Here is a 54,488-nt window from a genome sequence, read left to right as displayed (position 1 = left end):
AGCGAGATCGGTACCCCCGCCGGCACCGATGTGCCTGCCTCGTATGTGCCGAGCTGGGACAGCGCGCACAAGATGCACAACGGCCGCAAGAGCTGGCGCGTCAAGCAGGCCGCCGTGCCGAAGTGGTACAAGCGCCAGAACAACGTCCGCGGCTGGGCGCAATCCGGCGCTGCCCGCGTCAAGCGGCACCGTCCGGCGACGCGTCCCGCCCGTTCTTTCTTCGAGTGACCATGCGGCAGTCCGCCCCGATGCCGGCGGCCGACCGGTCCGCACGTTCGTCGCGCGCCTTGCCGCGCGCGATGTCGCTTTTCTCTTCCCTGTTGTCCGCCCACCGCTGCTGAGCGGCTGCCGCCATGAGCGAATCGCGTTCTCCCGATCCCCAAGACGAATCCCCGCAGGAAACCTTTATCTCCCACCTGGTGGAGCTGCGCGAGCGCATCGTCAAGGCCGTCGCCGGCGTGCTGGTGGTATTCGTCAGCCTGGTGTACTGGGCGCCGGATATCTTCAACCTGTTTGCGCGGCCGCTGATGGAGTCGTTGCCCAAGGGCGGCAAGATGATCGTGACCGACGTGACCGGCTCGTTCTTCGTGCCGATGAAGGTCACGTTGCTGGTCGCTTTCCTGATCGCGTTGCCATGGGTGCTGTACCAGGTCTGGCAATTCGTCGCGCCCGGGCTCTATCAGCACGAGAAGCGGCTGATCATGCCGCTGGTCACGAGCAGCTATCTGCTGTTCCTGTTCGGCGTCGCCTTTGCCTACTTCCTGGTGTTTCCGACGGTGTTCCACTTCATGGCGCACTACAACGCGCCGCTCGGTGCCGAAATGTCGACCGACATCGACAAGTATCTCGGCTTCGCCATGACGACGTTCCTGGCGTTCGGCATCACCTTCGAGGTGCCGGTGGTCGTCATCGTGCTGGTGCGCTTCGGCGTGGTGGAGCTGGAGAAGCTCAAGCAGATCCGCCCGTATGTGATCGTTGGCGCCTTCATCATCGCCGCCATCGTCACGCCGCCCGATGTGCTGTCGCAGCTGTTGCTGGCGATCCCGCTGATCCTGCTCTACGAGCTTGGCCTGCTGATGGCCAAGGTCATCGGCCGTCCGCTGCCCAATGACGGCGCCGCAAAAGAGTCGCAAGCCGACTGATGAGGGCAAGAGGGCGCAAACCTTGCGTCCTTTTTGCACCAAAATGGGGAAAATCACCGTTTCTCCTGTTGCTGTTCAGCAACAAAAGCCGCCCTCAGGAACGGTTTACGACGAAAAAGCCTTCTGAGCGCGCGGGAGCCTGACACATAATACGCAGCAGACGTGATGGTGAATGCGTCGCCCATGCACTTGGGCAACCCAAGATTTCCCAATCAGTTGACAAGGAAAGTGTCGATATGAAGATGAAACTGTTTGCAGCTGCAGTCGCCACCCTGGCCGCTGGTGGTGCCTACGCCCAGTCGAGCGTGACCCTGTACGGCGTGGTCGACGCTGGTATCGAGTACAACAACAACTCCGGCGCAACGGGCGAAAACCTGTTCCGCATGCAGTCGGGCGGCCAGTCGGGCTCGCGTTGGGGCCTGCGTGGCGTGGAAGACCTGGGCGGTGGCCTGAAGGGTCTGTTCGTGCTGGAAAGCGGTTTCGATCTCGACACCGGCCGTTCGGGCCAAGGTGGCCGTCTGTTCGGTCGTGCCGCCTACGTCGGTCTGCAGAACCAGTTCGGCACCCTGACCCTGGGTCGTCAACAGACCCCGTTCTACGACTTCGGTCTGCAGTTCGACCCGATGGCGATCGCTCCGCGTTACTCGATCACCTCGCAAGCTGTCGAGTTCCAATCGCGTGCTGACAACGCCGTCAAGTACGTCGGCAAGTTCGGCGGCCTGACCGCGTCGGCCATGTACTCGTTCCGCGCTGACGGCCAAGAAGTTGCTGGCCGCAACGTGTTCGGCCGCGAAATGGGCGCCATGCTGTCGTACGCAGCTGGCCCGTTCGCGATCGGTGCTGCTTACGACGACCTGCACGTCGGTACCGAAGCTAACCAGGCTCCGGTGATCCGCCGCGCTACCGTTGCCGGTACCTACGCTTTCGGTCCGGCCAAGGCCTTCGTGGGCTACCGTTGGGCGAAGGCTTCGGACGGCGCTGTTCTGCCGGGCGCTGTTGGTGCTGACACCACGACGTCGAACCTGTACTGGGCTGGCCTGGCGTACCAAATGACCCCGGCCTTCTCGGTCACGGGTGCTGCGTACTACCAGGACTTCCGCCGCAGCGGTGCTGATCCGTGGCAATTCGTCCTGACCGGCGACTACGCGCTGTCGAAGCGTACCGACATCTACACGTCGCTGTCGTACACCCTGAACAAGGATGGTTCGGGTCTGGGCGTGTCGGGCTTCAACACCATCGGTGCTACCGCCGCTGCCAGCACGTTCAACGTGGAGCCGGGCAAGGACCAGTTCGGCGCCATCATCGGCGTGCGTCACAAGTTCTAATTTGACGCGGGCAACCGCATCAAGTTAGCTTGATCGAAACGCCGGCATCCTTCGGGATGCCGGCGTTTTGTTTTGTGGTGTCTTAGTCCTTATCGTTGCGCCCGTCGCGATCGCCTCTGCAGAAGTAGTCTGTCAGGCCCCAGCCCGGCGACCTGGCGCGGCACGGGGAAGCAATGGGCAGCTGCGGAATGTCACGCTGAGGCAGCATCACGGAAAGCCCCATTGCCGATGGCTTTGCCCGTGCCGGTCCGGCATATCGGATAAGGCAGGCACCGCGTGAGGCTCGCGTCATCGCGTCGTCGCGCGTCGCGGTTGGAAACGCAAAGCGGCTCTCTGGCAGGACGGGGCGGCGGGATCCTTCACGAGCTCGGCCCGCTGTCGTGCTCTGGTGCAACATGGCCAATTCGCACGCGCCAACGGTACTTGGCTCGTCCTGGTTTACGACGGGTCACCGCCAATAAAAAAGCCCCTTGGCATCACCAAGGGGCTTTTCAGTTCACCGCACGTTCAGAACGTCTTCAATCTTCCTCGTCGTAAGGCAACACGCGCCGTGGTGGAGGAGGGCGCTTGCCGATCGTCACCGTCACCTCGGTCGGCTTGCCACGGCGTACCACCTTCATCTTCACTTCCGTACCCGGCTTGAGTTGCGCGATCGCATTGAGCAGTGCCGTGGTATCCGTGATCGGTTGATCCTGCACGGCAACCAGCACATCGCCCGGCCGCACGCCGGCCTTGTCTGCGGGGCCGCCTTGCACGATCGCGGCAATCAGCGCGCCTTCCTTGGCCTCGAGCCCGAACGATTCGGCGATCTCCGGCGTCATGTCCTGCGGCTCGACGCCGATCCAGCCGCGCGTCACCGAGCCGGTCGAGATGATCGACTCCATCACCTGCTTGGCGGTGGACACCGGAATCGCGAAACCGATGCCCAGCGAGCCGCCCGAACGCGAGTAGATCGCCGTATTGATACCCAGCAGATTGCCCTGCGCGTCGACGAGCGCGCCGCCCGAATTGCCCGGGTTGATTGCCGCGTCGGTCTGGATGAAGTTCTCGAAGGTATTGATACCGAGATGGCTGCGGCCCAGCGCGGACACGATACCCATCGTCACGGTCTGGCCGACGCCGAACGGGTTGCCGATCGCCAGCACCACATCGCCGACCTTGACGTTCTCGAGGCGTCCCAGCGTGATGGCCGGCAGATCCTTCAGCGTGATCTTGAGCACTGCGAGATCCGTTTCCGGGTCCGAGCCCACCACCTTGGCGTTGGCCTTGCGGCCGTCGGTCAGCGCGACCTCGATCTCGTCGGCGCCGTCTACCACATGATGGTTGGTTAGAATGTAGCCCTCGGCGCTGACGATCACGCCCGAGCCCAGGCTCGACACCGGCTCCTGCCGCTCGGGCAGCCGGTCACCGAAGAAGAAGCGGAACCACGGATCGTCGGCCTGCGGGTTGCCGCGGCGCGCGCCGTTCTTGCTGGTGAAGATATTGACCACCGCCGGCATCGCCAGCTGCGCCGCCTCGCTATAAGAACGTTCCGCGGATGGGCCTGTGACGTTCGGCACCACTTCCTTGAGCGCGACGATTGGCGAACCGGATTGGACCGCGACGCGCCCGCGTTGCAACCATTCCGGTTTCAATGTCGCCACGACAAACCAGATGGCCAGCACAACCGTGACGGCCTGGGCAAAGAACAGCCAGAAGCGGCGCAACATATTGGAGTTTGGGCTGAAAATGAAAACAAAAGAGCTTGAATTGTACTTGAACGACCTGTTGGAAGTCCCCCGCTACAAGGACTATTGCCCGAACGGTCTGCAAGTACAAGGTCGGCCGGAAGTCACCCACATCGTGACGGGAGTGACGGCCAGTGCCGCGCTGCTCGATGCCGCCATCGAAGCCGGTGCCGACGCGATCCTGGTCCATCACGGCTATTTCTGGCGCGGCGAAGATGCTCGCGTCATCGGCCAGAAGCATGGCAGGCTGCGCCGCCTGCTGGTGTCCGATACCAATCTGCTGGCCTATCACCTGCCGCTGGACGGCCATCCCGAACTAGGCAACAACGCGCAGCTGGGGCACGAACTCGGGCTGAATCCGACCGGCCGCTTCGGGGACGACCAGCTCGGCTGGACCGGCACGTTGCCGCAATCGATGACGCTGCGCATGCTGGCCGACCACATCGCGGGCGTGCTCGGGCGTGAGCCCCTGGCGATCGGCGATCCGGACCAGCCCGTTCGGACAGTGGGCTGGTGCACCGGCGGCGCGCAGGGCTATTTCGGCGCGGCGATCGCCGCCGGAGTCGATGTCTATCTGAGCGGGGAGGTCTCCGAGCAGACCACGCACCTGGCGCGCGAGAGCGGCGTCGGCTATATCGCCGCCGGCCATCACGCCACCGAGCGCTATGGCATTCAGGCGCTCGGCACCCATCTGGCGCAGCAGTTCGGCCTGCGCCATACCTTCATCGACATCCCGAATCCGGTCTGAGCGAGGTGCGAACGCGGTCTGACCGAATGGTCCGCCCGCGACGCCGCAACGCCGGGGCGCCGCGGCCCCCGGACCTCAGGCCCGCGTCGTCTTCAGGCTGTCGCGGATCTCGCGCAGCAGCTTGATGTCTTCCGGATCTTCGGGCGCCGGTGCCGGCGGCTCGGCGGCGCGCAGGCGATTGATTGCGCGCACCATCATGAAAATGATGAAGGCCAGGATCAGGAAGTTGACCAGGATGGTCAGGAAATTGCCGTAGGCAAATACCGGTACGCCGGCCTTTTTCAAGGCATCGAGCGTCATTGGCGTTCCGGCCGGCGGGTCGGACAACACCAGAAACAGATTCGAAAAGTCGAGTTTGCCGATGATGCGGCCGACCAACGGCATGATCAGGTCATTGACCACGGAATCCACGATTTTTCCGAAAGCTGCGCCGATAATCACGCCGACCGCGAGGTCGACCACGTTCCCGCGCATCGCGAAGGTCTTGAATTCCGACATCATGCTCATGGCTTAACTCCTTGCTGTTGTTCATTTTTCACCACGGACCGCAGCGCAAGACTGCCGCAAGGATGCCGCAAACGCAAGCCTGTCGCGGCATTCGGGCCGATCGGCGGGGCTGCCTTGCACGCTCGCGCGATGACCGAACACCCCCGGGTTACCGCGCTTTCACTGCCCAATGTGCCTAAGGTACAATTTACGGTTGACGCAAAATCTAAATTGACTTCCCCTGGGGTTTGGAATGAATGACCAGCAAAGCGTGAAGAGCGTGGATAAGGGGCGTCGCAACTGGTTGATCGCGACGTCTGTGGCTGGCGGCATCGGAGGAGTGGCGGTTGCGGTGCCGTTTGTCAGTACCTTTGCACCGTCGGAAAAGGCCAAGGCGGCAGGTGCGCCGGTCGAGGCCGACATCAGCGGGCTCAAGCCCGGCGAAATGATGACGGTCGAATGGCGCGGCAAGCCCGTCTGGATTCTGCGTCGCACGGAGGAGATGCTGGCGTCGCTGAAAAAGACCGACGCCGAAGTGGCCGACCCGAACTCGGAAATTCCGTTCACGATGGAAACCCCCGAGTATTGCAAGAACGAAACCCGTTCCCGGCCCGAGCACAAGGACATCCTCGTCGTCGTCGGTATCTGTTCCCATCTCGGTTGCTCCCCGTCCGGCCCGTTCGCGGCCGGCGCCAATCCCACCCTCGGTTCCGACCCCGGTTTCCTTTGTCCGTGCCACGGCTCGACCTTCGACCTGGCAGGCCGCGTCTTCAAGAACAAGCCGGCACCGCAGAACCTTGACGTTCCCCCATACCAGTTCCTCACCGACACCACGATCGTGATCGGCAAAGACGAAAAAGGAGAGGCTTGATCATGGCGGCGGAAAAGCAAGTCAAGACGACCGGCCTGCTGGGCTGGATCGACGCGCGCTTCCCGGCGACGCAGCTGTGGGAAGACCATCTGTCCAAGTACTACGCGCCGAAGAACTTCAACTTCTGGTACTTCTTCGGCTCGCTGGCGCTGCTGGTGCTGGTGATCCAGATCGTCACCGGCATCTTCCTGGTGATGAACTACAAGCCGGACGGCACGCTGAACGCCGCCGGCATCCCGGTGGCCTACGCCAGCGTCGAATTCATCATGCGCGAGGTGCCCTGGGGCTGGTTGATCCGCTACATGCACTCGACCGGCGCCTCGGCGTTCTTCGTGGTCGTCTACCTGCATATGTTCCGCGGGCTGCTGTACGGTTCGTACCGCAAGCCCCGCGAGCTGGTCTGGATCTTCGGCTGCCTGATCTTCCTGACGTTGATGGCCGAGGCCTTCATGGGCTATCTGCTGCCGTGGGGCCAGATGTCGTACTGGGGCGCCCAGGTGATCGTTAACCTGTTCTCGGCGATCCCGGTGATCGGCCAGGACCTGTCGCTGTTCATCCGCGGTGACTACGTGGTCAGCGACGCGACGCTGAACCGCTTCTTCTCGTTCCACGTGATCGCGGTGCCGCTGGTGCTGCTGGGCCTGGTCGTCGCCCACATCATCGCGCTGCACGAGGTGGGCTCGAACAACCCGGATGGCGTCGAGATCAAGGCCAACAAGGACGAAAACGGCGTGCCGCTCGACGGCATCCCGTTCCACCCGTACTACTCGGTGCACGACCTGATGGGCGTGGGCGTGTTCCTGATCATCTTCTCGGCCGTGATCTTCTTCTTCCCGGAGATGGGCGGCTACTTCCTGGAACACAACAACTTCTTCCCGGCTGATCCGCTGAAGACGCCGCCGCACATCGCCCCGGTCTGGTACTTCACGCCGTTCTATTCGATGCTGCGTGCCACCACGGCCAACTTCCTGCCGATCCTGTGGATCTTCTTCGCCGTGCTGCTGGGCATCTTGTTCCTGCGCAGCAAGAGCCTGAAGGTCAAGGGCATCGCGGTCGCGATAGCGGTGCTGCTGGCGCTGGGTTTCTACTTCATCGACGCCAAGTTCTGGGGCGTGGTGATCATGGGCGGTTCGGTGATCATCCTGTTCTTCCTGCCCTGGCTCGACCATTCGCCGGTCAAGTCGATCCGCTACCGTCCGGCTTTCCACAAGACGATCCTGATGGTTTTCGTCGCGTTCTTCCTGATCCTGGGCTACCTCGGCGTGCAGCCGCCGTCGCCGGTCGGCGAAAAGGTGTCGCAGCTCGGTACGCTGCTGTACTTCGCCTTCTTCCTCGCCATGCCGCTGTGGAGCCGCGTCGGCACCTTCCAGCCGGTGCCCGACCGCGTGACGTTCAAGCACCACTAAGCCAGGCCCAAGGACAAGGAACAACGATGAAAAAGCTGCTTTCCATTCTCGCGCTGGCCGGCGCGTGCTTCGCCGGTGCGCCCGCCATCGCTGCCGAAGGGGGCTATCCGCTCGAGCCGGCGCCGGTCAACACCAGCGACCTGTTCTCGTTGCAGCGTGGCGCCAAGCTGTTTGTCAACTACTGCCTGAACTGCCACGGCGCGTCGATGATGCGCTACAACCGCCTGCGCGATATCGGCCTGACCGAAGATCAGATCCGCGAAAACCTGATGTTCACCGCGGACAAGGTCGGCGAAACGATGACCATCGCGATGCAGCCGAAGGACGCCAAGGCGTGGTTCGGCGCGGCGCCGCCGGATCTGTCGGTGATCGCCCGCGCCCGCGGCGATGCCTGGCTGTATACGTATCTGCGTACCTTCTACCGCGACGACACTCGCGCGACCGGCTGGAACAACCTGGTCTTCCCGAGCGTCGGCATGCCGCACGTGCTGTGGGAGCTGCAAGGCCAGCGCGCCGCCAAGTTCGCCGACGTGGAAGAGCATGGCGAGAAAGTGCACAAGTTCGTCGGTTTCGAACAGCTGACGCCCGGCAGCATGACGCCGCTGCAGTACGATACCGCCGTCGCCGACCTGGTCGCCTATCTCGACTGGATGGCCGAGCCGGCGCAGAACCATCGCCGCCGTCTGGGCGTGTGGGTGCTGCTGTTCCTGGGCATCTTCACCGTGTTCGCCTGGCGCCTGAACGCCGCCTACTGGAAAGACATCAAGTAATCCCGGTAGACCGCCCGAGGGCTAGCGCGGAGTTGCGTATGCGACACCGCCTGGCCCTTTTTCCTTTGTGACGGAATGAAAAGAGACAGGGCATGGACGGGCCGCATGCGCCGCCCGCCAAGCCACCGATCCGGCATTCCGTTACGCTATTTGTAACGAATTTGCTTTCCGATGGTGGGTTCTGACAGAATGTTTGACCCAACTTCGGCCTAGCGCCGCCTCCAAGGAATCCCAACCATGATGGTGTTGTATTCGGGCACCACCTGCCCGTTCTCTCAGCGTTGCCGCTTGGTCCTGTTCGAAAAGGGCATGGACTTCGAAATCCGCGACGTCGACCTGTTCAACAAGCCGGAAGACATCTCGGTGATGAATCCCTACGGCCAGGTGCCCATCCTGGTCGAGCGCGACCTGATCCTGTACGAATCCAACATCATTAACGAGTACATCGACGAGCGCTTCCCGCACCCCCAGCTGATGCCGGCCGACCCGGTCCAGCGCGCCCGCGCCCGCCTGTTCCTGTTCAACTTCGAGAAGGAACTGTTCACCCACGTCTACGTGCTGGAGAACGAAAAGGGCAAGACCGCGGAAAAGAGCCACGAGCGTGCCCGTGGCGCGATCCGCGATCGCCTGACGCAACTGGCGCCGATCTTCGTCAAGAACAAGTACATGCTCGGCGAAGAGTTCTCGATGCTGGACGTCGCCATCGCGCCGCTGCTGTGGCGCCTGGACCACTACGGCATCGAGCTGTCGAAGAATGCCGCCCCGCTGCTGAAGTACGCGGAACGGATCTTCAGCCGCCCCGCCTATATCGAAGCGCTGACCCCGTCGGAAAAGGTGATGCGCCGCTAAGCCGGCCCTGGCCCGAGTTCGCTCGGGCCACCGGCGCGACGCCACTGGAAGTCTTATGCCTGAAACCTCGACCAAGCCCTACCTGATCCGCGCCATTTACGAATGGTGCACGGACAACGGCTTCACTCCGTATATCGCCGTGTTCGTCGACGCGAACACCAACGTGCCGCGCGAGTTCGTCAAGAACAACGAGATCGTGCTGAACGTCAGCTTCGACGCGACCAGCGGTCTGGAAATGGGCAACGAGTGGATCAGCTTCAGCGCCCGCTTCGGCGGCGTCTCACGCAAGCTGGACGTGCCGGTCGATAACGTGCTGGCGATCTACGCGCGGGAAAATGGCCAGGGCATGGCCTTCCCGGTCGAGCGCAGCGTGCCGGAAACCCAGGCCGCAACCGAACGCGAACTGAATCCGCCGCCGAAACTGGCCCCGGTCGAAAGCGACGGCGCCGCGCAAGCCGACAGCGCCGATGCTTCGGACGACGACGATCCGAATCCGCCGCCGGTACCGCGGATCGGTACGCGCAAGCCTTCGCTGAAGGTCGTCAAGTAAGCCCCTTCGACCGGTCAGTTCTGACTGGTCAACCATCGCCAAGGCAGGCCGCATGCAGTAGAATCGCGGTCTGCATTCATGCCGGCTTAGCTCATCAGGTAGAGCAGTTGATTTGTAATCATCAGGTGGCGGGTTCGAGTCCTGCAGCCGGCACCAGATATTAAAAGGGTCACGCGAATATTCACGTGACCCTTTTTCATTTACCGGCCCTCATAACCACACGCCCGATTCCGCCGTCACGATCACCTAACATCCAAACTCGTCGGAAAATGCACCCCCGCCCGCTGCGCCGCCTGCACGATATGGTTCGCCATCGCCCGCTGCGCCAGTGAAGGATCCCCGGCCGCCAGCGCATCGATGATCGCCGTGTGCTCGTTAAACGTCGCCCGCCGCGCGCCGCGCTTGTAGAAGGGCAGGCGCTGGCTCTCCTGAATGATTTCCGCACTGTTGCGCAGAATCTCCGCAATCGCGCGATTGCCGGAGATCGCGATGATCTGCATGTGGAAATCGAAATCGAGCTGCGCCGCCTGGGTGAAGTCCGACGCTTGGATGCAGGTCTGCATCGCTTCTGCGTTGGCACGCAGCGCGTCGATGTCGGCCGGCTCCGCCACCAGCGCAGCGAGCCGCGCGGTGAAATTCTCCAGCGCGAAGCGCAGTTGGTAGATGTCGGTCAGCGAATGCGAGTCGGCGAAGCGCCAGGGATGGGCAGAGGGCGCAGGGCCTTCCGCGACGTACACGCCCTTGCCCGGGCGCGCCACGATCAGACCCAGTCCCTGCAAGGTGGAGAACGCCTCCCGCAGCGAAGTCCGGCTGATGCCGAGGCGCTCGGAGAGCTCGCGCTGGGAGGGCAGCAGCGAGCCTGCGGGGTAGGTGCCGTCGTTGATCCATTGCTGGATCAGCCGGGCGGCATTGGCGGCGACTGCGGTCGAGTTGAACATGCCTGATGTCTGAACGAGGAAGAGCGCCGAGGCAGCAGCAAGCGAACTGCCGCGCATCGCAGCGGAGGGGCGCCGCTCAGGCAGACGATTGTACCCGAGCGTCGGCGCGGCCCCGCGCGGCGGCGCCTACTTGTTGACCAGCCTGGCGGGCACCGTGTAGGTCAGCAGGGCGCCCATCAGCAGCACGCCGGCCAGCACGAACATCGCCAGGTTGGTGCTTTGCGTCGCATCCTTGATGAGCCCGATCATGTAGGGGCTCAGGAAGCCGGCGAGGTTGGCGAAGGAGTTGATCATGGCGATGCCCGCGGCCGCGCCGGCGCCGGACAGGATCGCGGTCGGCAGGCTCCAGAACAGCGGCGAAGTCGCGAGGCTGCCGCCGGCCGCGAGCGCCAGGGCGGCGAGAGACCACGCCACGTTGTCGCTGAACACGGCGCTCAGCACCAGGCCGGTGGCGCCGCAGCAGAACGGCACGATCAAGTGCCAGCGGCGTTCGCGCATGCGGTCGGAGCTGCGGCTGACGAGAATCATCGAGCAGACCGCGACCGAGAACGGCACGGCGGTCAGCAGGCCGATATGCAGCGCGCTCGATACGCCGGACTGCTTGACCAGCGTCGGCAACCAGAACGTCAGCCCGTACTGGCCCATCACCGTGCAGAAGCAGATGAAGGCCATCTTGACGATGCGCGTATCGGCGAACAGTGCGCGCAGCGTCGGGTGCGCGTCCTTGGCCTGGCGTTCGTTGGCGATGTTGCGCTCGAGCAGGGCCTTCTCCGATTCGGTCAGCCACTTGGCGGCACGGATATTGTTGTCGAGGTAGAACATCACCGCCACGCCGACCAGCAGCGAGGGGATGGCCTCGAGCAGGAACATCCATTGCCAGCCGCGCAGCCCCGATACGCCCTGCATCGATTCCATGATCCAGCCCGACAGCGGTCCGCCGAAGATGCCCGACACCGGGATCGCGCACATGAACAGCGCCACCATCTTCGCGCGGCGGTGCGAGGGAAACCAGTAGGTCAGGTACAGGATCATGCCGGGATAGAAGCCGGCCTCCGCGGCGCCGAGCAGCAGGCGCAGCACGTAGAACTGCTTCGGCGTGGTGACGAACATCATCGCCGCCGAGATCAGCGCCCAGGTGATCATGATGCGGGAGATGGTCGCCTTGGCGCCGATCCTGTGCATCAGCATGTTGCTGGGCACCTCGAAGAAGAAGTAGCCGATGAAGAAGAGACCCGCGCCGAGGCCGTACATCGCTTCGCTGAACTGCAGGTCGGCGAGCATGTGCAACTTGGCGAAGCCGACGTTCACGCGATCGAGGTAGGCGACGACGTAGCACAGCATCAGGAAGGGGAGCAGTCGCCAGGCCACCTTGCGGTAGAGCGCGTTCTCTTGCGCGACGGCCGGGATGTCGGCCGCGGACGCCGGCGTAATTGCCGGGCCGGCTTGGTAGGGTGTCATGGCGGTCTCCTCGTGTTTGTTGTGTCGCCGGGGGGATTATCACTGGTATGACCAGTATGATTGATACGGGTAGGGCGCAACAATAACGCCCCGCGCGAACCCAACAAATCGGCGTTTACCCGCCGAGTTCCCGCATTGACACCGACATGCCATATCGTAATACTGGTAAGACCAGTATGCGAACCCGATTCCGTCCAGCCATGCCCATTCAGACCGCCCCGCTGCCCCTGATCGCACAACCGCTGACCGCAGACGCCTTCGCCCCGTTCGGCGACGTCATCGAGAGCGATGGCCGCGCGCCCATCGCCATCAATCGCGGCATGTGTCATCGCTTTCACGACCTTGCCGAGGTCGACGTGTCCTCGAACGACGGACGCCCGCTGATCAATCTGTTCGAATCGCAACCCTATGCGCTGCCGCTGGTACTGACCTCGTTCGAGCGGCACCCGCTCGGCAGCCAGGCGTTCATTCCGCTGGGGGATGCGCGGTTCCTCGTCGTGGTGGCGCCGCCTGGCGACACGGTCGAGCCGCATGCGGTGCGGGCCTTCGTCACCAACGGCCGGCAAGGCGTCAACTATCGCAAGGGCGTGTGGCACCACTCGCTGATCGTCACGGAAGGCGTGGCGCGGTTCATCGTCGTGGACCGCGGCGGGCCCGGGAACAACTGCGACGAACTCGAACTACCCGGCGGCGCCACGCTGCGGCTGGACTTGCCGCGGACCGAGCGGGAAGGGGCGTCGGGAATGGAAGCCACGTTGTTTTGAATGGCTGGCCGCCGTAAGCGATGTCCGTCGGTGGCAATCGCCGCGGAAGCATCAGAGGCGGCCAGCGTCCGCCCTCGCGTTAGCGCCAGCGCCTCGCCGTCATGCCGGCCGGCAGTCAAGGTCATGCCGCCCCTGCATGCTCGATATCCTCGATACAGAGGGACACAATCTGCCATCGGCCGCCCACGATCAGCCATAACTCGAGAAATTCGAACTGGTGGACGATCTTCCCATCCCTCTTCAGGCATGCCGATCCCGTTACCGTGGCCCAACACTTGTGCTGCTGGATCCCGATGCCGGTTTCCTTGAACTCTGCCTCGCCGGCCCGCTTGTTCGGAAACTTCTTCCGGCTGCGTTCGATGTAGGCAATCTGATTGGCTTTGGAAACCAGTTCGCCATTCGCCTTCAAGAAGAACGTCGGCGCCTCCAGATAGTCGAGCCAGTCCACCTCGCCGTTCAGGCGGGCGTTGACCCAGACCTCCCTGACCTGCGTCAGCGAATACTTGCTACTCATACTGCAGCAAGATATCCAGCTGCTCCGAAACATCCGCCAGCTTGCGTTCCATTACGCGCTTCGCGTCGAGCACGCCCTCGTTGTAGGCATGCGACCGCACCAGCTTGTACAGCTTTTCGGCAAAGGGCACCACTTCCATATTGCCGACCGATACCTGGAGCTCGCTGTCCAATAGATCGCGGACCGCGGAGGAAAATTGGATCAGGTCGAATTTGTCGTTGTGCATGAGATTCCCGGATCGTTGAAATTGGAGTGGTCCCATCCTCAGTCTTGCTCCCGGAAATGTAATCCATCTGGCAGCGCCGAAGGCATTGACGAGCCAGGCGGGTCGCCGCCGCTTGACCGCCAGCTCGCTGGTCGGCATCGTCGGCCCGAGCGGCATGGACCGAATATCGTCAAGACCCTGCACGACGCCTTCAGAAACGCGACGCAGGATCCGACATACCTGAGGTCGCTGGAGGCCAGCGACCTCCAACCGTCTACCTGAGCAGCGAATATGCGAAGTCCGCCGCCGAGCAGTTCGAGGTCGAAAGTCGGACCGTGCAGCAGCTCGATATCAAGCTGAACTGACGGGGCAGGGCGGAACCCAGCGGCACGACCGAAACCGGGCGCGCCGAGCGGCGATGGCCAGGTTTTCCAGGGCCGTCATGGTCGGTATGCGATCATTGGCCGCAACCGCAGACCCGCTTTCCCCATTAATGCTGTTGAAGTCTCTTTCCAGATTCCGCCGTCCGCAAACCGATCCAGCGCCAGAAGTCGCCATCATCGTCCCCTGCTACAACCAGGCGGGCGTGATCGCGGACACGCTCAAATCGGTGCGGCGCCAGACCTACCGGCACTGGCGCTGCATCGTGGTCGACGACGGCTCCACCGACGATACCGCGCAGCGCGTGCAGTCCTTCGTGCAGAAGGACCGCCGCTTCACCTATATCCGCAAGCAGAACGGCGGCGTGGCGTCGGCGCGCAATCTCGGTATCCGGCTTACCGGCGGCGAATACATCGTGCCGCTGGACGGAGACGACAAGATCCATCCCGACTACCTGCGCCGCGCGCTAGCGCATTTCCGCAGGCATCCGGACACCGCGCTGGTCTACTGCCAGGTCAAACGATTCGGCGCGAAGAAGGGGAAATGGCGGCTGCCCGAATACAGCTATCAGCGGCTGCTGTTCGAGAACATGATTCACAACTGCGCGGTGTATCCGCGCGCGTTGTACGACCGGACCTCCGGCTATTCCGAAGCGATGAAGCACGGCTTCGAGGACTGGGAGTTCTATATCCGTCTGCTGGAGCCCGATGCCAAGGTGCATCGGATCGATGCGCCGCTGTTCTACTACCGCATCAGCAAGCGTTCACGCACGACGCAGCAGCTGACGGGCGGACATGAGCGCGAGTCGTTGGCGACGATCTATCGCAACAACACCGACGCGTATTCCGACGTCGTGGCCGATCCGATTTCAAGCTTCAAGACGGCACGCCAACTGTTCCTGCCGGACGTGGTGCGGCGCTACAAGCGGCAGCGCACGCGGATGCATCTGGGCTATCTGGCGGTGATTTTGCTGCTGGCGGTGCAGGCGTTCGATTGAACGGCGGGGCTGATGCCCTCCCACGCCGTCGACCCATTCGTTCCCGGGAAGTACAGCACCGCACCAACCCTGCGACCAGTCGTATTACCGAGCGGTAATTTTTTTCCTTGACGATGCGTGGTTCCAATATAAAATTACCGAGCGGTAATATCAGGGGCGCAAGATGGCAGCGGAGAAACAAAACTTCCCTAGCGGTAACTCAGCCGCCAGCGGCATCGTGGTTCACAGTTCGGCCGAACTCGGCGCCGCCATCCGCCGGCGGCGCGAGCAACTCGAACTGAAGCAAACCGATCTCGCCGGTCTCGGCGGTACCGGCAACCGCTTCGTCGTCGAACTCGAGCGGGGCAAGCCGACGGTCCAGCTGCAGAAGGTTCTCGACATCATGGACTTGCTCGGGCTGGAAATGGTCGTGAAGCCCAAGACCAGCGGAGGCTTGTGATGGCCCGGCCCGAACGGCTCAGCGTCCTGTGGGGCGATGAAGTGGTCGGCACCATCCACGATACCGCGCCATTGGCCTTCGCCTATTCGCCCGCATGGCTCGCCGGGGAGGACCGCTTCCCGGTCGCCGCCATTCCGCTGATGCCGGGATTGCAGGACGCCGAGGTCGTGCAGGCCTTCTTCGAGAACCTGCTGCCCGAGGGGGAATTGCGCGACTATCTCGCGCAGCAGAAGAAGGCGTCCACCTTGTTTTCGATGCTCCTGGAGGTGGCGGGGGACACGGCTGGGGCCTTCGTCATCGTACCGGAAGGCGAAACGCCGAAGCCTCCCACGTACCAGGCGACCTCATGGCAGGCGCTGGGCGCGGCGCTGAGCAAGCCGTCTGCGGCCGCCGTCGACCTGAAGGGTGCCCGCGCGCGGATCTCGCTCGCGGGCGCACAGGACAAGACCAGCCTGGCGATCTTCGACGATGGCGTCCCGCGTCTTCCTCGCGGCGTCGCGCCGTCCACGCATATCCTGAAGCCGGACATCAAGCGCCTCGCCAAGGTATGGCAGTCGGCCGCGAACGAAACCATCGTGATGCGCGTTGCCGCGGAGTGTGGTTTGCCTGCCGCCGAGGTTTTCTATGAACCGATGACGCGAGCATGCGTCGTGCGGCGCTTCGACAGGTACCAGCGGCCGGATGGAACGTTGGGACGGCTCGTCCAGTACGACCTGTGCCAGTTGGCCGGCACCGTGTCCGACCGCAAGTACGAAAAGGAGGGCGGTCCCGGCATCGCGGCCTGCGCCGCTCTGATCCGGCAATGCAGCGTCCAGCCCGCGGTAGACCTGCGCCACTTCCTGAACTGGATCTTCTTCAACCTCTACGTCGGCAACAACGACAGCCACGCGAAGAACCTGTCGTTGTACGTGCTGCCTGGGCAAGGCGTGAGGCTGACCCCCTTCTACGATCTGATGTGCACCCGCTTGTATGCCGGGCTGTCAGGGGAGTTCGCGTTTTCGATCGGTGGAGAAAACCGGCCGGGCGAGATTGCGCGCCGGCACGTGGTGGCGATGGCCGAAACCCTTGGCATGCAGCCGCGCTTCGTATTGGGCCAGGCGGCGGAACTGGCGCAACGGATCCCGGGCGCAGTGGCGCGCGCGGTGGAGCACACCTTGCCGTCGTTGCCGCATGGCGCGCGAGATCTCGCGGACCGCCTCGGCCGGTTCATTCAGTCCACGACGCGCAAGGTCTCCGCCCGCATCGTGGCCTGAACACGCCATCGCTCAATGATGGTGATGATGGTGATGCGCCCAATGGATATCGTTCGACTCCACGAACGACGCCACCGCGTCCTTGTCCCCGGTGGCGTGGCGCATCATCTCGCCGCACTTGCAGAAGCCCTGGTATGGCGTGATATGCGAGCAGGCCGATACCTTCTGCAGGTACAGGGTCACGGGCTTGTTGCACTTCTTGCACTTGAAGGTCAGCGTGCGGGCGGGTTTGGGGCTCATGGTGGTACTCGGTCAGCAGGAAATTGCCCGAAGGCGAAGGGCCCGATGATACCGCGCCCGCGGGCGGCGCCTTGGCCAGCGCTTCGGTCGGTACATCGGCCGGTACGCCGGCCGGTACGCCGGCCGGCGCGTGGGCCCGTGCAGCGGTCGCCGTGTCGGCCAGCGGGCAGTGCATGAGCCAGCGCAACGGCCACCCCATCCGCCCGCCGCCCCCGGTTTGCTACACTGCGCCATCCCCCTCCAACACAGTCATTTCACTGGGTAAGCCGCATGGCACAGTACGTCTATACGATGAATCGCGTGGGCAAGATCGTTCCGCCCAAGCGTCAGATCCTGAAGGATATTTCGCTGTCCTTTTTCCCCGGCGCCAAGATCGGCGTGCTCGGCCTGAACGGTTCGGGCAAATCGACGCTGCTCAGGATCATGGCCGGCGTCGACAAGGACATCGAGGGCGAAGCGATCCCGATGCCGAATCTGAACATCGGCTATCTGCCGCAGGAGCCGCAGCTCGATCCCGAGCAAACCGTGCGTGAAGCAGTCGAGGGCGGTCTGGGCGAGGTGTTCGAGGCGCGCAAGAAGCTCGAGGAAATCTACGCGGCCTACGCCGAGCCGGATGCCGACTTCGACCAGCTGGCCGCCGATCAGGCCAAGTACGAGGCGATCCTGGCCGCCAGCGACGGCAACAATGCCGAGCAGCAGCTGGAAGTTGCGGCCGACGCGCTGCGGCTGCCGCCGTGGGACGCCAAGGTCGGCCATCTGTCCGGCGGCGAGAAGCGCCGCGTCGCGCTGTGCCGGCTTCTGCTGTCGCGTCCCGACATGCTGCTGCTGGACGAGCCGACCAACCACCTGGACGCCGAATCGGTCGAATGGCTGGAGCAGTTCCTGACCCGCTTCCCGGGCACGGTGGTCGCGGTGACCCACGATCGCTACTTCCTCGACAACGCCGCCGAGTGGATCCTGGAACTGGACCGCGGCCACGGCATTCCCTGGAAGGGCAACTACAGCTCGTGGCTGGACCAGAAGGAAAACCGGCTGAAGCAGGAAGAGTCCAGCGAGTCGGCGCGGCAGAAGGCGCTGAAGAAGGAGCTGGAATGGGTCCGCCAGAATCCGAAGGGCCGGCAGGCCAAGTCGAAGGCGCGTCTGGCGCGTTTCGACGAGCTGAATAGCCAGGAATACCAGAAGCGCAACGAAACCCAGGAGATCTTCATTCCGGTCGGCGAGCGGCTCGGCAATGAGGTGATCGAGTTCGAGAACGTATCGAAGGCCTACGGCGATCGGCTGCTGATCGACAACCTGAGCTTCAAGGTGCCGCCGGGCGCAATCGTCGGCGTGATCGGTCCGAATGGCGCCGGTAAATCGACGCTGTTCCGCATGCTGACCGGCAAGGAGCAGCCGGACAGCGGTACGATCAAGATCGGGCCGACCGTCAAGCTCGCCTATGTCGACCAGAGCCGCGACGCGCTCGACGGCAGCAAGACGGTGTTCGAGGAAATCTCCGGCGGCGCGGATGTGCTGACCGTGGGCCGCTACGAGACGCCCTCGCGCGCCTATATCGGCCGCTTCAACTTCAAGGGCTCGGACCAGCAGAAGCATGTCGGCACGCTGTCGGGCGGCGAACGCGGGCGCCTGCATCTGGCCAAGACGCTGATCGCCGGCGGCAATGTGCTGCTGCTCGACGAACCGTCGAACGACCTCGACGTCGAAACGCTGCGCGCGCTGGAAGACGCGCTGCTGGAGTTCGCCGGCTGCGTGATGGTGATCTCGCACGATCGCTGGTTCCTGGACCGGATCGCGACGCATATCCTGGCCTTCGAAGGCGACTCGCACGTCGAGTTCTTCGCCGGCAACTATCAGGAGTACGAGGCCGACAAGAAGCGCCGCCTGGGCGAGGAAGCGGCCAAGCCCAAGCGCATCCGCTACAAGCCGATCGCGCGCTGAAGGCGAAGCGCTTTCCCTGTCCCCCGGCCCCTCTCCCGCCGGGCGGGAGAGGGGAGAAAAACAGTCAGAGCGCCGTTCGTTGTCACGGCCCTCTCCCCCTCCCCTCTCCCACTCGTGGGAGAGGGGAGGGGGAGAGGGCAGAGCCCCGATGGGGCCCCTTCGTCAGCCCGGCCACCGAAACGGAGCCGGCCGCTTCTCCAGAAACGCCTCGACCGCCTCGCGATGGTGCGCCGTGCCCATCGCCAGCGCCTGCGCATTGGCTTCCAGCTCGAGCGCGGTCGCAAGATCCCCGTCCGCGGCCACCGCACGCTTGATCAGGCTGACCGCCATTGGCGAGGCCCCGACAAAGCTGCGCGCGATCGCATGGGCGCGCTGCGCCAGCGCTTCCGGCGCATGAATCTCCATCGCGATTCCCAGCCGCAGCGCTTCCTCCGCGCCGACCTCACGCGCCGACAGCATCAGCTCCTTGGCCCGCTGCACGCCGACCACGCGCGGCAGCGTGTGGAAGATCCCGCAATCGGGCACCAGGCCGACCTTCAGGAAGGACACGCAGAAGCGCGCCCGCGGCGTGGCGATCAAAAAGTCCGCCGTCAGCGCCAGGCCGAAGCCCGCGCCGAAGGCCGCGCCATCGACCGCCGCAATGACGGGCTTGTCGAGGCCGATCAGGTCGCGCAGCCATCGATGCAGGTCGCCGAGCCGCTCGCGCCAGCCCTGGTTGTCCAGACCGGCGCTCGCGATATTGCGCAGGTCGCCGCCCGAGCAGAAGTGTCCGTCGGCGCCGGTCAGCACCAGCGCGCGAATGCCGCGGTCGGTCGCGACCACGTGCACGGCCTCGGCGATTTCCTCGCGCATCGCGGGCCCGAGCGCATTGCGCGTCTTCGGATCCTTCAGCGTCAGCGTGGCGACGCCGTCCCGCATCTCGAAGTCGATTCGTTCCATCGGAATTCCTCTCGCTGATGAGTTCGCGGCGCCGACGATCAGCGCCCGCCAACCGCCACCGCGCCGCGGTATCGCTGCCGCAATTCGTTCTTCAGCACCTTGCCGGCCGCCGACAGCGGCAGCCCATCGACATAGGTGAAACTGCGCGGACACTTGTAGCCCGCCAGCCGTTCGCGGCACCACTGCGTCAGCTCGGCCGACAGCGCGGCGTCGTCCTGTGGCTCGCCTCCCTCCACGACCACCACCGCATGCACGCGCTCGCCCCAGCGCGCGTCCGGCACGCCGATCACCGCGGCCTGCGCCACGCGCGGATGGCTGCGCAGCGCGGTCTCGACTTCGCCCGAGTACACGTTCTCGCCGCCGGAAATGATCATGTCCTTGAGCCGGTCGGCGATGAACAGATAGCCATCCTCGTCCATCCAGCCGCCGTCGCCGGTAAGCCAGCCATCGCGCAGCGCCTGCGCGGTGGCGTCCGGCTGGTTCCAGTAGCCGCGCATCACCATCGGCCCGCGCACGACGATCTCGCCGACGGTGCCGCGCGGCATTTCTTCGCCTTGCGGATCGACCACGCGGATCTCGGTGCCCAGCCCGGCGCGTCCCACTGAATGCCGGTGGCGTTCGGCACCCGGGCCCGGACGATGATTGGCCGGCGGATTGATGCAGACCGCGGCGGCGGTCTCCGTCATGCCATAGGCCTGGAAGAACTCCGCGTTGGGCCACGCGTCGAGCGCGCGCGCCAGCAGGTCCGGCGGCATCGGTGCGGCGCCGAAGGCGATGCGGTTCAGGCTCTGCAGCCGCGCCGCGTCGAAGCCGGGATGATCGAGCAGCGACTGCAGCATGGTCGGCACCACGATGATGTCGGAGATCCGATGTGTCTCGATGGCGGACAGCACGATGTCGGCGCGAAACTGCGGCAGCGTCACGCAGCTGCCCCCGGCGATCAGCTGCCCGATCAGCCGGCCCAAGCCGGCGACATGGAACAGCGGGGCAACCAGCAGCGATACGCTGTCCGGCGCATTGTTCAGTTCCGCGGCGCGCGAGATCGACGCGGCCCAGAAGTTGGCGTGCGACAGCATCACCCCCTTGGCGCGACCGGTGGTGCCGCCGGTGTAGAGGATCGCGGCCAGCGCATCGCCGCCGGTGCGCGTATCGTCGAGCGATTCCGCGCCGGCCGCCGCCGCGGCGTCGGCATCGGCCAGGAAGGTGTCGATCGGCACCACCGTGGCGACGTCGTCGAGTTCCTCCGCCATCGCGGTCAGCTGGCGATCGGGCAGCAGCAGCCGCGCGCCGCAGTCGCCGATCGCATGGCGCAGCTCGGGCACGCTCCAGCGCGTATTGAGCGGACACGCCACCGCGCCGCGCCACCAGCAGGCCAGCAGCATCGCGATCAGGCCGTCGCCGTTCTGCGCGAGCAGCGCGACGCGGTCGCCGGGTCCCACGCCGTGACGCTTCAGCGCCGCGGCGGCACGCGCCACCCGCGCACCCAGTTCAGCGAAATCGGTGGTACGCGTGTGGCCGTCGGCCACGTGGCAAAGCGCGATCTTGGCGGGATGGCGCTGTATCGCGCGGTGCAGTCCCTGGGTCAGGTACATCGCGGGGGTCTCCGAAGCGGAAAACGGATCAGGCTTGCTGAAGCGGCTTGTCGAGGCGGCCGGCGTTGGCTTCGCCCAGAGCCGGCGCATCCACGGCCTCGGCTCCTGTCTCCACCGCACGGCACTGCTCCGCCTGAATCTCCCGCCAGAGCACCTTGCCCGTACCGGACTTCGGCAGCGCACTGCGGAACTCCACGGCCCGCGGCGCCTTGTACGCCGCCATCCGCTCCCGGCACCACGCGATCAGGTCGGCCGGCTCCAGCGTCGTGCCGGGCTTGAGGACGACGACCGCCTTCACCGATTCGCCCTGCCGCCTGTCAGGCACCGCGACGATGCAGGCTTCGTGGATCGCGGGATGCTGGTACAGCATGGTCTCGACCTCGGCGGGCCAGACCTTGTAGCCGCTGACGTTGATCATCCGTTTGAGCCGGTCGCGCATGAAGAAATAGCCTTCCTCGTCGACGCTGGCCAGGTCGCCGGTGCGGAAGAAGCGCTTGCCGTCGCGCTCGAAGAACGACTCGCGGTTCGCTGCCTCGTCGTTCCAGTAGCCGAGCATCAGCTGGTCGCCGCTGGTCACCAGTTCGCCGACCTCGCCGGGCGGCAGCGGCGCCAGCGTGGCCGGGTCGACGATGCGCGAGTCGACGCCGAAGGCCGGAATGCCGAGGCACTGGCGCTTGGGCCGGTGCAGCGGATTGCAATGCAGGAACGAGGCAGTTTCCGTCATGCCATAACCCTCGATATAGCCGAGGTCGAAGCGCGACTTCAGCATCGCGGCCACCGCCTCCGGCATCGCGGCGCCGCCGCCGTTCAGCAGCGTCAGGCTGGACAGGTCGCGCGCGCTCGCTTCCGGGTGCGCGAAGAAGTCGATCAGCATCGCCGGCGGCGCGCCCCACGTCGTCACGCGATGGCGTTCGATCAGGCGGGCCGCGGTGGCGGCGTCCCAGCGCGGCAGCATCACCACGGTCGCGCCGATCGCGATCGGCATCAGCATCGCGTTCTGCATGCCGAGCAGATGGAACAGCGGCGCCACGCCCATCACCACCGCCTCGGCATGCAGGCCGCGCCAGAGCACCGCGGAGAAGGTCGACGCCAGCAGCGTGCGGTGCGTATGCATGCAGCCCTTTGGTTGGCCGGTGGTGCCGGAGGTGTAGGGCAGCACGCAGAGGTCGTCCGGGCTGGCCTGTATGTCGGGCGCGGGCAGGGCGGCGGCAAGCGCATCGCCCCAATATGTCAGGCGCGCATCGTCCAGCGCCGCGCGCGGGGCGCGCACCCAGTCGGGCACGTCGAGATCGGTATCGGCGTCGATCGCGTCGGCATAGTTGTGCACCACCATATGCCGCAATCGATCGCCCGCCAGCGCGGGCCGCAGCGCCGGCAGCAGTTCCTGCGCGACCAGCGCGACCTGCGCGCCGCTGTCGCGCAGATAGTGATCCAGCTCGTTGGCGGTGCACATCGCATTGACCGGCACCACCACCGCGCCGCAGCGGACGATCGCGTGGAAGGCGACGACGAACTGCGGGCAGTTCTGGCTCATCAGCAGCACGCGCTCGCCCGGCCGCACACCGGCGTGGCGATGCAGATGGCCGGCCAGCGCCTCGGTCTGGCGGCGCAGTTCGGCATAGCTCAGGTCACGGCCGTAGAAGACGATCGCGGGCTTGTCAGGATAGCGGTCGGCCTGCACCGACAGGTTGTGGCACAGCGTGACGTGCGGCACGCGGATGCGATGCGGCAGCCCGCGCGGCCAGCTGCCGAACCACGCGGCCTGCTCCGATGGGCTGGATGGCACTGCTTCGGATGTCATTGCCTGCTGGTCTCCTGTGGTTGGTCAGGCGGCCGCTCCGCGGCGACGCGCGCCATTCGCCCCGATACCCCGATACCCCGATACGCAGATGCACCGATGCACCGATGCACGATGCACGATGCACCGCCGCCTCAGTCGTCCATCGCCCGCGCCACGATTTCCTTCATCACCTCGTTGGCGCCGCCATAGATGCGGCCCACGCGCGCATCGGTGTACATCCGCGCGATCGGGTATTCGTTCATATAGCCGTAGCCGCCATGCAGCTGCAGGCATTCGTCGATGACCTGGCACAGCGTCTGCGTGCTCCACCACTTGGCCATCGCGGCGGTCGGCACGTCGAGCTCGCCGCGCTGCAGCCGGCCGATGCAGTCGTCGACGAAGCTGCGCGCGATGGTGGCATGGGTCTGGCACTCGGCGAGCTTGAAGCGCGTGTTCTGCATCGCCATCAGCGGCTCGCCGAACACGTGGCGCTGCGTCACATAGGCGAGGGTGTCGTCGACGGCCCGCTGCATCGTGGCCGCGGCGCCGATCGCGATCAGCAGCCGCTCGCGCGGCAACTGCTGCATCAGCTGCCGGAAGCCGCGGCCTTCCTCGTTGCCGAGCAGGTTCTCGGCCGGCACCATCACGCCGTCGAAGAACAGCTCGACGGTGTCCTGCCCGCGCTGCCCGATCTTGTCGAGCAGGCGCCCGCGCTGGAAGCCCGGCAGGTCGCGCGTTTCGATCATCAGCAGCGACACGCCGCTGGCGCGCGCCTCGGGATCGGTCTTGACCGCCAGGCAGATCAGGTCGGCGTGCCAGCCGTTGGTGATGAAGGTCTTGGCGCCGTTGACCAGATAGTGCCGGCCATCGCTGCCGAGGATCGCGGTGGTCTTGATCCGCTGCAGGTCGGTGCCCGCACCCGGCTCGGTCATGCCGATTGCCGCCACCATCTCGCCGCGCGCCATTGCCGGCAGCCAGCGCTGCTTCTGCGCCTCGCTGCCGTAGGCGAGCAGATAGTGCGCGACGATGCCGCTGTGCACGTTGATGCTGAAGCTGGTGACCAGCGCGCGCTGCTGCTCCTCGCAGATCACCGCTTCGTGCAGGAAGCTGCCGCCGCCTCCGCCGTAGGCCTCGGGAATGCCCGAACACAGCAGGCCGAGCTCGCCCGCGCGGCGCCATATCTCGCGGTCGCAATGCTTCTGCTCGACCCACGCGGGCTGGCGCGGCACGCATTCGCTCTCGAAGAAGCGCCGCGCGGTATCGCGCAGCAGCTCCAGTTCGCTGTTCATCCACGGACGGGACGCATGCTGGATCGTCATGGCGCGGTTCCGGTGCGAATTACGGGCGCCCGCCGCCGCAGACCAGCACCTGGCCGCTGACGTAGTTGGACTCGGGGATGCAGAACAGGTAGACCGCGCCGGCCGCTTCCTCGGGCGTGCCGCCGCGTCCCAGCGGAATCAGCGCCTCGGCGTTCTTCAGGATCTGCGGATTGACGCCGACCTTGATCTTGCGCCCCGCGATGTCGATGCTGGCGTCGGCCTGCGCATCGGCCTCGGTCAGCCGCGTCTTGATCAGGCCGAACGCGATGCTGTTGACATTGACCTTGTAGCGGCCCCATTCCTTGGCCATCGCGCGCGTCAGGCCGTTGATGCCGGCCTTGGCGGCGGCGTAGTTGGCCTGCCCCGCGTTGCCGTAGACACCGGACGTCGACGAGATATTGACGACCTTGCGGAACACCGGCGTGCCGCGCTCGGCCTCCTGCCTGGCGGCCTCGCGAATGAAGCCCGACGCGGCGCGCAGGATGCGGAAGGGCGCGGTCAGGTGCACCGCCAGGATGTCCTCCCACTGCTCGTCGCTCATCTTCTGGATCACGTTGTCCCAGGTATAGCCGGCGTTGTTGACGATGATGTCGAGGCCGCCGAACTGCTCGAGCGCGGTATTGACGAAGCGGTCCGCAAAGCCCGCCTCGGTCACGCTGCCGACGCAGGCCGCCGCCTTGCCGCCGCTCGCGCGGATCGTCTCCACCACGTCCAGCGCGGGCGCCTCGTCAAGGTCGTTGACCACCACGCGGGCGCCTTCCGACGCGAGCTTCAGCGCGATCTCGCGGCCGATGCCCCGTCCCGAGCCCGATACCAGTGCCACCTTGTCCTGCAGCTTGTTCATGCGTCTGCTCCTCGCTGTATCTGTGTTATCCGTGCTATCCCGCCCCGGCTGCCTGTCGTCACGGCAGCGCCACTACCGCGTCGCCGGCCACCTTGACCTCGCCGTGTTGATCCACGGTACTCAGTTCGATCCGCACGCGCTTCTCGCCGCGCGCCTCCATCTTCTCGACCACGGTGCCGCGGCAGGTCAGCCGGTCGCCCACGTGCGTGATGGCGACGAAGCGCACGCCGAAGTCGCGCAGCGCCTGCTGTGGAACCCCGTTGGTCAGCAGCCTGCCGAGATAGGCCATCGCCAGCATGCCGTGCGCGAACACGTCGGGCTGGCCCGCGGCGTGCGCAAAATCGGTGTCGACGTGGATCGGGTTGTGGTCCCCCGAGGCGCCGCAATAGAGCGCCAGCGTCAGCCGCGACACCGGTTCGGTCTCGAAGGCGGGCAGGGCATCGCCCACCTGCAGGGCGTCGTAGCGCAGCGTCGGCATCGGTCGGGCTCCCTTATCCATGGCGCATCACCGTGACCGTGCGCAGGTCGGCGACATGCGTCCCGTGCTGGTTGCTGACGCGGGTGCGGCGGACGACGAGTTCGAGCGCGCCGCCCTTCTTGTCGTAGATGTCCTCGATGCATTGCTCGAAGGTCAGCCGGTCGCCCGCATAGGTCATCGCGTGATAGGTAAAGCGCTGTTCGCCGTGCAGCAGCCGGCGGTAGTCCAGGCCCAGCAGTTCGCGGATCGCGGCCGGGTTGGGCGCGTCCATCTCCAGGCAGAACAGGAAGGTGGGCGGCACCGGCAGCCCCGGGTGGCCGGCATCGTGGGCGGCGGCCTCGTCGGTGTAGACGGGATCGTGCTGGCCGGTGGCCTTGGCGAACAGGCGCAGCCGGCCCGCCTCCACCGGCACGGTGAAGGGCGCCATCCGGTGCCCGATGTATTGGCGATCGATCATGGTTCAGGCCGCCTGATAGAGCGTCACCACGCAGGCGCCGCCGAGTCCGAGGTTGTGCTGCAGCGCGAGCCGCGCGCCGTCGACCTGGCGCTGGTCGGCCTGGCCGCGCAGCTGCCAGGTCAGCTCCGCGCACTGCGCGAGGCCGGTGGCGCCGAGCGGATGGCCCTTCGACAGCAGGCCGCCGGACGGGTTGGTCACCACGCGGCCGCCGTAGGTGTTGTTGCCCTCGAGAATGAATTTCTCCGCGGTGCCCTCGGGGGTCAGGCCGAGCGCCTCGTAGGTGATCAGCTCGTTCGCGGTGAAGCAGTCATGCAGTTCGACCACGTCGATGTCTTCAGGGCCGATGCCGGCCATCTCGTAGACCTGCGCGGCGGCGGCACGGCTCATGTCGTAGCCGACCAGCTGGCGCATGTCGCGCTGGGCGAAGGTGCTCGGCGTATCGGTGGTCATGGCCTGCGCGGCGATGGTGACGCGCATGTCCAGGCCATGGCGACGGGCGAAGTCTTCGGAACACAGGATCGCCGCCGCGGCGCCGCACGTTGGCGGGCAGCATTGCAGCCGCGTCAGCGGCTCGAACACCATCGGCGCGGCCATCACCTCGTCGAGCGTCACGGTGTCGCGGAAGACCGCCAGCGGATTGCGCGCGGCGTGCTGGCGCGCCTTGACCGAGATGCGGGCGAAGGTGTCGGGGCGGATGCCGTGCTGCCTGATGTAGTCGCGTCCCGCGCCGCCGAAGAACTGCGCGGCGCGCGGGGCGTTCGCATCAATGCCCTGCAGCTCGCCCATGGTCTCGGCGAAGCGCGCCATCGGCGAGGGGCGGTCGTCATAGGCGCCCTTGAGCGCGCCGGGCACCATCTGCTCGAAGCCGAGCGCAATCGCACATTCGACCGCGCCGCTCTGCACCGCCTGGCGCGCCAGGAACAGCGCGCTCGATCCGCTCGAGCAGTTGTTGTTCAGGTTGAAGACCGGGATGCCGGTCAGGCCGACGCGGTAGATCGCCGCCTGGCCCGCGGTCGAATCGCCGTAGACGTAGCTGACGTAGGCCTGCTGCACCGCGTCGTACGGCACGCCGGCATCGTCGAGCGCCAGGCGCGCGGCCTGCTCGCCCATCACCATATAGGGCTCGCTCTTGCCCGGCTTGCTGAAGGGAATCATGCCGACACCGGCGACATGGACTTTGCGTGTCATGGTCTGGTCCTCGTTGTTTGCCTGCTGCGTGGTCCCACTGTGCCCCTCGCGCCGCGATGCGCCAATGGCCCGCGCAACCAAAGTGCCTGGCCGAAACGATCAGCGCCGCCTGCGTTTGCCGCGTGCCTGGCTGCAGCGCATTGCCTGTTATTGCAGCTTGACGCCGATCTGGCTCAGGAACACCTTCTCGCGCGCGAACTGGTCGATCGCGTACTGCCGATACTCGGCGCTGCTCATGTACATGTCGACCTGGTCGTAGTCCGCCAGCATGCGCTGGTAGTCGGGGTCGCGCATCGCCTTGCGCAGCGCGTCGTGCAGGGTCTTCAGCACGGCCGGTTCCATGCCCTTGGGCGCGACGATGCCCACCGGCGAATTGACCGTGATGTCGTAGCCCAGCTCCTTCAGCGTCGGTACATTGGGGCGGCGCGGCAGCCGCGTGTTGCCCAGCGTCGCGAGCAGCCGGGCCTTGCCGCCATCGACCAGCGCGCCCCAACCGGGGTCCGAGATCACGTCGAGATGGCCGCCGAGCAGCGCGGTGGTTTCCTCGGCCATGCCCTTGAAGGGAATGAAGTTGAACTTGACCCCGGCCGCAAGCGCGAGCCGTTCCATCGCCACGTGGCCGCCGCTGCCGATGCCGGTGGAGCCGTAGCTGATCTGGCCGGGCCGCGCCTTGGCGTCGGCGAACAGGTCCTGCAGCGTCTTCCACGGCGCGTCCGCGCGTACCACCAGGCCGTTGGTGTAGCCGGTCAGGCAGATCACATAGGTGAAGTCGCTGAGTGGATCGAAATTGACCTTCTGCAGATGCGGCAGGCGGAACAGCGTGGCCGGGGCCACCGAGAACGTATAGCCGTCGGGCGCCGCACTGCGCGCCATCGCGGCCGGGCCCATGGTGCCGGCGACGCCGGGCTGGTTGACCACCACCACCTGCTGCCCCATTTCCCTGGACAGCGCGTGCGCCAGCGCACGCATCTGCACGTCGGTGGCGCCGCCCGGCGGGAACGGCATGATCATCGTCAGCGTGCGGGAGGGATAGCTGTCGGACTTGGCCAGCGCCACGGCCGGCCACGGTGACCAGGCGCCCAGCGCGCCGCCGGCCAGGGCCCACAGTGCGCGCCGGCGCGACTTCGATGTGTCTGCCATGTCTGTCTCCTGTTCTGTGTCCGCTGGTCGACGGTCCTGCCGCCACGGTGACCACAGTCTAGGAAGGCAGCGCGCACCGATACATGGCCGAAGCGCTGAATCGCATTGGCATGAACGATCAAGCCGGAGCGCGTGCGAACGCAGCGCGGCGCGCAGGTCCTTGCGGCTACGGGGAAACCCGCAGAGCAAGCGCCGATGCGCGAAGGCGGCTCAGTGCTCGCGCAGATGCGCCTGGCGATATTGGCCGGGCGCGACCCCGGTCCAGTGCTTGAAGGCGCGGTGGAAGGTGCTGGCCTCGGAGAAGCCCAGCAGGCTGGCGATCTCGGGCAGCGTCAGCTCGGGGCGCGCCAGGTATTCGATCGCGGCGTCGCGGCGCAGGTCGTCCTTGATGCCGCGAAAGCCCTGGCCTTCCTCGCGCAGCCGGCGGCGCAACGTCTGCGGCGTCATCGCCAGCTGCTCGCCGACGTCCTCGAGCGTGGGCAGCTCGCCGGTCAGGTTGCGGCGCAGGATGCGGCGGATGCGTTCGGTGATGCTGGTCTGGTCGCGGTACTTGATCAGCAGGCTGGCCGGCGCGTGCCGCAGGAATTCGCGCAGGCTGGCCTCGTTCTGCACCACCGGCAGATCGAGCCAGCGCGACTCGAAGCGCCAGCCGGTGTAGTCGTGGCCGTAGGACGCCGGCGCCTGGAACAGCAGCGCGGCGTCGGGGCTGGGGCCCAGCTCCGAATCGGGGTAGTCGACGCCGATCAGCGGCACGCGGCGCGCCGCCAGCCAGCAGGCCAGGCCGTAGCCGAGAAACGCGAAGGCACGGGCCGCGTAGGCCAGGCGCGCATCGTAGGGGACGCGCGGCGACAGCGACAGCATCGCGATCTCGCCATGGCGGCGCAGCCGCGGCACGAAGTCGTCGATCAGCAGCCGGTAGTAGCGCAGCCCCGCCTGCATCCCCTCGCCCAGCGTGCGCGTGCGGACCAGCATCTGGCAGCACTGCGCAAAGCTGCCCAGCGGCAGCGGCCGGCTGCACAGGCCCCACATCTCGTCGCGCATCGCGCGCCGCATCGCGAACGCCAGCGCCGCGTACTGGCCCTGCGTGACGCGCGCCACCGGCGAATCGAGCAGCGCCGGCGCGATGCCGGCCCGGCGCAGCAGCGCGGCGATGTCGGCGCCGCGATGGCGCGCGCCCAGCAGCGTCTGCTGGACCTGCTGGATGGCGATCGTGTGGTGGGTGAAACTGGCAGTGTTCATGGGGCCGGACCGGAGACCATGGATGCTGCTGGCTCGCACGGGGACTGCGTTCGAAGGAGGGCCGCGGCGGCCGCATGCCGCGGCAAGGCTCTGCCGCCGCGCGGCACGCAGGACCGCAGGCGCGGCGGGGTGCGGCGATTATAGACCGGCGTCGGATGGGGTCGGCCGGCGCTCGGGGCTTGCTCTGGCCATGCTCAGGCCATGCTCTGGCCGCGCTGCGACCGCGAGCTCAGCGCTCGCCCTGGCCTTGCCCAGACATTGGTCATGCCGCTTCACGCGGTGCTCAAGCCGTGCCTAGGCCGCGCTCGTTTCCCCGCTACGCCGTTGGCCGCCGCAGCCGTATCCGCGTGATCTCCGACGGCGCGCCGAAGCGCTTGGGCGGTCCCCAGTAGCCGGTGCCGCGGCTGACATAGACCCACATGTTCCGGTGGCGGTGCAGCCCGGCGACATAGGGCTGCTGCATCGGCACGAACAGGTTCCACGGCAGGAACTGCCCGCCGTGCGTATGCCCCGACAACTGCAGGTCGAAGCCGGCCTCGGCCGCCGCGATCGCGCTGCGCGGCTGATGGGCCAGCAGCACGCGCACCGCCGCATCGGCCGGCGCGCCCGCCAGCGCCGCCTTGGGATCGCTGCGATGCGCGGGATCGAAATGCCCGGCGCTGAAGTCGGTGACGCCGGCCAGCACCAGCCTGGCGCCGTCGCGTTCGATCGCCACGTGTTCGTTCAGCAGGACGCGCAGCCCCAGCCGCCGCAGCTCGTCGATCCACGCGTGCGCGCCGGCGTAGTACTCGTGGTTGCCGGTGACGACGTAGACCCCATGTGGGGCGCGCAGCGAGCCGAGCGGCGCCGTGTGTTCCCTCAACTCCGGCACCTTGCCGTCGACCAGGTCGCCGGTGATCGCGATCGCATCGGCGCCGAGCGTATTGACGCGTTCGACGATGCGCTGCAGGTACGGTCGCTTGATGGTCGGACCGACGTGGATGTCGCTGAGCTGCGCGATGGTGAAGCCGTCGAGCGCGGCGGGCAGTCCGGCGATCGGCACCTCGACGTCGACCACGCGCGCCACCCGCCGCGCGTTCCAGTAGCCGAGCAGCGAGACCAGCAGCGCCAGCGCGACGGTGCCGACGGCGCTCCAGACCGCCAGCGCGGGCGGATACCAGCCGGCCAGCGCGCAGGCCAGCAGCACCAGTTCGCGCAGCACCGTCAGGATCAGCAGCGTCGAGAACAGCCCCATCGCCAGCATGCCGAGCCAGGAAAGGCGATCGCCCCACGGCGGCTCGAAGCGGCGCGCCAGCAGCGCGGTCGGCATCGACACGGCGGAGATGGCGAGCCACAGCGCGGCCAGCGCTTTTGCCGCCAGCGGCCACGGCAGCGCGGGCAGCAGGCGCACGCCGATATAGCAATGCAGCAGGGCGACGATCAGCGCGGCCGTCAGGATCGATCGGCGAGGGGTCATGGTGCTCCGGACAGGCGTGCCGCGTCGGCACGATAAGCCGCACGATACCGGGGATACGGCGTGCGCGCATGCGCGGGGCGCCGAGCCGCGATGGCGGCCGCGTTCCAGCCTCGCCGCATTGGCGGTGCCAAGCGCCGCCTTGCCCCCGCATTAGCGCCGCCTCACCGCCGCCGCACTACCGCCCTGGCTCTACCTCAGCGCCGCCTCGTCTCAACCCCATCCCGGCCCATCGCCTCGCTACCTTCCCGACCACACCTCGCGCCGCACGCCCATCGCCGTCACCGCGCCGTAGGCCGTGATGCCGAGCGCCACGCCGAGGAAATGGCCGTCCAGCCCCATGCCGCCGACATGCGCCAGCAGCCAGCCGCCGCCGGCGGCGAGGCCAATCCGGGCGATGCCGGCGGCAATGGGCCAGCGCATCCGGCCCGCGCCCATCGACGCGAAATACAGCGCCATGCCGAGGCCGAAGCCGCCGAAGGCCGGCGCGATCCACGACAGCGCGCGCGCGGCGATCGCCGCCACTTCCGCGTCGCTGGTGAACCAGCTGGCAAAGCGAGCCGGCGCGAGCCCCACCGCGATGCCGATGGTGCCGGCCAGCGCCAGCGCCAGCAGCGCGCCGATCCAGGCGGTGCGCCGCGCCCCGTCCCAGTCGCCGGCGCCGACCGCACGGCCGACCAGCGCGGTCAGCGCCGAGCCCACGCCGAAGGCCAGCGGGATCATCAGGAATTCGAGCCGCGCGGAGATGCCATAGGCCGCCACCGCCGCGGTGCCGTAGGGGCGCAGCTGCGCGGTCACCAGGATCGTCGCCAGATTGGCCAGCGCGGCCAGCCCGCAGGCGACCAGCCCGACCGACAGGATGCGCTGGAACAGCGCCGCGTTCGGCCGCACGCGCAGCACCGGTACGAAGCCCGCGCCGCCGCGCATCACCACCACCGCCATGCCGAGCGCCGCGGCCCACGACACCAGCGCGAAGGCGGCGCCGATGCCGGCCAGGCCCATGCCGGCCGGCTCGGCCAGCGCCCACGCAAGCAGCGGGAAGGCGATCCACATCAGGGACAGCACGCGCGCCGCCAGCGCATGGCGGCCGCCGCCGCGCAGCACCGACGCCATCGTGTTGGACAGCCAGGCCGGTACCGCGCCGGCGCCGAACAGCCAGATCGCATAGCCGGCGGCGGCTTCGGCGGCCGTTTCCCCGGCCACCGCGCCGAGCACCGCATGCGGAAAGCCCGCCAGCGCGATGGCGAACGCCAGCCCGGCCGAGGCCGCGATGATCAGCGCGTGCAGCACCAGCGCGGAGGCGTCCTCGCGCTTGCCGGCGCCGAGCGCGCGGGCGATCGCCGACACCACGCCGCCGCCCATCGCGCCGGTCGACATCTGCTGCAGCAGCAGCGCGAATGGCAGCACCACGGCCCAGCCGGCCAGCGCCGCGGTGCCCTGGCGCGCGGCCAGCCAGGTCTCGATCAATTGCGCGACGGCCTGCAGCAGCGCGATCAGGCTGGTCGGCGCGGCCAGCTTGACGATGGCCCGCAGCACCGCGCGGGGCGCGGCCGCGCCAGGCGCAGCCGCCATTGCGGCGCCCCGCGCCGCGGGTCCGGCGGTGGGAGCGGAAGTGGGCTCGCGGGAAGCGCGAGCGGAAGTGGGCTCGGAAGCGGAGGCAGGAGCGGAAGTGGGCTCGCAGGAAGCGCGAGCGGAAGCAGGAGCGGAAGCAGCAGCGGAAGTCGGGGTCAGCGTCGGGGCGCGGGCCGGAAACGCCCCGGCAGGGCCCGCAACGCGGACGGCGTCATACAGTTCGGTCATCGCCTGCCTCCGTGGCTTCGACGGTATCGGTTTCGGGCGCGAAGCGGCGGCGCAGGTGGTTGCCGGCGGCCGGGCCGGCGGTGACGCGCAGGTCGTCCAGCGTCACGGGGCTGCCGTCGGCGCGGGTCAGCGCCGGTGCGGCGATCTCGTCGCCGGTGCGGCGGTCCAGCAGCACCGTCATCGGGCCGCGGTCGGTCATCCAGCGATCGGCCCAGGCCTTCAGCGCGACGAAGGCCGGGAAGAAATCGCGGCCCTTGTCGGTCAACAGGTAATGGTGGCGCGCGCCGCCGTCGGCCGGCACGCGCTTGAACATGCCGTGCTCGACCAGCGTCTTCAGCCGCGCGCTGAGGATATTGGGCGCGATGCCCAGGTTGCGCTGGAATTCGTCGAAGCGCGTGCTGCCATAAAAGGCCTCGCGCATCAGCAGGATCGCCCAGCGCTCGCCCAGCACCGCCATCGAGCGGGCGATCGGGCAGGGCATGCTGGCAAAGTCGGTGTGGCCCACGTCTCCTCCGTCTGTTTCCGATTGGTCTTGCCAATGACTTCTACTTTCAATTTGCAAGCATTCTAGCTTGCAAATTGAAAGTGCGTGAGGATCGGATGGGCGGACTGGCTCGCCGCCGTCCGGCGCCGGGCCGGACGCGGTTCAGACTGAACCGTCGGGCGCGTCCCGGAACACCGGCAGCGCGGGAATCTGCTCGCGCAGGAAGTCGATCAGCGCCCGCGTCGCCATCGGCGGATGCGGGTTCGGCGTGGTGATCAGATAGAGCCGGTCGCCGAGCCCTTCCGGCCGCCAGTCCGGCAGCACCTGCACCAGCCGGCCGGCATGGGCGTCCTGCCAGCCGGCATAGACCGGCAGCAGGCAGACCCCGTGGCCGGCCTGCACGGCGCGGATCAGGAAGGGGAAGTGCTCGGACTGCAGGCGCGGCAGCAGTTGCACCGCATCGCGTTCGTCGCCGCGCATCAGATGCAGCTCGAACGGGCGGGCGAAGTAGGGCGGGCACAGGAAGTCGGTCGCGGCGAGGTCCGCCGGCACCCGGATCGGTCCGATCCGTTCCAGATAGGACGGCGCCGCATAGAGGCCCCATTCGATCGCGCAGACGTCGCGCGCCACATGGTCCAGCGGCGGCTGCGAGGTGACCTTCAGCGCCACGTCGATCTCGGCGGCGATCAGGTCGTTGACGCGATTGTTGAAGAAGACGCGCAGCGTGATGCCGGGATGGCGCTCGGCGAAGGCCAGCAGCAGCGGCGCGACGAAGGTGTCGCCCAGGCCGGTCGGCACGCTGAGCCGTACATGGCCGCGCAGCGTCTTGCCCAGGCTGTCGATCTCCGCCTGCGCCGACGCGACCTCGCGCAGGATCGCCAGCCCGTGGCGGTACAGCGCGTGGCCGGGCTCGGTCAGCTCCAGCCGGCGCGTGGTCCGGCGCATCAATTGCGCGCCCGCCTGGACCTCCAGCTCGCGCAGCTGCCGGCTGACCTGCGAGCGCGTGACGCCGCGCCGGCGGCCGGCTTCGGCCAGATTGCCCGCGTCGACGATATCGACGAAGGCCTGGATCAGGTTCAGGTCCATGGTGCGTCCATCGGGGATTGCCTGGGGGATTGTCGCGCTGGGCTCAACATTGTGCTGCGCGGCCAGGCAATTGTCGATGGCGGTGCCCGCCGTTACAGTGACCGCTCAATATGACGGCGCCCGTGCCCGCACGCGCGCCTTGCGCACAGGAGCACTCGAATGGCGGCGGACCTCTGGTTCCAGGATCTACATCGCAGCGGCGACGAACTGCTGTCGCGCGGCAGCCGGCTGGCCGGCGGGCTGCGCGCGCTCGGCGTGGCGGAGGGCGACGTGATCGCGGTGCTGCTGCGCAACGACGCGCCGTTCGCCGACATCGTCCACGCCTGCCGTACCGCCGGCTGCTACTACTGCCCGATCAACTGGCACTTCACCGCGGACGAGGTGCGCTACCTGCTCGAGGACAGCGGCGCCAAGGTGCTGATCGCCCATGCCGACCTGCTGCCGGCGGTGCAGGCCGCGGTGCCGGCGGGCATGCCGGTGCTGGCCGTCGGCGAAGACGCCGCGCCGCCGGCGCTCGAAGTCCTGGCATACGAGCCCTGGCTCGCGGCCCAGCCGGCCTATGACGGCCCACGGGTCGCGCCGCGCGGTCACATGGCCTACACCTCCGGCACCACCGGACGGCCCAAGGGCGTGCTGCGCGAGGCCGTGCCGCTCGACCGGCTCGATGCGCAGCAGGCCGCAATGCGCTCGGTCGTGGCGCAGTCGATCGGCATCGTGCCGGGCTGCCGCGCGCTGATGTCGGCGCCGCTGTATCACAGCGCGCCCGGCGTGTTCATCCAGAACGCGCTGCAGATTGCCGAGCGCCTGGTGCTGACACCGCGCTTCGATGCCGAGGAGGTGCTGGCACTGATCGAGCGGCATCGCATCGATGTCGTCTACCTGGTACCGATCATGTATGTGCGGCTGCTGAAGCTGCCGGATGAGGTACGCCGCCGCTACGACCTGTCGTCGCTGCGCTTCGTCGCCTCGACCGGCTCGCCGTGCGCGCCCGAGGTCAAGCGCGCGATGCTGGACTGGCTCGGCCCGGTGATCCACGAAACCTATGCGTCCAGCGAGGCGGGCATGATCACCGTCGCCACGCCCGCCGATGCGCTGGCCAGGCCCGGCACCGCGGGCCGGCCGGTCGACCAGGCCAGCGTGCGCATCCTGCGCGAGGACGGCACGCCGTGCGAGACCGGCGAAGTGGGCCTGATCTACGTACGCCAGCCCGCCTACCCCGACTTCACCTATCGCAACAACGACGCGGCGCGGCGCGCGATCGATGTCGGCGGCCTGGTGACGCTGGGCGACATGGGATACCTCGACGCCGACGGCTATCTGTTCCTGTGCGACCGCGCGTCCGACATGGTGATCTCGGGCGGCGTCAACATCTATCCGGCCGAGATCGAGCACCAGCTGGTGCGCTATCCGGGCGTGGCCGACTGCGTGGTGTTCGGCGTGCCTGATGACGAATACGGCGAGCGGCTGCTGGCGATGGTGCAGCCGATGCCGGGCGAGCGCCTGGACGAGGCCGAGATCATCGCCTGGCTGCGCGAGCGGCTCTCGGGCTTCAAGGTGCCGCGCACCATCGTGATCGCCGAGCAACTTCCGCGCGACGAGACCGGCAAGCTCGCCAAACGGCGTCTGCGAGACCAATACTGGCAGGGGCGGACGCGGCGCGTCTGAACGCGGCGGGCATCGCCCACCGGAACGCAGCACACCACGAAGCAGCACACAAGGAAGGAGACACCATGCAAGGCTGGAAAGCGGGAAGGCGGGCCCGGCGGGGCATCGCCGCGGTGGGGGCGAGATTGGCGCCGAGGTTGGCGCTGACGTTGGCGCTGACGTTGGCGCCGAGGTCTGCGCGGCGATCGACGCTGAGGTTTGCGCCGAGGTCGGCGCTGAGTCTGGCCGCGATGCTGGCGGCGACATTCGGTGCGGTGACTGCGGCAGGCGCGGCCTATCCGGACCGCCCGATCAAGCTGATCGTGCCGTACACGCCGGGCGGATCGACCGACCAGTTCGGCCGCGCGCTGGCCGAGGGCATGAGCAAGGTACTGAAGCAGCCGGTGGTGGTCGACAACAAGCCCGGCGCGGCCACCATGATCGGCACCAACCTGGTCGCCCGCGCGCCGGCCGACGGCTATACGGTCGGCTTCGCGACCAACGGCAGCATGGTGCTGAACCCGATGCTGTACAAGAAGATCACCTACGACCCGCCGAAGGACTTCAAGATCTTCAGCATCGGCGCCGAGGTGCCGCTGGTGGTGGTCACCAATACGCAGGTGCCGGCGAACAACATCCGCGAGTTCGCCGCCTATGCGAAGAGCCAGGGCGGCAAGCTGAACTACAGCTCGGTGGGCCTGGGCAATGCGCTGCAGCTGGCCACCGAGATGCTCAAGACCGAGCTCGGCATCGAGCTGACCCATGTGCCGTACAACGGCAGCGCGCCGGCGCTGGCGGCGCTGCTCGCCAACGACGTGCAGCTGATGGTGGATGTGGTCAGCACCTCGCTGCCGCATATCAAGGCCGGCAAGCTGAAGGCGCTGGCGGTGACCAGCCGCAACCGGCTCGACGTGCTGCCCAATGTGCCGACGGTCGCCGAGAGCCATCCGAACTTCCAGGCGGCGACCTGGTTCGGGCTCGCGGTGCCGGCGCAGACCCCGCCCGAGGCCGTCGAGAAGCTGCGCGCCGCGGCCGATCAGACCCTGCGCGACCCGCAGTTCCGCTCGACCTTCAACGGCCTGGGCCTGCAGGTGCTGCAGCCGATGAGCCAGGCGGAGATCGACCGCTACGTCGCCGCCGACCGCGAGCATTGGGGCAAGGTGATCCGGGCGAAGAATATTTCGCTGGATTGAGGGGGAGGGCGGGCGCCGCGGGTGCGGTGCTCGGAAGCCGGTATAGTTGTGCGCCGTTGTCGCCCACGGCCGCCTGCGTCAGCCGCGCGGGCCCGCGGGCGCTCGCGCATCGCCGTCGCCACGCCCGCTCAATGTGAGCCCCCGGCAACGCCCGCGCGCATCCGGGCGGGTCGATCGCTCGCGGCGGCGTCACATCCGGAACATCGGGCGGCCCGGCCGCTCCAACGCCCGACCCCAAAATCAGGAGTTTGAATGCGATTCCAACTTGCCGGCCTGGCTGTGGCCGGTTTTACCGCGGCCGGTGTGCTGGTCGCGGCACCTGCAGTCCATGCGGCCAGCGCGGCCGGCGCGCAGTCGGCGAACGCCGCCAAGCCGGCCACCACCGCCGCCACTCCCGCCACTGCCGCCAACCCCGCCACTTCCGCGTCCCCTGCTTCCGCTGCGTCCCCCGCGACGCCGCCCGCGTCGCCCGCAGCCGACATGCTGGCGCCGCTGCTCGGCGCGCTGAAGATCGGCAATCCGATGCCGGATCTGCCGGACTGCGCGGACAAGCGCACCCCGGACGGCACCGATGTGACCGCCTTCTGCGTGGAAGTGCGTGGCGATGGCGCGATGCGCCAGGTCGGTGTGCCGCGCAAGCAGCGGCCGGCCTTCATGGACGGCCCGCATGCGCTGGCGGTGGTCGATCGCAATGCGCTGGTGGGCCTGATCGTGCCGACCGATGGCGTGCGCTCCGAACAGTCGACGCTGCGCACGCTGACCGCGCGCTATGGCAAGCCGTTCCGCGAGGAGCAGGTGGCGCTGCTGGACAAGGACGGCAAGACCGTCAACAGCGTCCATGCCGGATGGATGCAGGCGCCGCTGACCGTCGAGGTCTATTCGATTCCCGACGATCCCGATACCGGCAGCATCGAGTTGTTGCTGCCGCGCGCCCGCACCGTGATGGCGCAGAAGGATGCGGCCATCACGCAGCAGCTGAACCCGGGCGCCGCGTCGGCGCCGAGCGCGCCGAAGGCCGTGGTGCAGAAGCCGAAGAAGGGCGAGGGCGACGGCAAGCCGGGCAGCTGGTAAGCCCGGCCTGCGTCGTCCGCATTTGCTGTCGTTCCCGCGCAGGCGGGAACCCGGCCGGTTGATCGGGCGATGTGCCGGTTGCCGAGCAGAGCGAAAGTCGCCGGGCCTCCGCCTTTTGCGGGGCCCGGCGAACTTGGAGTTCCTGTCGGCGTACTGGGAGTCCGTGCCAGCCTATTCGGAGTCCCTGCGGGCCTACAGCCCTTCCATCACCTTGTCCAGGCCCCGCACGACGCCGCGCAGCGTATGCACCTTGCGGATCGCCAGCAGCGCGCCGGAGACATAGGGCTTGGAGCCGTCGCCGGCCTCGTGCTTCAGATGCAGACGCTGGCCGTCGGCGCCGAAGATCACCTCGACGCCCAGCTGATAGCCGGGCAGCCGCACCGCATGCACCTGCGTGCCGGACATCGTGGCGCCGCGGGTCTCCACCGGTCCCTTGACCTGATCGAGCGGCACCGTCTGCGTGGCGGCCTTGACCTGCCCGAGCCGGTAGGCCAGCTCGCGCACCGTGCCCGACGGCACGTCCACCTTGCCGGCCTTGGCGTAGTCGATGATTTCCCACTGGTCCAGATGGCGCGCGGCCATCTCGGCGAACTTCTGCAGCAGCACCACCGTGATGGCGAAATTGCCGCAGGCGAGCACGCCGCGGTCGGCCGCCCGAGCGGCGGCGTCGATCTCCGCATAGTCCTCGTCGGACAGCCCCGAGGTGCCGACCACCACGTGCGCGCCCTGCGCCAGCGCCTGCAGGATGTTGTGCTTGGCGATGTCCGGCTTGGTGTATTCGACGTAGACGTCGTACGGCGTGCCGGCCAGCTCGGCGATGCTGGCGACGGCCTTGCCCGGCGTGTCGGCGTGGCCTGTCAGCTGCGCCAGCGTCTGGCCGGCCGCGCCGCGCGACAGCCCGGCCACCAGCGTCATGTCCGGCGCGTGCGCGACGCCGCGCGCCAGTTCGCCGCCGGCCCAGCCGGTCACGCCGCCCACGGCGACACGGATTGGTGTGTTCATCGGGATTCCTCCTGAAGCGATGTTGCGATGCTGCGTTCTTGCGAACGGGCCGCCAGTTTGCCGCGTTTGCGCGATGTGCGCAGGCGGACGCAGGGAGTGCGGGGCGGGGGCGCCGGGGCGCGAGGGCATCGGGACGCGGGGGCGCGGGGGCGCGGGGACGCGGACAGGGGGCAGGGGGCAGGGGGCAGGGGGCAGGGGCAGGGGGCAGGGGGCAGGGGGCAGGGGCGCCAAGGCTCGTCAATGCCGAAACCGAGGCTGCCCGTCACCCCACCGGCCGCCGCCGGTCGATCTTGCGCGCCAGCACGATCGACGTGCTGGTGTGGTTCACGCCATCGAGCGCGCCGATCTCGTCGAGCAGCCGGTCCAGCCGCGCATGCGTATCGCAGCGGATCACCGCCATGTAGTCGACCGGCCCGCTGACCGAATCGAGCTCCACCACCTCGGGGAAGCGCTGCAGCGCGCGTAGTACGGTCGGCGCGGTCTTGGGCTGCACCGACAACCCGCAGAACGCCAGGATCGCGTTGTCCTCCATCTGCTGGCCCAGCCGCACGCCATAGCCGGCGATCACGCCGAGCCGCTCCAGCCGCGCGATGCGGGCGACCACCGTGGTGCGGGCGGTGCCGAGCTTGCGCGCCAGGTTGGCGGCGCTGTCGCGCGCATTGGCCTGCAATAGCGACAGCAGGTGACGGTCGGTCTGGTCGAGGTCGGTCATGCGGTCTCCGTCTACGGGCTTCAGGCTGCGGGCTCCGGCCTTCGGTTCGGGCTCAGGGCTCAGGGCTCAGGGCTTAGGGCTCAGGGCTCCGGCTCCGGGCTGCGGGCTTCGGGCTTCGGGCTTCGGGCTTCGGGCTTCGGTCTGGTGCGGTGCCGGCGTCTCGTCGTTTCGTCGGGATACACCGTCGATTCGCCCGATTATGGCGGGTTTTCGTCATTGTTGTCTGTTCAATCCGACGGCGCGCGACACCATACTTTGGGTACGGGATGGCTCGATGCGCCGGCACCCGGCCATCCCGCGCGACATTGGCACGCTTCCATTTCCCGCGTCGGAGGACCGTCATGAACAACAACCTTTCCTTCCCTTCGGCTCGTTCCGGTGCGGCGCTGCCCGTCACCGTGCTCGGTGCCGGCAAGATCGGCCGCACCATCGCCGCCATGCTGCAGGACAGCGGCGACTACGCGGTGACCGTGGTCGACCGTTACCGCGACGCGCTCGACGCGCTGCCAGCGGGCGTCTCCACCCGCGTGGCCGACCCCTCGGAACGACAGGCGTGCATGGAAGCGCTGGCCGGCGCGGCCGCGGTGATCAATGCCTTGCCCTTCCATGCGGCGGTGCCGGTCGCGACGGTCGCCGCCGAACTGGGCGTGCACTATTTCGACCTGACCGAGGACGTCGCGGCCACGCGGGCGATCCGCGCGCTGGCCGCCGATGCGCGGGCCGTGCTGATGCCGCAGTGCGGGCTGGCGCCGGGCTTCATCGGCGTGGTCGGCCACGACCTCGCGCAACGCTTCCTGCGCGGCGGCGGCCAGCTGCTCGACCTGCGCATGCGCGTCGGCGCGCTGCCGCGCTATCCGAACAATGCGCTGAAGTACAACCTGACCTGGAGCACCGAGGGGCTGATCAACGAGTACTGCAATCCCTGCGAGGCGATCGTCGATGGGCGCCGCGTCGAGGTGCCGGCGCTCGAGGGGCTGGAGAGCTTCGCGCTGGACGGCATCGAGTACGAGGCCTTCCATACCTCGGGCGGGCTCGGTACGCTGCCCGAAACGCTGGCCGGGCGCGCGCGCCACGTCGACTACAAGTCGATCCGCTATCCTGGCCATTGCGCGGTGATCAAGCTGCTGCTCGACGATCTGCGGTTGCGCGAACGGCGCGACTGGCTGCGCGAGATCTTCGACAGCGCGATTCCGCTGACCGAGCAGGACGTGGTGGTGGTGTTCGCCAGCGCCACGGGCCGCACGGCTGGCGAGGACGGACGCCTCGGCCCGCTGACGCAGGCCTCGTTCTCCGCCCGCATCGGCGGCGCCGAGGGCGAGCACGGCCATCTGAACGCGATCCAGCTGACCACCGCCGCGGGCGTCTGCGCCGCGCTCGACATGGTGATCGCCGGGCAGCTGCCGCAACGGGGCTTCGTCCGCCAGGAGGACATGCGGCTCGAGGCCTTCCTCGCCAACCGTTTCGGCAGGCACTACACCTGCCATCCGCTACAGGAGGCTCTCGCATGAAAGCCGACGCATTCGAGCGCTGCTGGCGCGCCATCGGCCAGCCCGTTCCCTGGCGCGACGGGCCCGGCGGCCACGGCGCGCTGCCGGCACGCTCGCCGATCGACGGCGAGGTGTTCGGGCATATCGCCGCTTGCAGCCCGGACGAGGCGGACGCGCGCATCGCGCAGGCGCACGCCGCGCAGAGCGGCTGGGCGCTGGTGCCCGCGCCCGTGCGCGGCGAGGTGGTGCGGCGCTTGGGCGAGGTGCTGCGCGAACATCGAAGCGCGCTTGGCGAACTGGTCTCGCTCGAGACCGGCAAGATCCTGCAGGAAGGGCTGGGCGAAGTGCAGGAGATGATCGACATCTGCGACTTCGCGGTCGGCCTGTCGCGCCAGCTGCATGGACTGACGATCGCCAGCGAGCGGCCGCAGCATGCGATGCGCGAGACCTGGCATCCGTTCGGTGTCTGCGGCGTGATTTCGGCGTTCAACTTCCCGGTGGCCGTGTGGGCGTGGAATGCCGCGCTGGCGCTGGTGTGCGGCAACGCGGTGGTATGGAAGCCGTCGGAGAAGACGCCGCAGTGCGCGCTGGCGGTGCAGGCGCTGCTCGATCGCGTGATCGAGGCCACGGCGCCGGAGCATGTGGGCATCGCCACCGTGCTGTGCGGCGGGCGGCAACTGGGCGAACGGCTGGTCGCGCATCCCCATGTGCGGCTGGTCAGCGCCACCGGGTCGACGCGGATGGGCCGCGAGGTCGGCATCGCCTGCGCCGGCCAGTTCAAGCGCAGCATCCTCGAGCTCGGCGGCAACAACGCGGCCATCGTGGCGCCGTCGGCCGACCTGTCGTTGACGCTGCGCGCGATGACGTTCGCCGCGGCGGGCACCGCCGGACAGCGCTGCACCACGCTGCGCCGCGCCTTCGTCCATGTCGACCTGTTCGACACGGTGCGCGAGCAGTTGACGCAGATCTTCGCGCGGCTGCCGGTCGGCGATCCGCTGGAAGCGGGCACGCTGGTCGGCCCGCTGATCGACCGCGCCGCGGGCGACAACATGGCCAACGCGCTCGCCAGTTGCCGCGCCCAGGGCAACGCGGTGCATGGCGGCGAACGGCTGCTGGCCGATCGCTATCCGCATGCCTGCTATATGCGGCCGGCGCTGGTGGTCACCGATACGCAGCACGACACCATGCTGACCGAGACCTTTGCGCCGATCCTGTACCTGATGCCGTACACCTCGCTGGAGGAGGCCATCGCGCTGAACAACGCGGCGGCGCACGGCCTGTCGTCGTGCATCTTCACCGAGTCGCTGCGCGAGGCCGAGCGCTTCCTGTCGTCGGCCGGCAGCGACTGCGGCATCGCCAACGTCAATATCGGCACCAGCGGCGCGGAGATCGGCGGCGCCTTCGGCGGCGAAAAGGCGACCGGCGGCGGGCGCGAATCCGGCTCGGATGCCTGGAAGGGCTATATGCGGCGGGCGACCAATACGATCAATTACGGCGACGCGCTGCCGCTGGCGCAAGGTATCCGCTTCGATCTGTGAGGCGGGCGAAGGCGGGCGAAGGCGGGCGAAGGCGGGCGAAGGCGGGCGAAGGCGGGCGAAGGCGGGCGAAGGCGGGCGAAGGCGGGCCGCTGCGAGGGTTAACGAGGGTTACCGCGGCGGCGCGTCCTTCTAGGTGCGTCTTCCCGCTCCGGTCCCGCTCCGGTCCCGCCCCGGCCCCGCTCCGGCCCCGCTCCGGCCCCGCTCCGGTCCCTCTCCGGTCCTATGCCGAACGGCGGTCGGGCCCAGCCCCCCGGCTTGTAGGGAACGGTAACGTGGGTTACAGGGCCCTGACCCCGTATTACCAAGCCGCCCCGTATAACGGCGTCATCGATTCCGTATAACAGGGGCAAAAAATGAAAGCGTGGTTGGCAGGTCTGGGGGCAGTGGCGGCGGCAGGCTTGTCCGGCTGCGCCGTCTACCCGGCGCCGGTCGATGCCGGCGTCACGGTCGGCGTGGGGGCACCCGTCTATGTCGCGCCGCCGCCGGTGGTGGTGGCGCCGCGGCCTTACTACTACGGCTATCCGTACCGCGGCTATTACCGCGGCGGACACGGCCACTGGCATGGGCATGGCCACGGCCATGGACGGGGGCACTGGCGCTGAGCGCGGAAGCGTAAAAGCGTTAAAGCGTCAGAACGGGAGGGTGGCCGCCGTGGCCGGCGAGGCGCCGCGATGCGCGCGGCTCAGATCTGTCCGTTCAGACCGGCCCAGCTCGGCGCCAGCGTCTGCGGCACATCGATCAGGTCGAGCACGCGGCCGATCGTATGGTCGACCAGCTGCGCGATGGTATCGGGCTTCTGATAGAAGCCGGGTACCGGCGGAAAGACGATGCCGCCCATTTCGGTGACGGCAGTCATATTGCGCAGATGCGCCAGGTTCAGCGGCGTCTCGCGCACCATCAGCACCAGCTTGCGGCGCTCCTTCAGCGTGACGTCGGCCGCGCGGGTGATCAGGTTGTCGGACAGGCCATGCGCGATCGCGGCGAGCGTGCGCATCGAGCACGGCGCGATCACCATCGCCTGCGCGCGGAACGAGCCGCTGGCGATAGTCGCGCCGATATCGCGCACGTTGTGCACCACGTCGGCCAGCGCCTCGGTCTCGGCCTTGCCGATGTCCAGCTCGTGCTGCAGGTTCATCACTCCCGCCGGCGAGATCAGCAGATGCGTCTCGACGTCGGCGACCGCGCCCAGCACCTGCAGCAGGCGCACGCCATAGACGGCGCCGGTGGCACCGGTGATCGCGACGATCACGCGCCGCGGCGCGGCGGCGGGCCCGGCGCTCATCGCGGGCTCCAGAACCTCAGCCCTTCAGCAGGGTTTGCAGCTCACCGCTCTGGTACATCTCCATCATGATGTCCGAGCCGCCGACGAATTCGCCGTTGACGTAGAGCTGGGGAATGGTCGGCCAGTTGGCGTATTCCTTGATGCCCTGGCGGATGCCGTCGTCTTCCAGCACGTTGACCGTCATCGGCGCGTCGACGCCGCAGGCCTTCAGGATCTGGATCGCGCGGCCGGAGAAACCGCACATCGGGAACTGCGCCGTGCCCTTCATGAACAGCACGACGGGATGGCCCTTGACGATCTGGTCGATCTTTTGTTGCACGTCACTCATGATTTTCGCTTCGGAAGGTTGGCGCTGAGGCGAACCGCGCGCCATGGAATCGGAGACGCGCGCCGGCCGATGGGATGAAAAGCCGAAGGGTGGCGCGCGGGATCGGGAAGATTCTACCGGATTCGGACTGCGGCTTCAGGCGCTGGACCCGCGCCGGGGCCTCGTTGAACCCGGCCTCGGGCGCGTGGACGCCGGCCCTCTGCCCGGCCCTGTACCTGGCCGTCTACCCAGTCCTCTACCCGGCGTTCCCGCCCGGCCACCGCCCGCCGCTGCAGCGTTCGTTGCCGCCCAGGTCGCGCTCGGTGAAGACCTCGGCAAAGCCCGCATCGCGCAGCAATTGCCGGGCCGCCTCGCCCTGGTCGAAGCCATGCTCCATCAGCAGCCATCCTCCCGCTTCCAGATGCGCGCCGGCGCCGGCGACGATGGTCGCGAGGTCGGACAGCCCGTCCCCATGGTCGGTCAGCGCATCGACCGGCTCGAAGCGCAGGTCGCCGCTGGACAGGTGCGGATCGCCGGCCGCGATATAGGGCGGGTTGCTGACGATCAGCGTGAAGCGGGCGTCGGCCGGCACGGCCGCATACCAGTCGGATGCGAGGAAGCGGACGTTGTCGGCGCGCAGCGCCGCCGCGTTGGCGCGCGCAATATCGAGCGCGGCAGGCGAGATGTCCGTTGCCCAGACCTGCGCATCGGGCCGTTCGCAGGCCAGCGTGATGGCGAGGATGCCGGAGCCGGTGCCCAGATCCAGCACCCGCGGCGCCTGCGTGCCGGTCAGGCGCACGAGGGCCGCCTGCACCGCGATCTCGGTGTCCGGGCGCGGGATCAGCACCGCGGGACTGACGTGGAACGGACGGCCGTAGAACTCGCGCTCGCCGACCAGATAGGCCATCGGCTCACCCGCCAGCCGCCGTGCGAGCAGCGCGGCGAGCGCGGCATGCTGGGCGGCGTCGAGCGGCTGCGTATCGCGTGTGATCAGCTGGGTGCGGGTCAGGCCCGTCACGTGGGTCACCAGCATGCGCGCTTCCAGCGCCGGCAGCCCGGCCTGCGTCATGGCGGCGAGGGCCTCGCGCAGCGTCGCCTGCGCTGGCAGGGGGCCGGCGGGGAGCGGTGCGGAGGACGGGGAATCGGTCATGGGAGCAGTCGGAGGTGAAGCGCGCGAGTGCGAGAGTATTGGCCGCGGCGCCAAGCGCCAAGCGCCATGCGCTTCAAAAGAGAAGAGCCCCGCCGGCGCACTGCCGTGGCGGGGCTCGGTACGGCGCGGGCGACGGCTTAGTTCTTGGTCGCTTCCTTGGCCTTGTCGGCGGTCTCGTTGACCGCGTTGCTGGCGGCGTCCTTGGCGTTCGCCATGGCGGCAGCCGCCTCGTCCTTGGCGCGCTCGGCGGCGGCGGACACGTCCGAAGCTGCGTTGCTGGCCGCGGCCTTGGCGGCGTCGGCGGCGGATTCCGCAGCCGCGGCGGCGTCGCTGGCGGCGGACTTCGCCGATTCGGCGGCGCTCGCCATCGCGCTGTCGACGTTCGACGAGGCGGGGGCTTCATCCTTCTTGCCGCAAGCAGCCACTGCAGCGGTGACCATCAACAACGCAAGCAGTTTCTTCATGATTTCGTCCTTTTGTCCGTTATCGAGAAAAGACTCGCCCGGTATTTGTGCCGGGTTAGCCGTTTCCGATTATAGCGACCAACCATGTCGTTACCATGGCTGTTTCAGGCATTTACAAGAAATACAAGTATTTTGCCGGCGGAAAACAACCGTAGCGATTATCCCCGCCGGTATTTACGCGTCTTTATGCCTCGTTACGCGTCTTCACCCAGCGCCGCCAACTGATCGGCCTGGTGCTCGGCCGCCAGCGCTCCCACCAATTCGTCGAGATCGCCGTCCATGATCATGTCGATCTTGTACAGCGTCAGATTGATGCGATGGTCGGTCACGCGGCCCTGCGGGAAGTTGTACGTGCGGATGCGGTCGCTGCGATCGCCCGAGCCGATCAGATTGCGGCGCGTGGTGGCCTCCTTCGCCTGCGCCGCGCGCAATTGCATGTCCTTGAGCCGGGCCGCCAGTACCTTCATCGCCTTGTCCTTGTTGCGATGCTGGCTCCGGTCGTCCTGGCATTCGACGACGATGCCGGTCGGCAGGTGGGTCAGCCGCACCGCCGAATCGGTCTTGTTGATGTGCTGGCCGCCGGCGCCCGAGGCGCGGAAGGTGTCCACGCGCAGATCGCCCGGATTGATCTCGATCTCGCCGAGCTCGTCGGCCTCGGGCATCACCGCGACCGTGCAGGCCGAGGTATGGATGCGGCCCTGCGCCTCGGTGGCCGGCACGCGCTGCACGCGATGGCCGCCCGATTCGAACTTCAATCTGGAGAACGCCGCCTCGCCCGCGATGCGGACGATCACTTCCTTGTAGCCGCCCAGGTCCGACGGCGATTCGCTCATGATCTCGACCTGCCAGCGCTGCCGCTCCGCATAGCGCGTGTACATCCGCAGCAGGTCGCCGGCAAACAGCGCGCTTTCCTCGCCGCCGGTGCCGGCGCGGATTTCCAGGATCAGGTTGCGGTCGTCGTTGGGGTCCTTGGGCAGCAGCAGCGTCTGCAGGCTGGCCTCCAGTTGTTCGAGCCTGGCGCGCGCGGCATCGATCTCGTCGCTGGCGAAGGCCTTCATCTCCGGGTCGTCGAGCAGCGCCTGCGCGGTGGCCAGATCGTCCTGCGCCTGCCGGTAGTGCGCATATTGCTCGGCCACCGGCGACAGCTCGGCATGCTCGCGCGTCAGCTTGCGGTACTGCTCCATGTTCGCGGTCGCGTCCTCGCGCGCGAGCAGGGCGTTGACTTCGTCGAGGCGCTCGGCCAGTTGGTCGAGCTTGGCTTGCATGCTGGCTTTCATCGGAATCCGGATTTGGCGTCTTGGTGCGGGGCGCCGCCTGATGCGGGCGGATGCCGCAGGGGCGGGGCGCGGCGGTGCGGGCAAGGCCGCCGGCGCAAGGGCGCAAGGGCGCAAAGGCGGCGCGGACGCCCGCGGCGAGCGCGGCTAGCGCTCGGAGTGGCTGCTGTGGCGGAACAGGCCGGGCACCAGGCGCAGCAGCGCCTCGCGGTCCTCGCCCTGGGTGTGGTTCAGCGCGTGGGTCGGACCGTGCAGGAACTTGCGGGTCAGCGCGCCCGACAGCGCCTCGAGCACGGCCTCGGGATCGTCGCCGCGCGCCAGCATCTTGCGCGCGCGTTCGAGCTCGGCCTGGCGCATCGCCTCGCCGTTGGCCTGCAGTTCGCGGATCACCGGCACCACGCTGCGCGTCTCCAGCCAGTGCATGAAATGCTGGACGCGCGTTTCGATGATCGCCTCGGCCTGCGCGACCGCGGCCTGCCGCATCGCGTTGCCTTCGCGCACGATCGCGCCGAGGTCGTCGACGGTATAGAGGAAGACATCATCGAGCCGCGCCACTTCGGGCTCGACATCGCGCGGCACGGCCAGGTCGACCATCATGATCGGCCGGTGCTTGCGCTGCTTGACCGCGCGTTCGACCGCACCCAGCCCGATGATCGGCAGCGAGCTGGCGGTGCTGGAGACGACGATGTCGAACTCGTGCAGCCGCGAGCCGAGCTCGGACAGGCGGATCGCTTCGGTATTGAGTCCTTGCGCCGCCAGCTGCTCGGCCAGCTTCTCGCCGCGTTCCACCGTGCGGTTGGCGACGACGATCTGGCGCGGGCTCTGCGCGGCGAAATGCGTCGCGCACAGCTCGATCATCTCGCCCGCGCCGATGAACAGCACGCGCTGGCCCGAAATGCTCTCGAAGATGCGCTGTCCCAGCCGTACCGCCGCCGCCGCCATCGACACCGAATGCGCGCCGATCTCGGTCTGGCCGCGCACTTCCTTGGCCACCGCGAAGGTGCGCTGGAACAGCTGGTTCAGATAGGTGCCGAGCGTGCCGGCCTCGCCGGCGGTGCGCACCGCGTCCTTCATCTGGCCGAGGATCTGGGTCTCGCCCAGCACCATCGAATCGAGGCCGCTGGCGACGCGGAACGCGTGGCGCACCGCCTCGGATTGCGGCAGCGCGTACAGGTGCGGAGCCAGTTCGCTGGCGGGGATGTTGTGGTGCTGCGCCAGCCAGCGCAGCGTGTGATCGAAGCCTTCGGAGCCGGACAGCACCAGGTCGGTGGCGCAGTAGATCTCGGTCCGGTTGCAGGTCGACAGGATCGCCGCCTCGGTGCCGCGCTTGCCGGCCAGCTGGGTGCGCAGCGCCCCCAGCGCCGGCTTGATCTGCTCGAGCGGAAACGCCACCCGTTCGCGTAGCGAGACGGGCGCCGTGTTGTGATTGATTCCGATTGCGAGCAGTTGCATGGTTTGGGGGCTTGTCGCTGTCCGGCTGCCGGGCCATTCCGGCCTTGCGGCAGCTTGCCTGCGCTGGGCATGGCGGCGCACATATTGCTCTTGCATCGCCTGCGTACTGCCTGCGCAGGTTGCGGAGCGTCTTGAGCGTCTTGAATCTATTCGGGCCCTGGTCGAGCGCCGCCGGGACGGCTTGCATTATACCGCCCGGGCGCGATCCTTGCGTTCGGGGGCCGGCCGAGCCTGTCGGGTATCGGCCGGCGTTTCGAGTTGAGTTATCGTTACGCCGCTGCAGCCCGGGGGCGGCGGCAGATCGAGCGGATAGTCGAACAACGGAAGCGGGCGATGCTGGGGACGTTCTTGGTGGGCATGGTGGTCGGACTGGTGGCGCGCGCGATGCATCCGCGCGGACCGGTGCTGACCGTCGCGATGGCGCTGCTGCTCGGTGGCGTCGGCGCCCTCGCCAGCTTCTACCTGGGCCGCGCGCTGCGCTGGTTCATCGACGGGCAACTCAGCGGCTGGACCGCCGCGATCCTCGGCGCTGCGCTGCTGGTCGGGCTGGCCGGCCTGTTCGCCCGGCGCAGCCGCTGAGCAAAGGCAGGCCCGCCCTGGCTTGACGCCGTCCTCCCCGCGCAAGCGAGGACCTCGCGTCTTCCATCGCCGGCAGCAAGGCCGAATGTCACCGGATCCCCGTTTCGGGGCAACGCCATGGGTTTGCTACCGCAGCGTCGCCAGCAGCCGCCGGATCACGCCCTCGGAGTAATGACTGGCCACCTCGGCCAGGAACGCCGGGAAATCGACATGGGCGCTGTCGTCGGCCCGGTCCGATACGGTCCGCATGACCGCGTGCGGCACGCCATATTCGTGGCAGACCTGGCCGACCGCGGCGCCTTCCATTTCGACCGCCAGCAAGCCCGGCAGCCGCGCCCGCAATTCCGCCACCGTGGTCGGCGCGCCGATGAACTGGTCGCCGCTGGCGATCATGCCCAGATGCAGGTTCGGCGCGCTGACGCCCGCAGTGACGCCCGCAGTGACGCCAAATCGGGCACGCACCGCGTCCGGCACGGCGCTGGCCAGATCCTCCGCCAGGAATGCCTGCGCCGCCTCGCGCAGCGCGGCCGTCAGCGCCGGATCGGTGGGGAATTCGTCCCGGCCCAGCAGCGGCACTTGATGGCGCGGAAACAGCGGACGCGCGTCCATGTCGTGCTGCACGGTGCGATCGGCTATCACCAGATCGCCAACCTGCACGCCCGCGCCGATGCCGCCGGCCAGGCCGGTGAAGACGATGCCATCGACGCCGAACTCGCGGATCAGCGTCACCGTGGTCGCCGCGGCTGCCACCTTGCCGACCCGCGCCAGCACCACCACGCAGCGCTGCCCGTACAGCTCGCCGACGTAGTAGTCCCGCATGCCGATCCGATGCACGGTGGCGCGGGCGTGGTCATGGCGCATCGCGGCGATCAGGCCGTCGATTTCGTCGTGGAGGGCGGCGAGGATGCCGAGGGTCATGGTGTCTGGGGATCGAAACGGAAAACGGGATGGATCACGGTGCGGCTGAACGGGCAGCGGGAGCCGGGGGCCCGAACCGCAAGCCCGGGACCTAAGCCTTAAGCCCTGAGCCCTGAGCCCTGAGCCCTGAGCCCTGAGCCCTGAGCCTTGCGCCCAGAGTCCAGAGTCCAGAGTCCAGAGTCCAGAGTCCAGAGTCCAGAGTCCAGATCCAGAGTCCAAAGTCCGGAGCCCGGAGCCCGCAGCCCGGAGCCCGGAGCCCGGAGCCCGGAGCCCGGTGCCCGGTGCCCGGTGCCCGGTGCCCGGTGCCGCGGCCCGGTCCCGCGAACCGCAAGCCGTGAGCCGGAAAAGCCGACAGCATACCGGCACAGCCCGGTGCTTCGCTGGTTTGCGCCCCACCGCCTTTGACCGTGCGCCCACCACGGCGCTTTGCTAGAGTGCAGCCAACGCCTTTCCGGAGCGCTGCTCATCCCATGCCGACCGATCGCCAAGCCCACCCTCTGAACATCCGGCATGCCCAGCGGCGCGCGCTGGCGGACTGGTGCGCACAGGGGCGACTGGCGATGGAGCCAGCGCGCCAGGCCTGGGCCGATACCGAGCCGCGACTTGCCGACTGGCACCGCTGGCTGCAACGGGCGCTGCTCGCTCTTGGTGTGGCACTGCTCTGCGCCGGCGTGATCGTCTTCTTCGCCTTCAACTGGCAGGCCCTGCACAAGTTCACCCGCTTCGGCGTGCTCGCCGTGCTGATCAGCGCGCTGGCGGCCTTCGCCTGGCGGCGGCCGGACGGCGACGCCGCCGGCCGCGCCGCGCTGTTCGCCGCGCAAATGATCACCGGGGCGTTGCTGGCGGTGATCGGACAGGTCTACCAGACCGGCGCCGACGCGTGGCAACTGTTCGCCTGGTGGGCGCTGCTCGCCGTGCCCTGGGCGCTGGCCGCGCACGCCCCGCCGCATTGGTGGCTGGTGGTGGTGCTGGCCAATGTCGCGCTGCTGCGCTTCTTCAGCGTCGAGCTCGGCGCCGGCCTGCCGTTCACGCTGCTGTTCGGCGTCGACGACGGCAAGCTGGTCGGCCTGTGGCTGCTTGCCGCAGCCTTGCTGCAGCTGGTGCTATGGCTGGTGCTGTCCGCCCACGCGCCGCGTGTCGGCGTGCGCGGCCAGGGCGGCGTGCGACTGCTGGCGTTTCTCGCTTGCGCGCATGCGGTCTGGCTCGGTCTCGCCGCCTTGTTCGGCGACCGCTTCGACGGCGCGATGCTGATCGTCGCGCTGGCCGCCTTGCTGGGACTTGGCGCCTGGTTCTGGCGGCGCAACGTCGATCTGCTGGTGCTGAGCGGGATTGCGCTGTCCCTGATCGCGCTGATCGTCGCGGGCCTTGGGCGCCTGCTGTTCGAGGCCGGCGCGGAATTCGGCGGCTTCCTGCTGCTGGGCCTGCTGACGCTCGGCCTGTCGGCCGTGTCGGCGACGTGGTTGATGCGCTTGCATCGCGGTCATGCGCAGACGTCGCTGGCTAACGGGGAGCCGCGGTACCGTGAACAGGACGAGCCTGCGCGACCGGCGGCGGCCGCGCAGGCGCTGTGGCGCAAGCTGGCCGCCGAGGGCACGGTCGAAGGGCAACCGCCGGCGGACACCGATGCACCCTGGTCCGTGCGTCTGTTGACGGGGTTGGCCGGCTGGCTCGGCGCGGTCTTCTTCCAGCTGTTCCTGCTCGGCACCGTGTTCGTCGCCGCGCGCGAGAACAGCGGCGCCATTCTCGTCTGCGGACTGGCGCTGATCGCACTGGCCGCGCTGCTGTACCGGCGCCGCGCCGGCCATACCGGCTTCGAGCAGTTCGCGCTGGCCAGCAGCCTGACCGGGCAGGGGCTCGCCTTCTATGCGGCCGCCGACCTGCTCGGCCGCGCCCGCGCCGTGGAGACCGCTGCGTTCTGGTGCGGGGTCGCGGCCTGCGAGATGCTGCTCTATGCGGCGATCGGCAACCGGCTGCATCGCTTGTTGTGCGCGCTTGCGGCGATGGTTTCGATTGCAATCGCGTTGACCATCGCCATCGCGATGGGGCCGTCCACGCCCTGGCAGGGGATTGGCTGGGCGCTGGTCTGGCTGGCGCCCGTCGCCGCGCTGAAGGCGGCGCTGTTCGCGGTCGCCGAAATGCGGCTCGCCGCGCTCGGGCGCCATCACCAGCTCGCCCCGGCCGCGGACGCCTTGCTGTCCTGCAGCCTGCTCGGCGCGCTGATCGTCACCGGCATCGGGCATCCCCTCGGCCTCTTCACCGAACCGGCGGCGCGCGGCGTGCCGCATTGGCTGGCGGGCGCGTTGATTGCGGTGCTGCTGGTCGGCTTTGGCATCGTCGAGACGGCCAGACTGCAACGATCGCCGCGCCGGCGCGCCGCGATCTGCGGCGTGCTCGCGCTCTGTGCCGCGCTGATGGCCGGCGCCCCCGCCGTGGTGGCCGGTGTGCTGGCGGCCGGGCTGGCCCTGCGGCGCGCTTCCGTGGCCTGGCTCGGGCTTGGCCTCGCGACGATCGGCCTCGGTTTCATCTGGTACTACAGCGCGCTGCACTGGACGTTGGCGATCAAGTCGGCAACGCTGGTTGCGGCCGGTATCGTCGTGCTGTTTGCACGCGCCTGGCTGGCGCGCCCCGGGTCCCCGCGGGGCACCGCCGACGTCGCGGAGGAGGGCGGCCGATGAAACGCTGGATCCTGATTGCCTGGGTACTGACGCTCGCGGTCGCAGGCGTGGGCGTGATCGACAAGGAAAGGCTGCTGGCGCGTGGCGATGTGGTGCTGTTGCGGCTGGCGCCGGTCGACCCGCGCTCGCTGATGCAGGGCGACTATATGGCGCTGAATTTCGCCATCGGCGCGCCGATCCTGCGCGCGCTGGAGACCACCGACGACCGTATCCGCACCGCGGTGGTCCGGCTCGACGCGCGTGGCGAGGCCAGCTTCGTACGGCTGCATCGCGGCGAGCCTCTGGTCGCCGGCGAGCATCTGCTTCGTTTCCAACTGCGGCCGTCGCGCTGGGGGACGGACCAGGTCCGGATCTCGACCGATGCCTTCTTCTTCCAGGAAGGCCAGGCGCGCCGCTACGAGGGCGCGCAGTTTGGCGCGTTTCGCGTCGATGGAAAGGGGCAGGCGCTGCTGGTGGAGCTGCGCGACGCCGAAGGACATCCGCTGTGAAGACGTCGAGCACCGCGCCCTCGGTCCCGCTGGTGCTCGGCTGTACCGCGCTGTCGATGCTCGCCTTCGCCGGCAATTCGCTGCTGTGCCGGCTTGCGCTGCGGGACACCACCATCGACGCCGCCAGCTTCACGACCGTGCGGTTGTTGTCTGGCGCGATCACGCTGTGGGTGCTGGTCCGGCTGCGTCATGGCGTCTCGCGCGCTCCCGAGCCAACGCCCGAGGCATCGAGCGGCAACTGGCGTTCCGCGCTGGCGCTGTTCGCGTACGCCGTCTTTTTCTCGTACGCCTACGCGCAACTATCGGCCGCCACCGGCGCGCTGCTGCTGTTCGGCGCGGTGCAGGTCACCATGATCGGCCGCGGCCTGTGGCTCGGCGAACGGCCTCATCTCGTGCAGACGGCCGGCTATCTGATCGCGGTCGCGGGACTGGTCGGCATGCTGCTGCCCGGC

The 54,488-nt window shown here is 67.8% G+C and carries 54 protein-coding genes and 1 tRNA gene (2 of these 55 cut by a window edge); 25 read left to right on the top strand and 30 right to left on the bottom strand.

Annotation, left to right across the window (positions count from 1 at the left end):
• The 3 genes from tatB to KZ686_RS02030 form a co-directional block, all read left to right on the top strand.
• Nucleotides 1-228, top strand: the 3' portion of a protein-coding gene (gene tatB, locus KZ686_RS02040) for a Sec-independent protein translocase protein TatB (RefSeq protein WP_149319703.1). It extends 288 nt beyond the left edge of the window; only the last 228 of its 516 coding nucleotides appear in the window; the start codon falls outside the window, past its left edge; the stop codon is at nucleotides 226-228.
• A 125-nt stretch (nucleotides 229-353) separates the two neighbouring features.
• Nucleotides 354-1,142 carry a twin-arginine translocase subunit TatC gene (gene tatC, locus KZ686_RS02035; RefSeq protein ID WP_149319702.1) on the top strand — a complete coding sequence of 263 codons (789 nt, stop codon included), beginning with the start codon at nucleotides 354-356 and terminating at the stop codon, nucleotides 1,140-1,142.
• 236 nt (nucleotides 1,143-1,378) lie between these two features.
• Nucleotides 1,379-2,467: a porin gene (locus KZ686_RS02030; RefSeq protein WP_265632929.1), complete on the top strand. Its 1,089-nt coding sequence runs from the start codon at nucleotides 1,379-1,381 to the stop codon at nucleotides 2,465-2,467.
• 518 nt (nucleotides 2,468-2,985) lie between these two features.
• Here the strand turns inward: KZ686_RS02030 and KZ686_RS02025 are convergent.
• Entirely contained in the window at nucleotides 2,986-4,176 is a 1,191-nt protein-coding gene (locus KZ686_RS02025) for a Do family serine endopeptidase (protein WP_150082608.1), read from the bottom strand.
• A gap of 19 nt (nucleotides 4,177-4,195) precedes the next feature.
• Here KZ686_RS02025 and KZ686_RS02020 point away from each other — a divergent pair, with 19 nt between their 5' ends.
• On the top strand, nucleotides 4,196-4,942 hold the full coding sequence (locus KZ686_RS02020) for a Nif3-like dinuclear metal center hexameric protein (protein ID WP_226109528.1): 747 nt from the start codon (nucleotides 4,196-4,198) through the stop codon (nucleotides 4,940-4,942).
• A gap of 75 nt (nucleotides 4,943-5,017) precedes the next feature.
• Here KZ686_RS02020 and mscL read toward each other — a convergent pair whose 3' ends face one another.
• On the bottom strand, nucleotides 5,018-5,449 hold the full coding sequence (mscL, locus tag KZ686_RS02015) for a large conductance mechanosensitive channel protein MscL (RefSeq protein ID WP_149319698.1): 432 nt from the start codon (nucleotides 5,447-5,449) through the stop codon (nucleotides 5,018-5,020).
• 232 nt (nucleotides 5,450-5,681) lie between these two features.
• Between mscL and petA the strand changes: the two genes are divergently transcribed.
• From petA to KZ686_RS01985, 6 genes are all read left to right on the top strand, one after another.
• Nucleotides 5,682-6,299 (top strand): ubiquinol-cytochrome c reductase iron-sulfur subunit, encoded by a 618-nt coding sequence (gene petA, locus KZ686_RS02010; protein ID WP_149319697.1) that lies wholly within the window; start codon nucleotides 5,682-5,684, stop codon nucleotides 6,297-6,299.
• Nucleotides 6,300-6,301: 2 nt separating this feature from the next.
• Nucleotides 6,302-7,705: a cytochrome b gene (locus KZ686_RS02005; RefSeq protein WP_149319696.1), complete on the top strand. Its 1,404-nt coding sequence runs from the start codon at nucleotides 6,302-6,304 to the stop codon at nucleotides 7,703-7,705.
• A gap of 26 nt (nucleotides 7,706-7,731) precedes the next feature.
• Nucleotides 7,732-8,475, top strand: a complete 744-nt coding sequence (locus KZ686_RS02000; protein ID WP_149319695.1) for a cytochrome c1 — start codon at nucleotides 7,732-7,734, stop codon at nucleotides 8,473-8,475.
• 237 nt (nucleotides 8,476-8,712) lie between these two features.
• Entirely contained in the window at nucleotides 8,713-9,324 is a 612-nt protein-coding gene (locus KZ686_RS01995) for a glutathione S-transferase N-terminal domain-containing protein (RefSeq protein WP_006575790.1), read from the top strand.
• 55 nt (nucleotides 9,325-9,379) lie between these two features.
• Nucleotides 9,380-9,874, top strand: a complete 495-nt coding sequence (locus tag KZ686_RS01990; RefSeq protein WP_149319694.1) for a ClpXP protease specificity-enhancing factor — start codon at nucleotides 9,380-9,382, stop codon at nucleotides 9,872-9,874.
• An 80-nt stretch (nucleotides 9,875-9,954) separates the two neighbouring features.
• Nucleotides 9,955-10,030, top strand: a tRNA-Thr gene (locus KZ686_RS01985).
• Nucleotides 10,031-10,116: 86 nt separating this feature from the next.
• Here the strand turns inward: KZ686_RS01985 and KZ686_RS01980 are convergent.
• Entirely contained in the window at nucleotides 10,117-10,812 is a 696-nt protein-coding gene (locus tag KZ686_RS01980) for a FadR/GntR family transcriptional regulator (protein ID WP_265632928.1), read from the bottom strand.
• A 126-nt stretch (nucleotides 10,813-10,938) separates the two neighbouring features.
• Nucleotides 10,939-12,270: an MFS transporter gene (locus KZ686_RS01975; protein WP_265632927.1), complete on the bottom strand. Its 1,332-nt coding sequence runs from the start codon at nucleotides 12,268-12,270 to the stop codon at nucleotides 10,939-10,941.
• Between the two features lie 200 nt (nucleotides 12,271-12,470).
• Here KZ686_RS01975 and KZ686_RS01970 point away from each other — a divergent pair, with 200 nt between their 5' ends.
• The gene (locus KZ686_RS01970) at nucleotides 12,471-13,034 is read left to right on the top strand and encodes an ureidoglycolate lyase (RefSeq protein WP_265633389.1); all 564 of its coding nucleotides are present in this window, start codon (nucleotides 12,471-12,473) and stop codon (nucleotides 13,032-13,034) included.
• 121 nt (nucleotides 13,035-13,155) lie between these two features.
• On the opposite strand, the gene KZ686_RS01965 is transcribed toward KZ686_RS01970, so the two are convergent.
• Nucleotides 13,156-13,548 carry a hypothetical protein gene (locus KZ686_RS01965; RefSeq protein WP_265632926.1) on the bottom strand — a complete coding sequence of 131 codons (393 nt, stop codon included), beginning with the start codon at nucleotides 13,546-13,548 and terminating at the stop codon, nucleotides 13,156-13,158.
• The gene (locus KZ686_RS01960; RefSeq protein ID WP_226109483.1) at nucleotides 13,541-13,930 is read right to left on the bottom strand and encodes a DUF2164 family protein; all 390 of its coding nucleotides are present in this window, start codon (nucleotides 13,928-13,930) and stop codon (nucleotides 13,541-13,543) included. Before KZ686_RS01960 ends, KZ686_RS01965 begins: the two co-directional genes overlap by 8 nt.
• 322 nt (nucleotides 13,931-14,252) lie before the next feature.
• Between KZ686_RS01960 and KZ686_RS01955 the strand changes: the two genes are divergently transcribed.
• From KZ686_RS01955 to KZ686_RS01945, 3 genes are all read left to right on the top strand, one after another.
• The gene (locus KZ686_RS01955; protein WP_265632925.1) at nucleotides 14,253-15,131 is read left to right on the top strand and encodes a glycosyltransferase family 2 protein; all 879 of its coding nucleotides are present in this window, start codon (nucleotides 14,253-14,255) and stop codon (nucleotides 15,129-15,131) included.
• A 163-nt stretch (nucleotides 15,132-15,294) separates the two neighbouring features.
• On the top strand, nucleotides 15,295-15,570 hold the full coding sequence (locus KZ686_RS01950; RefSeq protein WP_265632924.1) for a type II toxin-antitoxin system Y4mF family antitoxin: 276 nt from the start codon (nucleotides 15,295-15,297) through the stop codon (nucleotides 15,568-15,570).
• Nucleotides 15,570-16,823 (top strand): type II toxin-antitoxin system HipA family toxin, encoded by a 1,254-nt coding sequence (locus KZ686_RS01945; protein WP_265632923.1) that lies wholly within the window; start codon nucleotides 15,570-15,572, stop codon nucleotides 16,821-16,823. Before KZ686_RS01950 ends, KZ686_RS01945 begins: the two co-directional genes overlap by 1 nt.
• A gap of 12 nt (nucleotides 16,824-16,835) precedes the next feature.
• Here the strand turns inward: KZ686_RS01945 and KZ686_RS01940 are convergent, their stop codons facing one another.
• A complete protein-coding gene (locus tag KZ686_RS01940; RefSeq protein ID WP_006575803.1) occupies nucleotides 16,836-17,063 on the bottom strand; it encodes a hypothetical protein in 228 nt (75 codons plus the stop codon).
• 270 nt (nucleotides 17,064-17,333) lie between these two features.
• Between KZ686_RS01940 and ettA the strand changes: the two genes are divergently transcribed.
• Nucleotides 17,334-19,001, top strand: coding sequence for an energy-dependent translational throttle protein EttA (gene ettA, locus KZ686_RS01935; protein ID WP_150082596.1), 1,668 nt, complete (start codon nucleotides 17,334-17,336; stop codon nucleotides 18,999-19,001).
• A gap of 162 nt (nucleotides 19,002-19,163) precedes the next feature.
• Here the strand turns inward: ettA and KZ686_RS01930 are convergent, their stop codons facing one another.
• The 14 genes from KZ686_RS01930 to KZ686_RS01865 form a co-directional block, all read right to left on the bottom strand.
• Nucleotides 19,164-19,940, bottom strand: a complete 777-nt coding sequence (locus KZ686_RS01930) for an enoyl-CoA hydratase/isomerase family protein (protein ID WP_265632922.1) — start codon at nucleotides 19,938-19,940, stop codon at nucleotides 19,164-19,166.
• Nucleotides 19,941-19,978: 38 nt separating this feature from the next.
• On the bottom strand, nucleotides 19,979-21,532 hold the full coding sequence (locus tag KZ686_RS01925) for a class I adenylate-forming enzyme family protein (RefSeq protein WP_265632921.1): 1,554 nt from the start codon (nucleotides 21,530-21,532) through the stop codon (nucleotides 19,979-19,981).
• Between the two features lie 28 nt (nucleotides 21,533-21,560).
• A complete protein-coding gene (locus KZ686_RS01920) occupies nucleotides 21,561-23,333 on the bottom strand; it encodes a long-chain-fatty-acid--CoA ligase (RefSeq protein ID WP_265632920.1) in 1,773 nt (590 codons plus the stop codon).
• A 131-nt stretch (nucleotides 23,334-23,464) separates the two neighbouring features.
• Nucleotides 23,465-24,631, bottom strand: a complete 1,167-nt coding sequence (locus KZ686_RS01915; protein WP_226109473.1) for an acyl-CoA dehydrogenase family protein — start codon at nucleotides 24,629-24,631, stop codon at nucleotides 23,465-23,467.
• A 19-nt stretch (nucleotides 24,632-24,650) separates the two neighbouring features.
• On the bottom strand, nucleotides 24,651-25,475 hold the full coding sequence (locus KZ686_RS01910) for an SDR family NAD(P)-dependent oxidoreductase (RefSeq protein WP_150082591.1): 825 nt from the start codon (nucleotides 25,473-25,475) through the stop codon (nucleotides 24,651-24,653).
• A gap of 58 nt (nucleotides 25,476-25,533) precedes the next feature.
• Entirely contained in the window at nucleotides 25,534-25,953 is a 420-nt protein-coding gene (locus KZ686_RS01905; RefSeq protein WP_265633388.1) for a MaoC family dehydratase, read from the bottom strand.
• 13 nt (nucleotides 25,954-25,966) lie between these two features.
• Nucleotides 25,967-26,410 carry a MaoC family dehydratase N-terminal domain-containing protein gene (locus tag KZ686_RS01900; protein WP_265632919.1) on the bottom strand — a complete coding sequence of 148 codons (444 nt, stop codon included), beginning with the start codon at nucleotides 26,408-26,410 and terminating at the stop codon, nucleotides 25,967-25,969.
• A gap of 3 nt (nucleotides 26,411-26,413) precedes the next feature.
• Nucleotides 26,414-27,598, bottom strand: a complete 1,185-nt coding sequence (locus KZ686_RS01895) for a lipid-transfer protein (RefSeq protein WP_149319680.1) — start codon at nucleotides 27,596-27,598, stop codon at nucleotides 26,414-26,416.
• 147 nt (nucleotides 27,599-27,745) lie between these two features.
• Nucleotides 27,746-28,738 (bottom strand): tripartite tricarboxylate transporter substrate binding protein, encoded by a 993-nt coding sequence (locus tag KZ686_RS01890; RefSeq protein ID WP_149319679.1) that lies wholly within the window; start codon nucleotides 28,736-28,738, stop codon nucleotides 27,746-27,748.
• Between the two features lie 210 nt (nucleotides 28,739-28,948).
• Nucleotides 28,949-29,977 carry an AraC family transcriptional regulator gene (locus tag KZ686_RS01885; RefSeq protein ID WP_265632918.1) on the bottom strand — a complete coding sequence of 343 codons (1,029 nt, stop codon included), beginning with the start codon at nucleotides 29,975-29,977 and terminating at the stop codon, nucleotides 28,949-28,951.
• Between the two features lie 316 nt (nucleotides 29,978-30,293).
• Nucleotides 30,294-31,433 carry a metallophosphoesterase gene (locus tag KZ686_RS01880; protein ID WP_265632917.1) on the bottom strand — a complete coding sequence of 380 codons (1,140 nt, stop codon included), beginning with the start codon at nucleotides 31,431-31,433 and terminating at the stop codon, nucleotides 30,294-30,296.
• 237 nt (nucleotides 31,434-31,670) lie between these two features.
• Nucleotides 31,671-33,002, bottom strand: a complete 1,332-nt coding sequence (locus KZ686_RS01875) for an MATE family efflux transporter (protein ID WP_226109469.1) — start codon at nucleotides 33,000-33,002, stop codon at nucleotides 31,671-31,673.
• 211 nt (nucleotides 33,003-33,213) lie between these two features.
• On the bottom strand, nucleotides 33,214-33,735 hold the full coding sequence (locus KZ686_RS01870; RefSeq protein WP_265632916.1) for a winged helix-turn-helix transcriptional regulator: 522 nt from the start codon (nucleotides 33,733-33,735) through the stop codon (nucleotides 33,214-33,216).
• 141 nt (nucleotides 33,736-33,876) lie between these two features.
• Nucleotides 33,877-34,800, bottom strand: coding sequence for a LysR family transcriptional regulator (locus tag KZ686_RS01865; protein ID WP_149319674.1), 924 nt, complete (start codon nucleotides 34,798-34,800; stop codon nucleotides 33,877-33,879).
• Between the two features lie 159 nt (nucleotides 34,801-34,959).
• On the opposite strand from KZ686_RS01865, the gene KZ686_RS01860 reads away from it, so the two are divergent.
• The 3 genes from KZ686_RS01860 to KZ686_RS01850 all read left to right on the top strand — a co-directional run bounded on the left by KZ686_RS01860 (nucleotide 34,960) and on the right by KZ686_RS01850 (nucleotide 38,708).
• Nucleotides 34,960-36,465, top strand: a complete 1,506-nt coding sequence (locus KZ686_RS01860; protein WP_226109465.1) for an acyl-CoA synthetase — start codon at nucleotides 34,960-34,962, stop codon at nucleotides 36,463-36,465.
• A gap of 230 nt (nucleotides 36,466-36,695) precedes the next feature.
• Complete coding sequence (locus KZ686_RS01855; protein WP_265632915.1) at nucleotides 36,696-37,637, top strand: Bug family tripartite tricarboxylate transporter substrate binding protein; 942 nt, start codon at nucleotides 36,696-36,698, stop codon at nucleotides 37,635-37,637.
• A gap of 252 nt (nucleotides 37,638-37,889) precedes the next feature.
• On the top strand, nucleotides 37,890-38,708 hold the full coding sequence (locus KZ686_RS01850) for a hypothetical protein (protein WP_265632914.1): 819 nt from the start codon (nucleotides 37,890-37,892) through the stop codon (nucleotides 38,706-38,708).
• Between the two features lie 192 nt (nucleotides 38,709-38,900).
• Here the strand turns inward: KZ686_RS01850 and dapB are convergent, their stop codons facing one another.
• Complete coding sequence (dapB, locus tag KZ686_RS01845; RefSeq protein WP_150082581.1) at nucleotides 38,901-39,710, bottom strand: 4-hydroxy-tetrahydrodipicolinate reductase; 810 nt, start codon at nucleotides 39,708-39,710, stop codon at nucleotides 38,901-38,903.
• A 262-nt stretch (nucleotides 39,711-39,972) separates the two neighbouring features.
• Nucleotides 39,973-40,422: an Lrp/AsnC family transcriptional regulator gene (locus KZ686_RS01840; protein WP_265632913.1), complete on the bottom strand. Its 450-nt coding sequence runs from the start codon at nucleotides 40,420-40,422 to the stop codon at nucleotides 39,973-39,975.
• 341 nt (nucleotides 40,423-40,763) lie between these two features.
• Here KZ686_RS01840 and KZ686_RS01835 point away from each other — a divergent pair, with 341 nt between their 5' ends.
• From KZ686_RS01835 to KZ686_RS01825, 3 genes are all read left to right on the top strand, one after another.
• A complete protein-coding gene (locus tag KZ686_RS01835) occupies nucleotides 40,764-41,930 on the top strand; it encodes a saccharopine dehydrogenase family protein (protein WP_265632912.1) in 1,167 nt (388 codons plus the stop codon).
• Nucleotides 41,927-43,447 carry an L-piperidine-6-carboxylate dehydrogenase gene (amaB, locus tag KZ686_RS01830; protein ID WP_265632911.1) on the top strand — a complete coding sequence of 507 codons (1,521 nt, stop codon included), beginning with the start codon at nucleotides 41,927-41,929 and terminating at the stop codon, nucleotides 43,445-43,447. Before KZ686_RS01835 ends, amaB begins: the two co-directional genes overlap by 4 nt.
• Before the next feature lie 353 nt (nucleotides 43,448-43,800).
• The gene (locus KZ686_RS01825; protein ID WP_149319669.1) at nucleotides 43,801-44,049 is read left to right on the top strand and encodes a hypothetical protein; all 249 of its coding nucleotides are present in this window, start codon (nucleotides 43,801-43,803) and stop codon (nucleotides 44,047-44,049) included.
• An 80-nt stretch (nucleotides 44,050-44,129) separates the two neighbouring features.
• Here the strand turns inward: KZ686_RS01825 and KZ686_RS01820 are convergent, their stop codons facing one another.
• From KZ686_RS01820 to hemA, 6 genes are all read right to left on the bottom strand, one after another.
• Nucleotides 44,130-44,729 carry a UbiX family flavin prenyltransferase gene (locus KZ686_RS01820; protein ID WP_265632910.1) on the bottom strand — a complete coding sequence of 200 codons (600 nt, stop codon included), beginning with the start codon at nucleotides 44,727-44,729 and terminating at the stop codon, nucleotides 44,130-44,132.
• A gap of 16 nt (nucleotides 44,730-44,745) precedes the next feature.
• Nucleotides 44,746-45,057 carry a Grx4 family monothiol glutaredoxin gene (gene grxD, locus KZ686_RS01815; protein ID WP_006577774.1) on the bottom strand — a complete coding sequence of 104 codons (312 nt, stop codon included), beginning with the start codon at nucleotides 45,055-45,057 and terminating at the stop codon, nucleotides 44,746-44,748.
• 235 nt (nucleotides 45,058-45,292) lie between these two features.
• Nucleotides 45,293-46,186: a peptide chain release factor N(5)-glutamine methyltransferase gene (gene prmC / locus KZ686_RS01810; protein ID WP_265632909.1), complete on the bottom strand. Its 894-nt coding sequence runs from the start codon at nucleotides 46,184-46,186 to the stop codon at nucleotides 45,293-45,295.
• 137 nt (nucleotides 46,187-46,323) lie between these two features.
• Nucleotides 46,324-46,650: a hypothetical protein gene (locus KZ686_RS01805; RefSeq protein WP_006577776.1), complete on the bottom strand. Its 327-nt coding sequence runs from the start codon at nucleotides 46,648-46,650 to the stop codon at nucleotides 46,324-46,326.
• A gap of 194 nt (nucleotides 46,651-46,844) precedes the next feature.
• A complete protein-coding gene (gene prfA / locus KZ686_RS01800; protein ID WP_226109460.1) occupies nucleotides 46,845-47,927 on the bottom strand; it encodes a peptide chain release factor 1 in 1,083 nt (360 codons plus the stop codon).
• Nucleotides 47,928-48,071: 144 nt separating this feature from the next.
• The gene (gene hemA / locus KZ686_RS01795; RefSeq protein ID WP_265632908.1) at nucleotides 48,072-49,376 is read right to left on the bottom strand and encodes a glutamyl-tRNA reductase; all 1,305 of its coding nucleotides are present in this window, start codon (nucleotides 49,374-49,376) and stop codon (nucleotides 48,072-48,074) included.
• Nucleotides 49,377-49,709: 333 nt separating this feature from the next.
• On the opposite strand from hemA, the gene KZ686_RS01790 reads away from it, so the two are divergent.
• Nucleotides 49,710-49,955, top strand: coding sequence for a hypothetical protein (locus tag KZ686_RS01790; protein WP_265632907.1), 246 nt, complete (start codon nucleotides 49,710-49,712; stop codon nucleotides 49,953-49,955).
• A gap of 126 nt (nucleotides 49,956-50,081) precedes the next feature.
• Here the strand turns inward: KZ686_RS01790 and KZ686_RS01785 are convergent, their stop codons facing one another.
• Nucleotides 50,082-50,873 (bottom strand): 5'-methylthioadenosine/adenosylhomocysteine nucleosidase, encoded by a 792-nt coding sequence (locus KZ686_RS01785; RefSeq protein ID WP_265632906.1) that lies wholly within the window; start codon nucleotides 50,871-50,873, stop codon nucleotides 50,082-50,084.
• 407 nt (nucleotides 50,874-51,280) lie between these two features.
• Here KZ686_RS01785 and KZ686_RS25460 point away from each other — a divergent pair, with 407 nt between their 5' ends.
• The 3 genes in view from KZ686_RS25460 to KZ686_RS01765 are tightly spaced (at most 56 nt apart) and all read left to right on the top strand, a layout consistent with a single transcriptional unit that may run on beyond the window.
• On the top strand, nucleotides 51,281-53,548 hold the full coding sequence (locus tag KZ686_RS25460; protein WP_322784922.1) for a DUF4401 domain-containing protein: 2,268 nt from the start codon (nucleotides 51,281-51,283) through the stop codon (nucleotides 53,546-53,548).
• The gene (locus tag KZ686_RS01770; protein ID WP_265632905.1) at nucleotides 53,545-54,036 is read left to right on the top strand and encodes a GDYXXLXY domain-containing protein; all 492 of its coding nucleotides are present in this window, start codon (nucleotides 53,545-53,547) and stop codon (nucleotides 54,034-54,036) included. The genes KZ686_RS25460 and KZ686_RS01770 overlap by 4 nt, the downstream gene beginning before the upstream one ends.
• A 56-nt stretch (nucleotides 54,037-54,092) precedes the next feature.
• Nucleotides 54,093-54,488: the 5' portion of a DMT family transporter gene (locus KZ686_RS01765; protein ID WP_265633386.1), read on the top strand. 435 nt of this gene lie beyond the right edge of the window; the window shows 396 of its 831 coding nt (coding positions 1-396); its start codon is at nucleotides 54,093-54,095; its stop codon lies off the right edge, out of view.

Origin of the sequence: Cupriavidus cauae, assembly GCF_026210475.1 — a bacterium.
In the GTDB taxonomy this organism is placed as follows: Bacteria; Pseudomonadota; Gammaproteobacteria; order Burkholderiales; family Burkholderiaceae; genus Cupriavidus; species Cupriavidus cauae.
Note: the sequence above shows the minus strand (reverse complement) of the source record. Positions and strands in the feature narration are given on the sequence as shown.

Bases quoted from the DNA above. Each gene is read 5' to 3' on its own strand.
- KZ686_RS01905 (WP_265633388.1), bottom strand. From the start codon at position 25,953: ATGCCGACGCTGCGCTACGACGCCCTGCAGGTGGGCGATGCCCTGCCC.
- KZ686_RS01860 (WP_226109465.1), top strand. From the start codon at position 34,960: ATGGCGGCGGACCTCTGGTTCCAGGATCTACATCGCAGCGGCGACGAA.
- KZ686_RS02005 (WP_149319696.1), top strand. From the start codon at position 6,302: ATGGCGGCGGAAAAGCAAGTCAAGACGACCGGCCTGCTGGGCTGGATC.
- KZ686_RS01945 (WP_265632923.1), top strand. From the start codon at position 15,570: ATGGCCCGGCCCGAACGGCTCAGCGTCCTGTGGGGCGATGAAGTGGTC.
- KZ686_RS01940 (WP_006575803.1), bottom strand. From the start codon at position 17,063: ATGAGCCCCAAACCCGCCCGCACGCTGACCTTCAAGTGCAAGAAGTGC.
- KZ686_RS01880 (WP_265632917.1), bottom strand. From the start codon at position 31,433: ATGACCCCTCGCCGATCGATCCTGACGGCCGCGCTGATCGTCGCCCTG.
- dapB (WP_150082581.1), bottom strand. From the start codon at position 39,710: ATGAACACACCAATCCGTGTCGCCGTGGGCGGCGTGACCGGCTGGGCC.
- prfA (WP_226109460.1), bottom strand. From the start codon at position 47,927: ATGAAAGCCAGCATGCAAGCCAAGCTCGACCAACTGGCCGAGCGCCTC.
- KZ686_RS01855 (WP_265632915.1), top strand. From the start codon at position 36,696: ATGCTGGCGGCGACATTCGGTGCGGTGACTGCGGCAGGCGCGGCCTAT.
- KZ686_RS01975 (WP_265632927.1), bottom strand. From the start codon at position 12,270: ATGACACCCTACCAAGCCGGCCCGGCAATTACGCCGGCGTCCGCGGCC.
- KZ686_RS02025 (WP_150082608.1), bottom strand. From the start codon at position 4,176: ATGTTGCGCCGCTTCTGGCTGTTCTTTGCCCAGGCCGTCACGGTTGTG.
- KZ686_RS02000 (WP_149319695.1), top strand. From the start codon at position 7,732: ATGAAAAAGCTGCTTTCCATTCTCGCGCTGGCCGGCGCGTGCTTCGCC.
- amaB (WP_265632911.1), top strand. From the start codon at position 41,927: ATGAAAGCCGACGCATTCGAGCGCTGCTGGCGCGCCATCGGCCAGCCC.
- KZ686_RS01865 (WP_149319674.1), bottom strand. From the start codon at position 34,800: ATGGACCTGAACCTGATCCAGGCCTTCGTCGATATCGTCGACGCGGGC.
- KZ686_RS01900 (WP_265632919.1), bottom strand. From the start codon at position 26,410: ATGATCGATCGCCAATACATCGGGCACCGGATGGCGCCCTTCACCGTG.
- tatC (WP_149319702.1), top strand. From the start codon at position 354: ATGAGCGAATCGCGTTCTCCCGATCCCCAAGACGAATCCCCGCAGGAA.
- KZ686_RS02030 (WP_265632929.1), top strand. From the start codon at position 1,379: ATGAAGATGAAACTGTTTGCAGCTGCAGTCGCCACCCTGGCCGCTGGT.
- KZ686_RS01960 (WP_226109483.1), bottom strand. From the start codon at position 13,930: ATGCCGCTCGGGCCGACGATGCCGACCAGCGAGCTGGCGGTCAAGCGG.
- prmC (WP_265632909.1), bottom strand. From the start codon at position 46,186: ATGACCGATTCCCCGTCCTCCGCACCGCTCCCCGCCGGCCCCCTGCCA.
- KZ686_RS01950 (WP_265632924.1), top strand. From the start codon at position 15,295: ATGGCAGCGGAGAAACAAAACTTCCCTAGCGGTAACTCAGCCGCCAGC.
- KZ686_RS01835 (WP_265632912.1), top strand. From the start codon at position 40,764: ATGAACAACAACCTTTCCTTCCCTTCGGCTCGTTCCGGTGCGGCGCTG.
- KZ686_RS01965 (WP_265632926.1), bottom strand. From the start codon at position 13,548: ATGAGTAGCAAGTATTCGCTGACGCAGGTCAGGGAGGTCTGGGTCAAC.
- KZ686_RS01850 (WP_265632914.1), top strand. From the start codon at position 37,890: ATGCGATTCCAACTTGCCGGCCTGGCTGTGGCCGGTTTTACCGCGGCC.
- grxD (WP_006577774.1), bottom strand. From the start codon at position 45,057: ATGAGTGACGTGCAACAAAAGATCGACCAGATCGTCAAGGGCCATCCC.
- KZ686_RS01910 (WP_150082591.1), bottom strand. From the start codon at position 25,475: ATGAACAAGCTGCAGGACAAGGTGGCACTGGTATCGGGCTCGGGACGG.
- KZ686_RS01980 (WP_265632928.1), bottom strand. From the start codon at position 10,812: ATGTTCAACTCGACCGCAGTCGCCGCCAATGCCGCCCGGCTGATCCAG.
- KZ686_RS01790 (WP_265632907.1), top strand. From the start codon at position 49,710: ATGCTGGGGACGTTCTTGGTGGGCATGGTGGTCGGACTGGTGGCGCGC.
- KZ686_RS01920 (WP_265632920.1), bottom strand. From the start codon at position 23,333: ATGACATCCGAAGCAGTGCCATCCAGCCCATCGGAGCAGGCCGCGTGG.
- KZ686_RS01995 (WP_006575790.1), top strand. From the start codon at position 8,713: ATGATGGTGTTGTATTCGGGCACCACCTGCCCGTTCTCTCAGCGTTGC.
- ettA (WP_150082596.1), top strand. From the start codon at position 17,334: ATGGCACAGTACGTCTATACGATGAATCGCGTGGGCAAGATCGTTCCG.
- KZ686_RS01770 (WP_265632905.1), top strand. From the start codon at position 53,545: ATGAAACGCTGGATCCTGATTGCCTGGGTACTGACGCTCGCGGTCGCA.
- mscL (WP_149319698.1), bottom strand. From the start codon at position 5,449: ATGAGCATGATGTCGGAATTCAAGACCTTCGCGATGCGCGGGAACGTG.
- KZ686_RS01915 (WP_226109473.1), bottom strand. From the start codon at position 24,631: ATGACGATCCAGCATGCGTCCCGTCCGTGGATGAACAGCGAACTGGAG.
- KZ686_RS01825 (WP_149319669.1), top strand. From the start codon at position 43,801: ATGAAAGCGTGGTTGGCAGGTCTGGGGGCAGTGGCGGCGGCAGGCTTG.
- KZ686_RS01840 (WP_265632913.1), bottom strand. From the start codon at position 40,422: ATGACCGACCTCGACCAGACCGACCGTCACCTGCTGTCGCTATTGCAG.
- KZ686_RS01895 (WP_149319680.1), bottom strand. From the start codon at position 27,598: ATGACACGCAAAGTCCATGTCGCCGGTGTCGGCATGATTCCCTTCAGC.
- KZ686_RS01875 (WP_226109469.1), bottom strand. From the start codon at position 33,002: ATGGCGGCTGCGCCTGGCGCGGCCGCGCCCCGCGCGGTGCTGCGGGCC.
- KZ686_RS01930 (WP_265632922.1), bottom strand. From the start codon at position 19,940: ATGGAACGAATCGACTTCGAGATGCGGGACGGCGTCGCCACGCTGACG.
- KZ686_RS01925 (WP_265632921.1), bottom strand. From the start codon at position 21,532: ATGTACCTGACCCAGGGACTGCACCGCGCGATACAGCGCCATCCCGCC.
- KZ686_RS01805 (WP_006577776.1), bottom strand. From the start codon at position 46,650: ATGAAGAAACTGCTTGCGTTGTTGATGGTCACCGCTGCAGTGGCTGCT.
- hemA (WP_265632908.1), bottom strand. From the start codon at position 49,376: ATGCAACTGCTCGCAATCGGAATCAATCACAACACGGCGCCCGTCTCG.
- KZ686_RS01970 (WP_265633389.1), top strand. From the start codon at position 12,471: ATGCCCATTCAGACCGCCCCGCTGCCCCTGATCGCACAACCGCTGACC.
- petA (WP_149319697.1), top strand. From the start codon at position 5,682: ATGAATGACCAGCAAAGCGTGAAGAGCGTGGATAAGGGGCGTCGCAAC.
- KZ686_RS01990 (WP_149319694.1), top strand. From the start codon at position 9,380: ATGCCTGAAACCTCGACCAAGCCCTACCTGATCCGCGCCATTTACGAA.
- KZ686_RS01885 (WP_265632918.1), bottom strand. From the start codon at position 29,977: ATGAACACTGCCAGTTTCACCCACCACACGATCGCCATCCAGCAGGTC.
- KZ686_RS01890 (WP_149319679.1), bottom strand. From the start codon at position 28,738: ATGGCAGACACATCGAAGTCGCGCCGGCGCGCACTGTGGGCCCTGGCC.
- KZ686_RS01820 (WP_265632910.1), bottom strand. From the start codon at position 44,729: ATGAGCGCCGGGCCCGCCGCCGCGCCGCGGCGCGTGATCGTCGCGATC.
- KZ686_RS01785 (WP_265632906.1), bottom strand. From the start codon at position 50,873: ATGACCCTCGGCATCCTCGCCGCCCTCCACGACGAAATCGACGGCCTG.
- KZ686_RS02020 (WP_226109528.1), top strand. From the start codon at position 4,196: ATGAAAACAAAAGAGCTTGAATTGTACTTGAACGACCTGTTGGAAGTC.